The following is a 57,671-nucleotide window of genomic DNA, read 5'->3' as shown; positions in this document are numbered from 1 at the left end:
CAAAGGTGTTCAGAATGCCGGCACGATGTATTTGGCAATGCAAAGGGCGCAGGCAAAAAATTTAATTATTGCTGAACATGCTCAAGATGATACGTTGTTCAATCATGGCGTCATAAATGAAGGTCAAAAAGCTAGTGAATTTAATTTAGCTCCAATTACTGAATTAGCTGAAACAACTCAAATTGCCAGAGATTTATTATTGGCTCAAAAGACTGGCGTTCATTACCATGTTTGCCATGTTTCTACTAAGAAAGGCGTTGAACTGATCAGAATTGCTAAAAGTAAAGGTATTAATGTTACTTGTGAAGTTGCCCCTCATCATCTTTTATTAGGAGAAGAAGATATTATCAATGATAATGCTAATTTTAAAATGAATCCGCCTTTAAGAACTAAAGGAGATCAAAAAGCACTTTTAGCTGGATTGCTTGATGGCACAATTGACATGATTGCTACTGATCATGCTCCTCATACTGCAAGTGATAAACAAAATGGTTTTGCCACGGCTGCATTTGGTATTGTTGGTAGTGAAACGGCTTTTTGCGAACTTTACACTAAATTTGTTAAAACTGGTATTTTTACTCTTGAGCAGTTATTAAATTGGCTCACTTTGGCTCCCGCTAACGCTTTTGGCTTGAAAAAAGCTGGGAAAATAGCTTTAGGTCAACCGGCAGATATTGCTATTTTCGATCTTCAGAAAAAAGAAGCTATTAATTCAGCTAATTTTAAGTCAAAAGGGAATAATACTCCTTTTAATAATGATGCAGTTTACGGTCAAACGGTTTTAACAATGGTTGATGGCCAGATTGTTTTTCAAAGTGAGGAAAGTAAATGAGATATTTAATTTTAGAAGATGGCAGTGTCTATGCAGGCGAAGGCTTTGGTGGAAGTCAAGCGACTAAAGGTGAAGTCGTATTTACAACCGGAATGACAGGTTATCAAGAGGCAATTACTGATCAATCGTATGCTGATCAAATTTTAGTTTTTACTAATCCGTTAATTGGCAATTATGGGATCACGCTGGCAGATTATGAATCACTTGAGCCGGGCATAAAAGGAGTGATTTGCCATGAAGTAGCACGACATCCTGATAACTGGCGCATGCAAACCACTTTACCAGATTTTTTAAAAAGATTAGATGTACCTGGTATTCAAGGAATAGATACCAGAAAATTGGTTAAAAAATTACGTGCCTACGGTACAATGAAGGGTCAAATTTGTGATTCTAAGGAAAATTCTGCTGCGATTGCAGAGCAACTAAAAGCAAGTCAACTTTCAAAGGACGTAGTTAAAAGAGTTGCGACTACAAAATCTTATCCTGTGCCGGGCTCAAAGCGCAATATTGTTGTAGTAGATTTCGGACTAAAAAATAGTATCTTGCGTGAATTAAGCAAACGAGATTGCAACTGTATAGTTTTGCCTTATACTACTTCAGCTGAAAAAATTTTATCTCTTCATCCGGATGGCGTTTTGCTGTCTAATGGACCTGGAGATCCTTTAGAAATGCAGGGTCCAGTCAAAATGGTCCAAGAAGTAGAAAAGCATGTACCTTTAATGGGAATTTGCATGGGTCATCAAGTATTTGCTCTAGCTAATGGAGCGAATACTTATAAAATGAAATTTGGTCATCGGGGATTTAATCATCCTGTACGTGAAATAGCCACAGGAAATATTGGCTTTACCTCACAGAATCATGGCTATGCTGTTAGCCGAGATTCAATTGATCCTGATATTTTAATGGTTACTCATGTTGAAGTTAATGACGGTACTATCGAAGGTTTGCGGCACAAGAAATATCCTGCCTTTTCCGTCCAATTTCACCCTGATAGTACACCTGGCCCTCACGATGAAGAAGGTATCTTTGATTACTTTATGCAAATGATTGACCAAAGAAAGGATGTTGAAAATCATGCCTAAAAGAACTGATATTAAAAAAATAATGGTAATTGGTTCAGGACCAATTATTATTGGTCAAGCTGCAGAATTTGATTATTCCGGTACACAAGCATGCCTTGCTTTGCGTGAAGAAGGTTATGAAGTGGTTCTGGTTAATTCTAATCCTGCCACAATTATGACTGATACCACAATAGCCGATAAAGTTTATATTGAACCATTAACTGTAGAATCTGTATCACGTATTATCCGCAAAGAATTTCCTGATGCTATTTTACCGACTTTAGGTGGTCAAGTTGGTTTAAATATGGCTTTATCATTAGCTAAAAGTGGTATTTTAGATGAACTAAACATTGAATTATTGGGAACAAAGCTCAATTCAATTGAACAAGCCGAAGACAGAGAAAAGTTTAAAGAATTGTGCCAAAAATTAGGAGAGCCAGTGCCACCTTCAACTAGTGTAAAGACAGTGCAAGAAGCATTAGATTTTGGAGACAAAATTGGTTATCCAATCATTGTTCGCCCGGCATTCACTATGGGTGGAACTGGTGGCGGCATTTGCAATGACAGGGATGAACTCGCTAAAATCGCCAAAAATGGCTTGGAATTATCTCCCGTTACTGAGTGTTTAATTGAACGGTCAATAGCAGGGTACAAGGAAGTTGAATTTGAAGTCATGAGAGATCATGACGATAATGCCATGATTGTTTGTTGTATGGAAAACTTTGATCCTGTCGGTATCCATACGGGAGATTCAATTGTTTTTTCACCGTCTCAGACATTATCTGATAAAGAATATCAGATGTTGCGTGACTGTTCTTTAAAACTTATTCGGGCGTTAAAAATTGAAGGTGGCTGCAACGTTCAGTTAGCCCTTGATCCAAATAGTTTTAATTATGATGTCATTGAGGTTAATCCGCGTGTTTCCCGTTCTTCTGCCTTGGCTTCAAAGGCCACGGGTTATCCCATTGCTAAGATGGCTGCTAAAATCGCGGTGGGTCTTACTTTAGATGAAATAAAGAATCCAGTAACGGGCACTACTTTTGCAGAATTTGAACCAGCTCTGGATTATGTTGTTTGCAAAATACCACGTTGGCCCTTTGATAAATTTGCCAAAGCAAATCGTGAACTTGGCACACAAATGAAAGCGACTGGAGAAGTCATGGCTATAGGCAGAACAGCTGAAGAAGCCTTTCAAAAAGCTGTTCGCTCTTTGGAAATTGACCAAAAAGACTTTTATTCAGCTGAAGCACATGATGCAAGTGATGAAGAACTGGAAAATAAACTGGTTAAAGCTCAGGATGACCGTCTCTTTTATTTAGCGGAGGCTTTTCGCAGAGACTATGCAATGTCAGACTTACATGAATTAACCAAAATTAATTTCTATTTTCTAGATATTGTTAAGCATATTGTTGATCTAGAAAAGACTATTGCGGCTAATCCAGATGATCTGGCTGTGCTCAAAAATGCTAAGAAATATGGCTTTAGTGACCATACTATCGCAAATTTGTGGTATGAGGATGAAGACCAAGTGCGAGATTTGCGCAAGCAGAACCATTTAGTGCCAGTTTATAAAATGGTAGATACTTGTGCTGGAGAATTTATCTCACAAACTCCTTATTTCTATTCTACTTACGATACCGAAAATGAGAGTCGGAAGAATAGTAAAAAATCAGTTTTAGTTGTTGGTTCAGGTCCAATTCGTATTGGTCAGGGTGTGGAATTTGACTACGCCACTGTTCATTGTGTCAAAGCATTACAAAAAATGGGTTATGAAGCCATTGTAATTAATTCAAATCCAGAAACCGTTTCAACCGACTTTTCTGTTTCTGATAAATTATATTTTGAGCCACTTACTTTAGAAGATGTCTTAAATGTCTGTGATCTTGAGCAACCTGAAGGTGTAATTATCCAGTTTGGTGGTCAAACTTCAATTAATTTGGCAGCTGGGTTAGAAAAGCATGGCGTTAAAATCTTGGGTACCAGTGTGGAAGACCTGAACAGAGCTGAAGATCGCGAATTATTTGATCAAGTAGTAAAAGAATTGGGCTTGAAGCAACCGCAAGGAATTACGACTACTACACATGATGGTGTTATCAAAGCAGCAGATAAGTTGGGGTATCCGGTTTTAGTTAGACCAAGTTATGTTTTGGGTGGAAAAGCAATGGAAATTGTTTATAATCAGCCAGAACTTGAAGACTATTTGCAAAATCATGTGGATATTGCAAGCAGTCATCCAATCTTAGTTGATGATTATCTTGATGGGCGCGAGTGTGATGTCGATGCGATTTGCGATGGCGAAAGGGTCCTTATTCCTGGAATAATGGAACATATAGAACATGCTGGAGTTCACTCCGGAGATTCCATGGCTGTTTATCCCGCTCAAACATTTTCTCCCGCAATTAAACAAAAAATAGCCGACATTACTAAGAAGTTAGCGTTAAAGCTTAATTGTCGCGGAATAATGAATTTGCAGTTAATTGAGCGCAATGGTGAAATTTATATTATTGAGGTCAATCCTCGTGCTAGTCGTACTGTACCTTTTTTAAGTAAAATTACCTCTATTGAAATGGCGCAAGTGGCAACAAGAGTAATTATGGGTGAGAGTTTAAAAGAGCAGGGTTATGATGATGGCCTGGCACCGGAAACCAAAATGATTAGTGTTAAAGCCCCAGTGTTCTCATTTAGCAAGCTTTCTGATGTTGACAGCTACTTAGGGCCGGAAATGAAGTCAACTGGTGAGGTCATGGGTAGTGATTTTAGTTTTCCTAAGGCACTTTACAAAGCTTTCTCAGGTGCAAACATGCATATTCCTGACAGCGGCAATATTTTATTAACAATTGAAGACCGTGATAAACAAGAAATTTTGCCTATTGCCAAAAGATTTGCCCAAATCGGTTACCGTATTTTTGCTACCAGTGGCACAGCAACATTTTTAAAACAAAATCATTTACATGTTGCTTTGGTAGATAAAATTCATGAAGACACTGACACAAATATCTTAAATGAATTGAAAACTGGCAAAATCGATTTGGTAATTAATACTATGGGACATGATCTGGCTAAAACATCTGATGGCTTTGTCATTCGTCAGACTGCTATTCAGCAAAATATTCCGTTAATTACAAGCCTGGATACTGCACGTGCATTATTGACTGCTTTAGAAAACAGGTCGTTTGCTACAATAAACATAAAATAGAATTTTTAAATTAAAAAAGCAACTGTGTTTTTAAAACAGTTGCTTTTTATGTTCAACTTTGAAAAGTACTGGCATAAATAAAATTTAATTTATTTAATACTGAATTTAATGGCAGTTTCAGAAAGATCAATTGTGTAATCTGTGGTTTCAAGAGGCCTTTTGGTCATTCCCTGGTCAGTAGAATAAATAATTAAACAAAGTTTGCTGCCTGCCGGCAATGTGTAATAAGTTGGTTGTAATTTAAACTGTAAGTCGTAAAACTCGCCGGCTTTAATACTACGTGGCTTTTTCATATCTGCGTAATTCTGCAGATTCATGTGAGCCTTGGTAATTAATTTAGCATGAGTTAACTTGTCAGGCATGAACTCTTGCAAAGAGTCAAGTTGAAAATGAAAACCCAGTTCTTGTCCGCCAGACATTAAAATTTTCGGGGTAGCAGTCAACCGTTTGCGATCAGCAATTTCTACCAGAGCAACAGAAATTTGTCCTTTGGTAAGACTTGATGAAACACTCATTCTTATTTCTGGTCGACCAACTATAGTTACGGGATGAATAAATTCATCTGTAGTAAAACGCAAACTGGCTTTTGACCATTTTTCTTTACCACAAATAAATTGGTTTTGCCAGTCATTCTCAGAAATTTTTGCTTTTTTAAATTCAGTTCCGCCTACATCAGTAAAGGAAAGTTTTTGCTTGCTACTAGTATCTTTGGTTAACTCATTATCTGAATTAGGGAAATAAACAGTTTCCCTGCCAATGTCATTACACCAATCCTTTTCTTTGTGCCACTTATCTGCTTTTAGATTATCTTGAATAAGCACAGTTGGCCACTGCTTGTATGCGTTATTTTCAATGCCCAAGAGTTCATGAACCAGCCATAAATTCATTAGATCAGTAAAATCAATTGAAACCAAATTATTCATATTATAATGAGGTCCCTGATGCAAGAAAAGGTGATGTGCAATAGGAAGGTTTTTGACCTTTTGCCAAATTTTATAGACGTTCTTAGGCTTGACGTTCCAGTCATTTAGACCATGAACGCTAATCCAGGAGCACTTAATATTATCGGTATGATGTCGGTAGTTGCGCTTTTCCCAAAAATCTGAATACTGACCAGTCTTGCGATCGGCCTTTTCTAATAAAATCTTCTGCATTTCGTCAAACTTTGGCTTAATTTTTAAATAATCTCCAGCATCCCACAAGTTCGATTGACAAGTTTCTGCAAGCATATCCAAATCTTCACCTTGGCAATCTTCTGGTGCAATTACCAGGCCATGTTCACGGTAATAATCATACCAGGAAGAAATGGCAGCTTCAGAAATAACTGTTTTTAACCCAGGAACACCCGTAGTAGCAATGGCTATTTGCAATGTGCCTAAATATGAACGACCAGTCATCCCAATATTTTTATTACACCAAGTTGCTTTAGTTTCGTGCTGCCTTGTTCTATCAGTATAAGCAATACGATCTCCGTGCAACCATTCAATTATTTCCTTGGCACTTTCAGTTTCTTCCGGAGCACCAGTAATTCTAAGACCATCACTGCCTCGTGTCCCGATAGCGCCAGCAAAAACACTGGCAAATCCACGAGCCAGCATATATTCGTTCAGACCGTAGGAAGATTTGCCGGTGGCTTGTTCTACCGGCCTAGATGAGTTTTCACTATCCAGTGGCTTTTTGGCTTTAACAATTGCAGAAGCCTGATATTGTGGGTTAGTCCACTCAGTGGCATCAGTCAAATTTTCATCTACGTTGTGGTTGCGCTTTTCGTTATCAATGATACCGCCAAAATAGGGACTAGCAGTGTAAAGAGCAGGAACCGGTAAAGTTTCACTTTCAATTGGACGAAAAATTGTTGTTTGTAAAAGATCACTCTTCCCATCACCGTCTGTATCCAAATCACTTTCAACATAAACGACTTCTCTGATCACTTTGCTGGTATCAAAAACAGGCATGCTTTTACCATTAAAAAAGAGAAACTCATTGGGCGCAAATTCCGTTTTTCTATTGTAAAAATAGCCTTGACCAGCCATGACATCTATTAGCAGTTGTCCATTTTTGGCACGAGTATTAAGCAAACGATAAAAAGCTTGAATAAGAGATTTCTTGTCGTTAATTTTCTCAATGTAAGGTAATGCCTGCTTTTCCATAAAAGCCAAAGGGTCATTTGGTTGATAATCATAGCCAACATGGTAGCCAAGAAGTTGCAATGCAACATTATAAAATTGGCTAGAAGTAATTTCCTCGGGATTGGTATCTAAAAAAGCATTGAAAGGTTGGACATCTGAAACTGCAAACTCAGCTAATTTTGCTTTGCGGGCACTTTCGTCTCGTGGATCAATCACTGCCACTGCATTTGCGGTAAGTTCTTCTAAAAGATTTGAAAAAGAACGTTTTTCATAATCTATTGGTAAAAATTTAATTTGCAGTAATTCTTTAACTTCTTCTTTGTAATCAGTTTTCACATAAGCATATTGGTTATACTTCATAAAATTCTCCTTTTTGTATTATTTTACCTGTAAACATTGATATTAGAAAGCCGATTAATAAAAAAGAAGGTACTGTTTTCAATACCTCCTTTTTAAATTTTATAGCCAAACTTTTTCGTAAATTTTTTCATTAAAACCACAGGTCAATTTTTTACCTTCAACAACAAGAGGCCTTTTTATTAGTTTTCCGTTCTTGGACATCATGTCAGCGGCATCCTCAATAGACATATCTGCAATTTGATCTTTAATGTGTAATTTACGATAATCTTGACCATGAGTGTTAAAAAAATATTTTAAGCCACGATCTTCGTGTTGAGTAAGCCAGTTAATTAAATCAGATTTCTTAGGCGGCTCATCGACTAAATCTTGAAAATCGAACATAACATTGTGTTCCGTAAGCCATTTCTGAGCAGCTCTTGAAGTAGAGCAACGCTTGTAACCATAGAATTTTATCATTTTCATACTCTCCTTTACTTTAATTATAGCAATAAGGCAGATAAACAAGAAGAGTAGGGCATTTTAAACTAACTGAAATCTAGTTCAAAGTCTTTACTTGTAAAAAGATGAACTTTGTTATTGAAGAGGTAATTCATTGCTATACCTAATGCAATTGGTAATACAAAGAAAAGAACTGCAATTAGTAAAATATTAAAAAGATTCGCTGGGCGATTTGCCATGGCGGCAATAGGACCAATTAATCCCGAAAAGCCAAATCCTGCACTCATTGGTGTACCTTGAATTTGAAATACTGCACCTAGAGCGCCCATTATACCTGCGTTAATTAAAAGTGGAATGAGTAATTTGGGATTAGTCATTAGGTTTGCCATTTGCATTTTAGGAGAACCCAAGAAGTGGGCAATTGATGTACCAAAACTATTTGCTTTCCAACCGAAAACAGCTAAGGAGAAAGCAACGGCTGTGATACCTAAATTGGCAGAGCCCGAAGCTATGCCAGAGATGCTTATCGCAGTAGCTATACCGACTGAAGAAATAGGAGAAACGATAAGTAATCCAAATACTATTCCCATCAACATTCCCATAATAATTGGTTGCAATGCTGTCAATTTTTCAACTCCGACACCAATCAAACTGGTTAATTGACCAACAGGGATTCGGGTAAGACAGCCAATTCCTCCAGCTATTAGCAGAACGAGCAGTGGAACTAATAGAATTGTGTATGCTTTTAATTTCTTACCAAAAAACAAAACTAAGCCGTAAGCTATCATAATAGTGATAGCCGTATTAATAACGTCACCACTGCCCATAACTGCAACTTTACCTTTGTTCATCACAAAGTTGCCAGCTCCGGCTGTTGCCGCTAAAGCAATAGATGAAGTTTGGATTGGTGTTAATTTACCAGTCATACCTACACAGACAGCACTGATTGCTGGCAACAATGCCGAAGCAAAGGTGGTTAAAGCTAAAATAAAGCTTAATTGGGGCATGCTTGGCAGCAATGCTTTTACCAACTGGTTAATTAATGCTCCAGGAATTAAAGCAACAACTATACCTGTTGATAAGCCATTTAGTGTATCTAACGTAATCTTTTTTAAAGTATTCATTTTACTCTCCCAATAAAAAACTCACACAGATGACGACAACTGTGTGAGTCTTCAGAGAAGAAAGTACTTAAATCTTTAAAACACACAATTGTCATGAAGATTGAACTGTGTGTCTAAGACAATGACAAACTAGGCACTCAGATCAAATAGCTGAAGTACCAGAAATAATATTTAACTTGCGGTTGATTAATTTTTTTAATTGCCGTCATAATCTTTACCTCTCATAAATATTTAAGCAATATCATAACTTAATAGCATAAAAAAAGCAAGAGAATTTTTAAAGAAAAAAATTCTTTGGTATATCAAGCTTTAAGCATCTAATAGTCTTTTTGTTGGGAAAGAAAAAGTTAGTTAATTATTAAAAAAATATTTTTTCTTTTTCAATTAGCAAAATAGCTTGCAAAAATTTGAATAACTTTTTTGAATAACTGGTTGGTAACGACTAAAATAATGACAAGTAAAAATAATAATTCAGTTTTGTAATAAAAAATATAGAAAGAAGTGTTTATTATCTCACTGTTTATTAATTGCATCAGTTTTTTAGGAGATTGGTTGTTGTTTGCCTTTCCTCTTTATCAAGGATTAATGGAGCTTTATGATTATGAATGGTTTTTGAAGGAATTTAACCAATCAAGTAAAGCACAACCAAAAATTTCTCCTTTGTACTGGATTATACCTATTGTAAAAATTTATCTTGAAAAACGGCGTGCAGTCAAGATTTTAGGTAGTATTATCAAAAATGAATCTGATTTGCGTACAGCTATGAGTTTTATTGATAAGGCTACTGCCTGGTATTTTGTTTCTCTTGGTGGTTGGTTGAAGATGGTATCTTCTCTGTATGAATTTATCGGAGAACTTCATGAAGACAGCATTTTATTGCTGGTTATCGGAACAGTTGTTTTAACTTTTTTGGGAATTTTCTCAGGTTATTACCGGTTAAATCCTAAACGGCAAAGGGTGCTGATATCAAAAATCAAGAAAAATTAGTGGCAAGCTGGTTAAATTATAGAAGAGATTCTGTTTTTGATTAAAATGGCTAATTATTTAAAAGAGTCTGGGAAAAAACTAGTTCTCAGACCATGAAAAAAGAACGATGATTTCACCGTTCTTTTTTATACTTTAAGCTTCTGCCTTGATATTATTAAATCGCCACAAAATAAAAACAAAAAGAAGGTGTAAAAACGCACAACTGGGTAACACATAATTTGGGGAATACAGACCACAGCGATCCTTACGACTATTTGTCAAATTTTGCTAGCTACGGCAGCTTGGACAGATGTCTCCTCTTAGGTCTCTACAATAAAAATATCCAAAAGCTAGAAAAAGAAAAAATGAAATTTGATCATTATAATTATTTTTAATTTTTTAAATAAAAAAACTCCCAAATGGGAGCTATAAAGTAAAAGAAGTTTGAAAGTAACTTCTAAATTAATATTAACTTTTTTTAGAAAAAATTGCAAAACATTATTTGCGATGAACTCTAAAGAATGTATTACATAATATGTAAGGAGGTGAGAGACATGAAGAAAAAAGGAAACAAAAAAGCTCTAAAGCTTCAACTTTAGAACTTATAGGAACAGGTGCTTCAATCATATCAGCAATAATAGCACTGCTCGAGTACTTACATTTAAACTCTAGTAGCAAGGGGAAGCCAAACACTCCCTTACTGCTATAATATAAAACATTATGGATGAAATGGCAATGAGTAAACGTACCTCGTGGACAATAATTTTAGCATGTGCAATTATTATAATTGTTTTAAGAGTATTAATGATGTTGAGAGGATAAAATTTATGGTAACTGATGCTAGAAAACGGGCTAACAATAAGTGGGATAAAAATAATAAAGAGCGTTTGTTGTACTTAAATAAGAGGTCGACTGCTAAAAATTTTATTTTAAAATTAGCCACTGAAGAAGACCTAAAAAGTATTGAAAAATATGTGATTGAACGTAAAAAATTATTAAAAAGTTGTTGACAATATACATCCATAGGTATATTTATAAGGAGGTAAGGAGATGAAAAAAAGAGAAAATAAAAAGCTACTATCGAGCTCCACTTCAAAATAAATCTCGGGATAATAGCTTTTAAAATTATCTATAAAAGATGAAAAACAGGGAAAAGGCTTCTCTTCTTTGTTTTTTATAAAAACATTATATTATAGAAAAGTCTCTGTTACAATGAATAAAATTTATAACTTTGAAACTAAAAAAGGAAATTTGACAATCAAAACAAAGATTGACTTAAGACTCAAAACATTCTGTAAAACAATATTAGTTACAGTTATGGTAATTGTTTTAATTTTAGGAGTGATCAAATGGCTAAACTAACTGAGGCTCAAAAGCGAGCAAATAAAAAGTGGAATGATGCGCATAAAAAAAGAATGAATTATATTAGGAAAAGATCAGATTCTAAAAATTTCATTCTTAAATATGCAGATGAAGAAGATCTAGACAAAACATTAGAATACATCAAGATAAGAAGAGAAGAGCTAAAACAAAATAATTGATCATTTTTTTAACATTTGGAGATCTTAAAAATCCCATAATGTATATTTATAAAGGAAATAGAAAAATAGCTCTAGCTTAATTGCTAGGGCAATTTCTATGTTAGCCAACTTTAAACTTAATAATAATCAATAAAAATAAAATTGTTGATATAACGGGATTTATAATTAGTAAAAATCGATAAAAACCATTTAAAATGATCCGGGTGAGATTCGAACCCACGACCCACGGTTTAGAAGACCGTTGCTCTATCCAGCTGAGCTACCAGACCGACAGTTTTGCGTATTCCTGCGCAAGAACATTAACTATTATAGAGAAAAGTTTTTGTAATTGCAACCGGAAATTTCTTTTTTATCCAACTTATTTTTAAAGTCAAATAGATAATAAAGAAAGGAGTACAAATTGATTTGTTAATTGTATTTCATAATCTGTATAATAAAGAAAAGCGAAGAACGAAAGATAGGAAATAGCATGAAACATAAAATTATAAAATTGATATCTCTACTGGGAGTTCTATTATTTTGTTTTGTTTCTGGACAAGAAGTAAAAGCCGATGTTGATTATGATATTGCTAAAAACATCACTACAGCTAAAGTTAACTCAGACGGGTCGTTGACGATGAAAAGGGCAATTACGTATAAATTCAACAGTTCTGCAAATGGAGTTTTTTATCGCCAAAATCTACAATCGAATCAGAAAATCGATGATGCGTCAGTAAAAGTGGCAGATGGCAACGACAAGGGTCACAAAACTGATGATTATGATCTTAAAAGAAATAAAAAGGGTTACCGTTTTAAAGTATTTCATAATATAAAGAGTAATAGTCGCTTTACTATTACTTATTTTTACCGTATCACTAATGCCATTACCAATTACCGTGATGTAGCCGAACTTAATTTTAAAATTATTGGCGACGGTTGGGACACCGACTTAGACTATGTTAAAGCAAGCGTGATTTTTCCAGGACCTGTTAAAGGTTTAAAAGCATGGGCACACGGACCACTTGATGGTCATCTACAAGTTAATCCTCAAAAAGGGAAAATAATCATGACAGCTGAAAATCTTGCTGGCGATACCGGTATTGAAGTGCATACTATTTTTCCTCCTAAAATCACTGCCAATAATCAAAATGTCAAAAATAAGAATCACCGCCAAGCAGTGATAAAACAGGAGAAAAAATTAACACAGGATACTTTATTAAATCAACAAAAAAGGACAAAAATAAGTCTTTTGCTAATTGCTTTGAGCTTAATTGCAGGACTTTTAGGTATCATAAAGGGTTTTAGGGCCAAAAAAATTGGTTTCATGCCCCGCAAGAGTCGTGAATTGGCTCATAACTATGAAATACCTGACGTGGATCCAATATTAGCTCAAATTTTGGATACTGCAAAGCAACCGGATAATCGGGCGTTTACTGCCTATTTTATGGAACTGGCAGCGCAGAAAAAAATTAAGATTGAAGATTATAAAACCCATCTTAAAACTTATTATCGGATAACTGCGATAGACGAAAGCATAATTGACGAGAGCCGTTTAATGAAAACTCTCTTTAACAAAATTGGGGACGGAACTAGTTTTACCACTCAAGCCCTAAAAAAATATCATGGTAAGAAACTAGGAAACGACTTTGATTTTTGGGCAGGAGATTATTTTGACAGCAAGGAAAAGCAAGTTTATTTGCCTGATTCATTAATAAATCGAAAAAATAAAAATATTGCTATCATAATTTTAATGATGGTCATCAGTTTTGCTGCTTCTGTAACAGCTCTAATGAGCTCACTTAAGTTTATTTTAGTGATAGTTTTTGGCGAAGCTTCGATCCTAATTTTGAGTTTACTGGCGCTGATTTTCAGTATCAGGAAGACAGGTATTTATTCAGAAAAAGGAAAGATTGAAACCGAAAAGATACGTGGTTTCAAGAAAATGTTGAAAGATATCGGTAAGTTTAAGATGAAGGATGTTGGTGACATCATTTTATGGGAAGATATCATGCCTTATGCTGTTGCTTTTGGTCTAGCTAATAAAGTGATGAAACAGCTAAAAATTGAATTTAGTCAAGAAGAATTGGCAAAGAGTGATTACTTTTACTATGGTTTTGCCTCTAATACTGGCAAAGATAGCTTTTCTGCCAACTTTGATTCTTGCTTTAACGACAGTATATCTACTGGCTCAAGCAGCTTTTCCAGTGGTTCATCTGGTGGCTTCGGTGGAGGATCCGGTGGTGGAGCTTTCTAATTTCTGACTTTAAGCCTGGCATTAAGCTAGGCTTTTTTGCATTTGCTATACTTAAGTAAATTAAAAAGAGATAGGTAAAAAGATGTTCGATTATCGCAATAATTTAAAAAGAATTCTTAATCAGACTGCTGGAGATGAAAAGAGCCTTAAGAATGGATTGGCTGCAATAAAACTGATCTTAGGTATGACTGACAGTGAAGAACAGACTAATTCAACCCTAAAAGATAAAAATATCATTGAAATCGATTTACAGCAGCTTAATTTATTACTAACAGGTCTAATTCATCTAATTAAAGATCCGGCAAACATTTCTGCCAAAAATACAGCTCTCTCGGCTGTACAAAAATTAACGCTTGCTCAAGGCATCAATACAGAGTACCGTCAAAATTTAGTTGATTTAAAAGAAGCAATTAAATCTATTCAGGCTTCAAAAGATTTAATCGATAAAAAAGTTTTTGAACAGGCACTTGAAACGCCAAAAGTTCCTAAAAGAGATTACCGTAAAGGAAAGCGGTATACAGTGGTTCGATTACTGTCAGGCTGTGATTTGATTAATGATAGTAATAGAACCGTTTATACGTTAAAAGAATCACAGATTCATTCCTTAAATTTGAAAAGCGGGGATATTGTTGAAGCAGTGCCAGAAGAAAAAAATTCTCATTATGAGGCGACTATTTTAAGGATTGTTGGTTATCGTGATCTCCCTAGTATGGATGTTGATTCCATTTCAACTTTTAAGTATGCAGTGGTGCAAGGAAGAACAGGACATCTGGCTATTTCTCGTAATGCTCAAGGCAAGAAACTACGAGTTCATGGTAAAGCAGTTCTTTTACCAGTTGATTCAAGTAAATATTGGGACGAAAATATTAAGTTAGTTGATGGTTCAATAGTAGACTTAGCATGGTATGATGGGGATGTGCGTCTAAAAAAGAATCCGGCAGAGGCTATTCAAATTCGGTGGGTTTATCAAATTGAACAGTCAAGGCAAACTAGTGCAAATAAAAAGAAAAAGAGTGACACTGAATCAAAGAAAGCTGATTTGCCTAAATTAGCAATGAACTTGCACTATCAAAGAGTTGGAATTGCCATTGGTAATAATCAAAATGAGGCTATGCTTGAAGGAATAGTTAATCGTTATGGTGGCATTCCAATTCCTATTGATGCTTTTCAGGGCAAGAAAAAAGTAATTGAAAACCAAATCAAAGATCTGGATATCGTGATTTTGGTGACAGCTTATGCTGCCCATGACAGTACTTGGAATATAAGCGAATTTGCCAGCAAATACCACATCAAATTTGCTGTTAGTTCAAGTAAAGGCTATCAAGCGTTTGAGCGAGCATTGTACAGGGCTGAAAAAGGTCTACCAGCATATGAGGGCAATCAGACAATTAGTTACGACATTGCCAAGGAGTAATATTTATAATTTCTTAATAATTTAAGATAACTTCATTTGAGTTATAGTTTATGCGTTTTTAAGAGTGTTCGAACATATCAAAAACCCATATTCCTTGCATAATTTAGCTGCTTTCCTGTAAAATGTAAAATAACAATTTTATGGAAGGAAGATGAGATGGACACACAAAAGCAAACTCATACATGGCAATACTGGCTCTTTTTCTTGGCTGGTCTGGAAATAATAACAATTTCAATTAACTTCTTTTATGCTCCAATAAATGTTGCTGCTGGCGGCTCGACCGGGATCTCAATATTGATTGATGCTGTTTGGGGAATTAACCGCTCAATTTCAGTATTTGTGGTTAATGGCTTAATGCTAATTTTAGCTGCAGTCTTTTTAGGTAAACAAACTTTAAAAAAAGTTGCATTGGGCAGTCTTTTAGTACCTGTTTTAATGGCTATAACCCCGAGCTTTAAACTGACTTCAAATAATATGCTGGCGGTAATTTATGGCGGGGTTTTAATGGGCATTGGCGTTACAATGCTGTATCGGATTAATGCTTCATCTGGCGGAACCACAATTCCGCCACTAATTATTAAAAAATATTTTTATGTTGATCCAGCTATATCACTCATGGTTATTGATATGTCGGTCATTGTACTGAATATTTTTGTTGATGGAACAGAAGCATTTTTACTGGCAGCTTTTTCTCAGGTCATTACTACAATTACCATGCGTTATACCGAAACTGGTTTTGATAAAAAATATCAAGTGCGCATAATGAGTAACACCAAACTTGATAAAATTAGGCAGATGCTGCAACAGGATTATGACGGCCTGACTGTTTATAACGTTGTAGGTGGTTACAGTGACCAGGACAAGCAACAGTTAGTAATAATTGTTGATACTAATGAATATGGTCAATTAGTTGCCAAAGCCCGAGAAATTGACAGTGAAGCATTTATTGTCACAGAAAATATTGCTAAAGTTCACGGTGGCAAATGGCAGATTTAATGTCAATTTGTCCAATAAAAAGGGCATTTTTTATTGCCAACTAGACTTAAGAGTAGTATTATGTAGTAGTTGTATTTGTGGATTCCTCTACATCTGCAACCGCACATTTCGGGGTAATAAGTCTTTCACGGAGCACCTCGATTGGCGAGTCTAAGTAAATTTTGGAGGGTAGTAAATGTACGCAATTATTAAAACCGGTGGCAAGCAATATAAAGTTGCTGAAGGCGATAGTGTTTTTGTTGAAAAGCTTGATGCTGAAGAAGGCAAAGAAGTTACTTTTGATGAAGTAGTTCTTACCTCCGATGGCAAAGATGTTAAAGTTGGTACACCGTTAGTTAAAGGTGCTAAAGTTGTTGCTAAAGTTGAAAAGCAAGGCAAGGAAAAGAAAGTAGTTACTTTCAAGTACAAGCCTAAGAAGCACTCACATTCAAAATATGGTCACCGTCAACCTTATACTAAGGTTACAGTTGAAAAAATTGAATTAAACTAGAGGTGAAGTAATGATGAATATTTTAAATCTTAAATTATTAGCCCACCACAAGGGTGGAGGTTCTACTGCCAATGGCCGTAATTCAGCTGGTCGTCGTTTAGGTGCTAAAGCTGCAGATGGCCAAACCATTCATGCTGGTTCAATTATTTATCGTCAACGTGGTACAAAGATTCACCCTGGTAAAAACGTTGGTCAAGGTGGAGACGATACTTTATTTGCCTTAGTAAATGGAGTAGTTAAATTTGAGCGGAAAGATAAATACAGAAAGCAAGTTTCTGTTATTCCGGTTGAAGAAGAAGCTAAGTAATTTAGTTCTTAAACAAGAAGACGAAAAGCATATGCTTCTCGTCTTTTTTCTGCTTTAATTTAGTAAAAATAAGTTAGTATTGTATCTCTTTTTAGGGTTAAAATTAAGTTAAAGATTGATATACAGGAGATTATGGGTATGACTGAGAAGGAAGAACTATTAACGCTGCTTAACAGACGAATAAATAAGGTTACTGAACTAATTAATAAACGTAATGCCGATGGACTGTTAATTTTTAACCAAGCAAATTATCGTTACCTGACTAATTTTACTGGTGAAGAAGCTCAATTGATTTTAACTTCAAAAGGAGATCGAATTTTACTTTCTGACTCACGGTTTGACGATCAGATTAAAGCCGAGGCACCAGGCGAAATTAATGTGGTAATGAAAAAAGAAGGTCAAGACCTTGAAATTTCTAAACAATTAAAAGAGGCAAATTTAAAAAAAGTTTTAATCGAAGGTGAATTCGTTTCTGCTGTTGAGTTTGCAAACTTGCAAAGATTAAACCCTGGTATCGATTTCGAAATATGCGAGGAATTAGTCGAACAAGTCCGTAATGTTAAAGACGCACTTGAATTAGAAACGTTGCGTAAAGCGATTAATATCTCAATGGATAGCTTTAATGAAATATTGCCTTTGATTAAGCCAGGTGCTGTTGAGCGAAAAATCGGAGCAAAATTAGATTACTACTTTAAAATTAATGGCGGTGATGGTCCTAGCTTTGATACTATTATTGCCTCAGGGGTGCGTTCTGCATGGGCTCATGGTGTTGCCAGCGATAAAATGATTGAAGATGGCGATATGGTTGTAATTGATTTTGGCGCGTTTTACCATGGTTATGCTGCTGATATTACCAGAACTGTTGCTGTTGGCAAAGTTGACCAGGAAATGCACAAAATTTATGAAATTGTGCATGAAGCACAAAGGCGTGGTATTGAAGCTGCTATTGCAGGCAATCATGGCAGTGATGTTGATCGAGCAGCCAGAAGTTACATTACAGAACAAGGATATGGAGAGTATTTTGGTCATGGGATTGGTCATGGCATCGGATTAGAAATACATGAATTATGTCAACCTGCCTTACCTTTTGGCAAACAAGAACTTGTTAATAACATGGTTCATACAGTTGAGCCAGGAATTTATTTGCCAAATAAAGGCGGTGTTAGAATTGAAGATGACATTTTAATTCATAATCAAACCCCTGAGACACTTTCTACTTTACCTAAAGACAACTTAATTTCTTTATAAAAGATAAATAATAATTATAGTAAAATCGCTTACTAATTGGTAAGATAATATTATGGAGATGAGGTACTCAATATGACAATGATTTCAGTAAATGAATTTAAAAATGGTTTGACTATCAAGTATAATAATGACTTATGGCGTATAGTTGAATTTCAACATGTTAAACCAGGTAAGGGTAGTGCATTTGTTCGCTCAAAGCTAAAGAGTTTGAACACAGGTGCTGTACAGGAGTATACTTTCCGCTCTACTGCAAAAGTTGAAACTGCAGAAATAGAAACAAAATCTATGCAGTACCTGTATAATGATGGCACCAGTTACGTTTTTATGGACACTAACACTTATGATCAGTTGGCAATTCCTAATGAACAAGTAAAAGATGAAGCCAAGTTTTTAAAGGAAAATATGAATGTAAGTGTAATTATGCATGATGGCAAAACCTTAGGAATTCAATTACCGAATACTGTTGAATTGACGGTTGCCAAAACTGAGCCTAATATTAAAGGTGATACTTCATCAGGTGGTGGAAAGCCTGCAACTATGGAAACGGGCCTTGTAGTAAACGTACCTTTCTTTATTAATGAGAGAGACGTTTTAGTAATTAATACTGTCGATGGTACATACGTATCTCGCGCAAATAAATAAATTTTCGAGGTAAAAAAATGGCAGATAGTTCAAAAATTGTCTTAGATGATAAAAATAACGGCGAAGAAATTGAAATTGATCCTAGTGTTCTTGAAGTTATTATGGGCATCGCTGCCGAAAAAGTAGATGGAGTTGCCGAAATGCACGGTGACGTCAAGTCCGGAATTAACCGTGTTTTAGGAAGAGAAGATCGTGGCAGAGGTGTGTCTGTTAATATTGACGATGAGCATAACTTGATTGCAGATGTTTATGTCAGTATTGAAGCCGGTAAAAATGTGCCTGAAATAGCAATTGATTTGCAAAAGACTTTAAAGCAACAGGTCTTGCAGATGACCGATTTAACTCTTAGTGAAATTAATGTGCACGTTACAGGACTGGAATTTCCAGACGATGATAATGAGGATGGCAGCGGAACCTCTAAGTTATTTTCTGACATAGATGAAAAGGGTAAAAATGAATCAACACGAGAGTCGTAGAGTTGCAATGCAAGCTGTTTATTTGTCTAATCAAGACTTAAAATATACGGCTAATGAAGTTGAAGCTAAAACTGTCGCAATGCTTGATTTAAAAGTGCTTTCTGCCTATTCAAAGGAATTAATTGAAGGTGTAATAGATAAACGAGATGAATTAAAGGGTGAACTCGCCAGCTATTTGAAAAAGAACTGGCGAATTAATCGTATTAATCAAATTTCGTTGGCCATTTTGGAAGTTGCTTTGTATGAAATTAAATACAGTAAAGAAATTGAGCCAAAAGCTGCGGTAAATGAAGCTTTGAACTTATGTGATGAGTTTGCTGATCCTAAAGATAAGCCATTTATTAATGGTATGTTGGCAAATTTTATCTAAAAATAACTTATAGTCGGCTTTATGCCGACTATTTTTTTAGAAAAGGGAATAAAAATGGGTCAACTTTTAGACGGTAAGCAGTTAGCTAATATTCGCGCTGACGTTCTTCAAAAACAAGTTTTAAATTTGAAGAAGGCAGGCATACAACCTCAATTTTGCGTAATTAATATTGGTAATGATCCAAGTAGCAAAATCTACTTAAAAACCAAAAAAAGAAGAGCAGATCAAATTGGTATTAAGCAAAAATTATTTCAATTACCGTCTACTGTGACACAAAAAAATTTGTTAGAGTTAATTGATCGCCTAAATAATGAAAAGGATGTCAATGGTATTATGATTCAGTTGCCAGTACCGAAACAAATCATTTTAAATGAAGCTCTAGCTGCTATTGATCCAGATAAGGATGTTGATTGTCTTACACCAGCAAATGTAGGTCGCTTGTGGCAAGGAGATCATTTTGTTGAACCTGCAACTGCACACGGTATTTTGGCTTTATTAGATTACTATCATATTAACTTAAAAGGGAAAAATGCAGTTATTATAGGTAGAAGCAGCATTGTTGGGAAACCTTTAGCTGCATTATTGCTTGAGAAAGATGCGACTGTTTCAATATTGCATTTAAAAACAAAGAATTTGACCGAGTATACCAAAAAAGCAGATATCTTGGTTTCAGCAACAGGAGAACATAATTTAGTAACTGCTGATATGATTAAGAAAAATGCAGTTATTATAGATGTAGGGATAAGTCGATTTAATGGCAAAACAGTTGGAGACGTTGATTTTGAGCATGTTGCTCCAATTGCGAGTTTCATAACTCCAGTTCCAGGTGGAATAGGTCCTCTTACGGTTGAGTCTCTTATGGAGCAAGTTGTTCAGTTGACGAGGAGAAATAATGGAAAGTAGTAAGTACCTAACAGTTTCGGATTTAAATTACTATATAACCCAAAAATTTAAAAACGATCCTTATTTACATAAAGTTTTTCTTCAAGGTGAATTGTCTAATTTTCGTTATCGACGTAATTCACATCAGTATTTTTCACTAAAAGATGAAAAATCGAAGATAAATGTTGTCATGTTTCGGTCATATTTTGATAAAGTGAAATTTAAGCCTGAAGAAGGCATGAAAGTATATGTAACTGGCTACGTTAGCGTATATGGGCCACAAGGCTCTTACCAATTTTATGCCGAATCTATGGAGCCTGCAGGACTAGGGGCATTATATGAACAATTACAGCAACTGCAAAAAAAGCTGGCTAGTGAGGGGCTTTTTGATCAGAGATTTAAAAAACCACTTCCCCATTATCCAGATTACATTGCTGTTGTAACAAGTGCTTCTGGTGCAGTAATCCATGATATTTTAGTAACTGTTAATAGGAGATTTCCTCATGCAGAAGTAGATTTGTTTCCTGCTCAAGTTCAGGGAGATTCTGCTGCTGATTCATTAATAGCGTCAATGAAGCAAATAGCTCAGTTTAAAGACAAATATGACGTTATGATCATTGGTAGAGGTGGTGGATCGCTTGAAGATTTATGGCCTTTTAATGAGGAAAGCGTAGTACGACAAGTATTTGATATGAAAATGCCGGTTATTTCCTCTGTCGGCCACGAAACTGACACTACACTATGTGATTTAGTTGCTGATGTAAGAGCAGCAACTCCAACTGCTGCAGCCGAATACGCCACTCCTAATTTACCCGATGAATTGATAAATATTCGCCAAATGCAAAACAGCCTTGTTTCAAGTATACAAAACATTATTAGGGTTCGTCGTGATGCTTTAAATCGCATTAATAATTCTGTTATCATGAGAGAACCCACAAGACTATATGATGAGCAGGCACAAACTATAGATCTTTTACGAGACAGACTTCATAATAATATGGTTCGTCAGCTAGAACGCAAAAGGCAAAATTATCAGTTGGCAAAACAAAGCCTTGTTGCAGTCAGTCCTAATAAAAAAATTTTGTCATTTTTGCAGCAAACAGATTTTTATTATCAGAGATTAGTTGCTAATACAGAGCATTTTATACAAGCAAAACGTAATATTTTAGGTCAAACAGGTCAACAGCTTAATGATTACAGTCCTCTTAAAACTTTAGATAGAGGGTATGCATATGTAAAAGACCAGAATAATAGAACTGTCAGTTCTGTAAGTCAAATTAAAGTAAAAGATGAAATTAGTATCCATTTTAAAGATGGTTTGACAAAAGCAATTATCAGTTCAATAAGGAGAGAAAAAAATGGTAACCAAGAAAAATAATTTTGAAGAGGAATTGACTGAATTACAAACAATTGTGAGTAACTTGGAAAATGGAGATATTCCTTTAGAAGACGCTCTTGAACAATTTCAAGCTGGAGTCAAATTAAGTCGTAATTTAAATAAAAAATTAACTGAAGCTGAAGAAACAGTAGCTAAATTAATTGATAGTGATGGAACGGAACATAAGCTTGATCCTAATAATGCTTCTGCCCCAGAAAAATAGAGAAGATTTGAAATGAATTTTAAAGAATTTAAAGAAAAATGGACTCCGGTAGTAGATGATTACTTAAAAGAGCATTTAAAAAGCGAAGTTTCTGACAAGAAAATAAGTCAGATTATGTCTTATTCAGTAATGGCTGGAGGCAAAAGGCTACGTCCTTTACTTTTTTTGGCAACGCTTGACGCACTAAAAGTAAAAATAAATGACGAAGAAGTCAGGGTTGCAAGTGGAATTGAGCTGATTCACACTTATTCGTTAATTCATGATGACTTGCCGGCTATGGATAATGACGATTATCGGAGAGGAAAATTAACAAGTCACAAAAAATGGGGTGAAGCTGAAGCTATCCTTGCTGGAGATGCTTTATTACCAATGGGTATTGAATGGATTTCTGATGGCAGTGATTCAGTCAAATTAGTTAAAATAATTACCCAAGCTGTTGGCCCTAACGGCATGGTTGGTGGACAATATTTAGATATTGATTCTACTAATAATGACAGCGTCGCAAATAATTCCGCATTTATTAATAAAATGGAATGGTTAAAAACAGGTTGCTTAATTAAAGCCTGTGTCGCAATGGCAGTTGAATACGGTAATGCTGATTCTTCTCAAAAAAAGACACTAATTCAGTTTGCTGAAGATTTTGGACGATCATATCAAATTTATGATGATTTAGTAGATGTGGTTGAAACTTCTGCAGAGGCTGGGAAAAAAACCCATAAAGATTTAGAGAGAGGCAAAAATAATACTTTGACTTTGCTTGGTATTTCAAAAAGTCGTAAAGAGCTGACTGACTTAATGATTGATGCTCAAAAATGCTTAAAATCTGTTGATGCGAATGTTTTAGCTGGATTTCTTGATTTATATAAAAAGGTATTGTAAATGGTCAAAGAAAGAGCGGATGTATTATTAGTCAGACAAGGCATGTTTCATTCTCGAACTCAAGCTCAACGAGCGATCATGGCAGGTTTAGTATCAGATCATAATCATCAGAGAATTGATAAAAGTGGTACTAACTTACCGGTTGATGAAAAGTTTTTTGTAAAAAAATCGGATAAGAAGTATGTATCAAGGGGTGGTTTTAAACTGGCAAAGGCCTTAAAATCTTTTCAAATTGATTTGACCAGTAAAATTTGTCTTGATATAGGCGCTTCTACTGGAGGCTTTACTGATGTTGCTTTACAAAACAAGGCTAAGATGGTGTATGCTCTTGATGTAGGCTATAATCAACTTGCCTGGCAATTGCGTGATGATCCTCGCGTTGTAGTAATGGAAAAACAAAATTTTCGTTATAGCAAACCTGAAGATTTTACTCATGGTCAACCTGATTTTGCAATGACTGATGTTTCCTTTATTTCTTTAGATTTAATTATGCCGCCAATGTTTCAGATTCTAAAAGATAAATGTGAAGCTGTTTGTCTGATAAAGCCTCAATTTGAAGCTGGTCCGGAACATGTCGGTAAACATGGTATAGTACATGATCATGATGTCCATTGTGCCGTTATCAGACATACCATTGATCAGGCAAGGGCTGATGGCTTTAACGTTCTAAACCTTGATTATTCACCAATAAAAGGTGGTAAAGGCAATATTGAGTTTTTGATACATTTACAGAAGGACGAAAAAGATGGTGGTAAATTAATATGGTCTGGGAACCCAGAAGATATAGTTGCTCAGGCTGTTGCCAATCTTTAGGAGAAAGAAATGTTAGTTGAACTGGATATTAAAAATTTTGCAATTATTAAAGCATTGAAGGTTCGCTTTCAAGAAAATATGACTGTGCTAATAGGTGAAACTGGTGCGGGTAAATCAATTATTATCGATGCAGTTTCATTATTAATGGGAAGTCGCAGTCAAAAAGAAATGATCCGTAGTGGTGAAAAAAAGGCTGTCATTACAGGCTTATTTGATATTGATCATGAATCTAAAAAAATTGATGCAATTTGCGAAAAGTACGGTATACCTGATGCAGATAAGCAATTAATTATCAGCCGGGAAATAGCTGCTAAGGGAAGAAATATTGTTCGAATAAATGGACAATTAACTACAATTAATGTATTAAAAGAATTAGGTAATTTTCTGGTTGATATTCATGGTCAAAATGATCAACAAATATTGATGGATCAAGATCGACAAATCGATCTGGTCGATAATTATGCTCCTGTAGAATTTAAAGAGGAACTTAATCTTTATCAGGATAATTTTAAAAAATGGCAAAAATTAACTTCTCAAATTAATCATTTGCATAAAGATGCCCAGGAACTAGCTCAAAAGCAAGATATATTATCTTTTCAGAATGATGAATTGTCTAAAGCTGATCTGCAAGATCCTCATGAAGATGATAAGCTAGAAGAAGAATATAACGAACTAAATAATTATCAAAAAATCGTCGATACAGCCAACTATTTAATGCAATTATATGACGATGAAGACCATGGCATTGAAACTTTATTGGGTAATGCCCAAAGTGCAGCAAATGAGTTAACAGAATATGGTGCTAAATTCAAAGATATTGCTAAAACTATAGATGATGGAGTTTTTGCATTAAGTGACGCCCGAAGCGAATTATCAAATGTACTCGATGAAATGGACTTTGATGAGGAAAGATTTCAGTACGTTTCAAACAGGTTAGATTTACTTAATTCATTAAAGAAAAAATATGGTCCTTCTTTAGAAGATGTTTTCACATTTTACGCCAAAATTCAAAAAGAATTGAGTCAGTATGAGACAGGTGGACTTGATGAAGAAAAGTTGCAAAAGCAGCTTAAAGTTCTAGAAGATAAACTGAAGACTGAAGCACAAAATCTCCATGAGACAAGAAAAAAAGTAGCTGCAACACTTGAAAGTAAAATCAAGCAGGAACTATCAGATTTATACATGGCAAAAGCCCGTTTTAGTATTGATTTTTCGACTACGAAAACTTTTAGTAATAAAGGCACTGATAATATTGTCTTCTTAATAGCACCAAATCCCGGCGAAGAACTAATGCCTCTTGTCAAGATCGTATCTGGTGGTGAACAGTCACGGCTGATACTGGCATTGAAAGCAATTTTTAGCAAAGTTGAACCTGTAGGAACAATGATTTTTGATGAAATTGATACTGGCGTTTCCGGTCGCGTTTCTGCAGCAATAGGTCAAAAATTACATTCAATCGGTGAAAATAAACAAGTAATCGCTATAACACACTCACCACAGGTTGCTGCAGCCAGTGATCAAAAATACCTAGTTGCCAAAAAAGTTGAAGATGGTGCTACATACACACAAATAGGTCCATTAACTCAAGAAGAAACTGTAACTGCAATTGCCGAAATGATGGCAGGTAGTGATGTAACACAAGCAGCTAAACAAAATGCCAAGGATCTAATGAAAAGTTTTAAAAGGAAGAAGAAATGATAATCGTTGAAAAAGTAAACTTAAATGAAAAAGAACAAAGGCAGGCGAATGAATTAACAGAAAGAGTCAAAAAAGCTGATAAAACATATTCAGATTTTTATTTGAGCAATCAATTTAATTATTTTCAAGATATGCCAACTTTTATTTTGGCTTATGATGGAAATAAGTTAGTTGGATTAACTATGCTATACGCAGATAAGGAACCTGAAGAAGAAGTGGAAGTCAACTTAGAAGTTGATCCTGAATTTCGCAAACAAGGAATTGCTACAAGAATGTTTGAGCATGCGAAAAAAATCATGGTGCAGTATGGTTATTACAAATGGGAGTTTGTGTCAGAAAAAGTTTTTTTAGAAAAAAATCCAGGCTTTTTGAAAAAAGTGGGTTTAAAGATTGTTCCGGAAGATTCTGATTATTACATGCGAACTGCAGAACCAGCACTAGTTGAAAAGACTGACAAATTAAACCAAGTTTTAGTAGTTAAGCCTTTAACAATGAACTATGTTGATCATGTTGCTGCAGCACACAGTAATGCTTTTGGAGATGCTATTGCCACATCTACTAAATACATTAAAAATTCTCTGTTGGATAAAGATACCAAAAGCTTTATCTTATTAAAAAGGAATGAAGTTGTCGGCTATTGCGCTGTGGATCAAGGTGAAAATGAGGACTATTTCTTCGGATTGTTTATTGACAAGCCATTTCGCGGACAAGGCTTTGGTACTTTTTTTATCAAAAAGATGATTGCAATTTTGCAGGAAGAAGGTAGCAAAGTTTTTGCTTTGAATGCTGATGTATCAAATAGAGCAGCTATCAATGTTTATTTGAATGCTGGATTCAAGATCCTGAGTGAAACTATTTATTTAAAAAACCAAGAATCAAATTGATTCTTGGTTATGATTTTTTATGAGACTAATTACGCAAAATCGACTCTAAAAATAGTATCAATATCAACTATTTTAATTAGTTTTTTATTTGCTAAACGCAAAATAAAACGACCTGCAGAAATACGTTTTATGATTTGTCCGATTTCACTCGTTCCATCCTGATAACTTACCAATACATAGGAGCGGTGAAGTAGGGCACTATTAAGATCAGTTAATATTTCATAGTAATATTGGCTGTAAATACTTAATTTATCTTCATCATAATCGAAGAAATAGTGATAAATTTTCTTAAGCGAGTTTTTCATCAAACCACCCCTTTAGAGCTGACCGAACATTTGTTTGACAAATAATATTATAAGAACATTTGTTCCAAAAAACAAGTATTTAATCAAAATTTTTTAGGAGAATTTTGATTTATTAAAAAGACATAGCTTGAAAATATTTTCATTTTAGTGCAAACTAAATACAATAGCTTTTATTAAGGGAGTATGGCATGACAGAAAAAGGTTTGTTACTTGTCCTTTCTGGTCCCTCGGGAGTTGGTAAGGGAACCGTTAAAAGTGCAATAGTGAAAAATAAAGTTTTTCCGTTTGAATATTCAGTATCAATGACTACAAGAAAGCCCAGGCCAGGCGAAGTAAACGGCAAGGATTATTATTTTGTTAGTCAAGAGCGATTTAAGCAGGCGATCAATCAAAATGAACTTTTGGAGTATAATCAATATGTAAATAATTTTTATGGCACTCCTATGGCTCCTGTTGAAAAGATGCTGGACGCAGGTAAAGACGTCTTGCTGGAAATTGATGTCAATGGTGCTAAGAAAGTCAGAAAACAAATGCCTGATGGCGTCTTTATATTTTTAACGCCACCTGATTTACATACTTTGCATACCAGGCTGGAAAATCGGGGTACCGAATCCGAGGATGTAATTATGGGTCGAATAAAACAGGCTCGTCAAGAAATTCTGGTCATGCAGGATTATGATTATGCGGTGGTTAATGATACTGTAGCAAATGCAGTTGATCATATAAAAGCGATTGTTGAAGCTGAACACGTGAGTGTTAAACGTGTCATTAATACTTATCGCAAAATGGTTAAGGAGGATTAAATTGAGAGTTACATATCCATCTATTGATAAATTGTTGGCTCAGGTTGATTCTAGATATTCTTTATCGGTTCTTGCAGCGAAAAGAGCACATGAACTTGAAGACGGTGAACCTGAAGCTTTAAAAAGTTATAAATCACAAAAACCAGTGGGCAAAGCTTTAGAAGAAATTGAAGCTGGCAAAGTTACCGTTGATCCCAAACATCGTGAGGTTAATCAGTAATTAATAAAGTTTTATGACCTCCATCCTTAGAGAGATGGAGGTCATTTTTTAAAGGTGATTAAATGATTGCACAGGTTATTGTTGATGTTGCAGCCAAGCAAACGGATCGCATTTTTGAATATCATATTCCTGATGAATTGGGAGAAGTAGAAATTGGTTCTAGAGTTTTTGTGCCTTTTGGCCCACGCAAGTTACAAGGTTTCGTTGTTGGCTTAAGTAACCAAAGTCAATATCAAGGTAAATTAAAAGACTTGCTTTTGGTAGTTGATGAAATGCCACCACTGACTTCGGAATTAATTAAATTATCAAAAAATTTGGCTGATCATGTTTATTCTTATCGAATCACTATTCTGAAAACTATGCTTCCTAGAGTCATGCGTGCTAATTATCGTAAAATTTTGGTACCAGAATCTTCAGCAGCTAAAAAAATGAGCATTTTTCAAGGTGAACCGTTAGATTTAAATAAAATTACGGATAATAAACAAATTGCGAAAATTCGCAAATTATTACGAAAAAATGTTGCCAAAATTGAATATGTTGTTGAAAATAGAGCTCGGATCAAAACTGAAAACGAATATTCATTATCGGATACTAAAAAAGGCTATATAAATATTTATGAAACTTTGAGAAAGAATGCTGTTAAACAAAAGCAGCTCATAATGTATATAATTGAAAACTACGATAAATTTCCCCAAATGCAAAAAGAAATTGAAAACAATGCGCATGTTAATACTGTTTCATTAACAAATGCTGTTAAAAGTGGCTGGCTCAAAAAACGGGAGTCAGAAATTTATCGTAATCCACTAACAATATATGATAAAGAGAAAAAAGCAGATAAAAAAATCAAACTTAACCCTGAACAAAAGGAAGCATTAGCTGAAATAGAGCCAGCAATCATTGCAAAAAAGTCACGTACGTTTTTATTAGAAGGTGTTACTGGCAGTGGTAAGACAGAAGTTTACCTAAATGCTATAAGTACTACCTTAAAGGCTGGAAAAAATGCTTTAATGATGGTTCCAGAAATATCCTTAACTCCGCAAATGGTAGGTCAAGTAAAAAATCGTTTTGGCCAGCAAGTAGCTGTTTTACATAGTGGGCTTTCTGAAGGAGAAATGTATGACGAATGGCGTCGCATACGCCGTGGCGAAGTTCGCGTTGTTGTTGGCGCACGAAGCGCAGTCTTCGCACCTTTAAAAAATATTGGTTTAATAGTAATCGATGAAGAGCATGAAAGTTCTTATAAACAAGAAGATAATCCACGTTATCACGCAAGAGATGTTGCAATTTGGCGCAGCAACTATAATTCCTGCCCACTTGTGTTGGGCAGTGCAACACCTTCACTAGGAAGCAGAGCCAGAGCACAAAAAGGTGTATACCAGCTGTTACAACTACCACATCGTGCTAATCAGCAAAGTTTGCCAGAAGTTAATTTAATTGATTTAAAAAAAGCGCATTTTAGTGGTGGACAATTTGACCTTTCCATTCAACTCGTTGAGGCAATAAAAAAAAGAATTGCGAAAAAAGAGCAAGTTATTTTAATGTTAAATAGGAGAGGTTTTGCTAACTTTATGTTGTGTCGTGATTGCGGTTACGTCATGAAATGTCCAAATTGTGACCTCTCTTTGACAATGCATAAAGATACAAATAAAATGCAGTGTCATTATTGTGGCTTTTCTACTGCCATTCCTAAAAAATGTCCTAATTGTCAAAGCACAAAAATCCGCTTTTTAGGTACTGGTACACAAAAAGTTATGACAGAATTAGAAAAAATAATACCTGGTTGCCGTATTTTGCGTATGGATGTTGATACTACAAGAAGAAAAGGAGCATTTAAAAGAATTTTAGACAGCTTTGGCAATCATGAGGCAGATATCCTGCTTGGTACGCAAATGATTGCAAAAGGACTGGATTTTCCCAATGTGACTTTAGTAGGTGTTGTTAATGCTGACACGGGTCTGTGGTTACCAGATTACAACGCCTCTGAAAGAACGTTTGAGTTGTTAACACAGGTTGCAGGCCGGGCTGGACGGGCCCAAAAGAAAGGAGAAGTAATTATTCAAACTTTTAATCCTGATCATTATGCCATTAAGTTAGCTGAAACTCAGGATTATGAACAGTTTTATCAATATGAGATGCGTGTTCGACATACCGGTAATTATCCGCCTTATTTTTATACAGTGTTAATTTCTGTTGCGGCAAAAAAAGAACAAAATGCTGCTAGAGAAGCTTTTAAAATCAAAAAATGGTTACAACCAAAATTACACAAGTCAACAATAATTTTAGGTCCAACTCCTAGTGCAATTTCTCGTTTAAAAAATCAATATTATTATCAAATACTGGTAAAATATAAAAAAGAAGATAATTTAAACAAGTTATTACACCAAATTCAAGACTCAGCGCAAAAGGTTAAAAAATATGGTTTGTCTGTTTATATTGACAATGAACCAGAGCGCATAATGTAAAGGGGAAATGATTAATGACATCAATAATTTTTTTAGGAACGCCTAAATTTGCTGTACCAATACTAGAGGCTCTTTCAGAGAATGATTATGAAATAAAAGCCGTGGTTACACAACCTGATAAAAAAGTTGGACGAAAACAAAAAGTCACTGAAACGCCAGTAAAACTATTAGCTAAAAAATTGAATTTACCTGTTTTTCAGCCTGAGCATTTGGGAAAGTCTGATGAATTGATTGATTTGATAAAAATGCATGCTGATTTAATTATTACTGCTGCTTATGGTCAGTTTTTACCAAGTAAGTTTCTGCAATCAGCAAAAATTGCTGCTGTTAACGTTCATGGTTCTCTATTACCAAAATATCGTGGCGGTGCTCCTATTCAATATGCTCTTATTAACGGTGATAAACAAACCGGAGTAACCATTATGGAAATGGTTAAGCAAATGGATGCAGGTGACATTTACTCTCAAAAAACAATAGATATTCAAAAAGAAGATAATGCGGGAACCTTATTTGAAAAACTATCTCTTTTAGGTCGTGACTTGTTACTCCAAACTTTACCTCAAATTATTACTAATCCGCAAAAAAAGGTTTCCCAGGATGAAGATAAAGTTGTATTTTCACCGAATATTAACAAGGGGCAGGAACAAATAAAATTAAATATGACCGCGACTGAAGCCAATAATTTAATTCGAGGCCTTAATCCTGACCCAGGAGCTTATTTGCTCATTGATGGTAAAAGATTTAAAATATGGCAAGCTGAAGTTGCTGCCGACACGACTAGCTTTCCTGCTGGAGTTGTCGTTGATAATAAAAAACGATTTGCAATTAGTTTTGCTAATCATACCGTTTTGAATTTACTTGAAGTTCAGCCTTCTGGAAAGAAAAAAATGGCAATTAAAAGTTTTTTGAACGGTCAGGGTAAAAACTTCAGTAAAGGTGATAAGATTGTCAGTTCATAAAAGTGCACGTTCTGTAGCACTTGCAACCTTGATTCGAGTATTTCGTGATGGCTCTTATTCAAATATTAGTTTTAGCAATAATTTGCAGGGAACGAAGCTGTCACAAGCTGACCAAAAGTTGGCAACAAGAATTGTATATGGCACTATTCAGGAAAAGATATATTTGGAGTATCAGTTTCGCGGTCTATTAAAGACTGAACTTAAAGAAGATTACCTTTTGCCATTGTTACTAATGTCCGCCTATCAAATTTTATTTATGAACAGTATTCCAGATCGAGCCGTTCTAAATGAAGCTAATAATCTGGCAAAAGAATTTGGTAGAAAACATTCAGCTGGATTTAAGATTGTTAATGGTATTTTACGTGCTTTCTTAAGAAGGGGACAGATTTTACCTGATGATAAAGATAAAGTACTTTTTTTAAGTGTTAAAGAAAGTACTCCCCAGTGGCTAGTTCAGTACCTTATCAATAATTGGGGTGAAAGCAGAACAGCCTCTATCTTGTCAAGTATCAATAAACCAGCAAAAAATACTGTTAGAGTTTCAGGTTTAACTGATTATAATTTGATCAAAGAAGAATTAACTAAATTAGGATTTTTTCCTAATGAATCTCAAATTGCTGATGATGAACTGGTTTTAGCACATGGTGGTGTCTTTAAAACTTCCCTATTTAAAGAAGGAAAATTGACAATTCAAGACGAAGCTGCTAGTTTGGCAGTAAGTGCTTTCACTTTCACAGGTAATGAAGAAGTTCTTGATGCATGTAGTGCACCAGGTGGAAAAACTATTCAAATTGCTGAAAAGCTAAAACAGGGTTATGTTACTGCTCTTGATATTCACAAAAACAAACTGCGTTTGGTTAAGCAAAATGGTAAAAGAATGAACGTTGAATCAAGAATAAACGTTAAAACGATGGATGCCAGAAAAGCTGATCAAAGATTTAAAAAAGGACAATTTGATAAAATCTTGGTGGATGCTCCGTGTTCTGGATTAGGTCTTATTAGAAGAAAACCAGAAATTCGTTATACTAAAACATTACAGGATTTAGTCAAATTACAAAAAATACAACTGGATATTTTAGACCATGTAAGTACGTTGTTAAGTCGAGATGGCGAATTGGTTTATTCTACTTGTACTATTACTCAAGAAGAAGATGAAGACGTTGTTAAGGCTTTTCTAAAAAGTCATACTCAGTTTGAATTACAACCTTTCACAGCGGGTAAACTTAAAGCAACACAAGGGATGCTGAAAATTTTACCTGATAGTTATGGTAGTGACGGCTTTTTTATAGCTAAGTTTAAAATGCGAGGTTAAAGTTTTGATTAGAACAGCATTTGCATCTAGTATCGGGCGAATACGCAAGAGTAATCAGGATTCTGTCCAGGTTTTCAAAAATAAAAGGAACGCATTGTTGGCCATAGTTTGTGATGGTATGGGTGGACATCAGGGAGGCGATGTAGCCTCAACTATGGCTGTAAGTCATTTGGGTCATAATTTTGGCGTTACTGACTTTTACGATTCTGACAGCGCACGCAAGTGGCTAAACGTCCAGCTAAGTAATGAAAATGAAACTATATTAAGAACTGCAGATCGCTTTCCAGATCTAAATGGTATGGGTACCACTATTGTCCTGGCTGCTATTTTTAACAACGAAGCTTTAATTGCACATCTCGGGGATTCAAGAGCATATGGTTACTCTGATGGCAAATTTATCCAGTTAGTTGAAGATCATTCCCTTGTTAATGAGTTAGTAAAATTAGGACAAATTACGAAGCAACAGGCTAGAAATCACCCTCAAAAAAATATTATTACTCAATCACTGGGGGTTTCTAGTACAATTGATCCAGAGTTTAAACAAGTAACTTTAAATGATAACGATATTATTTTGCTTTGTACTGATGGGTTAACAAACTCATTAAGTGACCCACAGATTCAGCAAATTCTTGCTACAAAAGATTTATCATTAAAGAATCGGTGTCAAAAATTGATTGATGAAGCTAACCGCTTAGGTGGTGAAGATAATATTACTGCTTGCTTAATTCTAAACGAAGGCGGTGACGGTAAATGATAAATAAGGGCTATTTGTTAGGCGATCGTTACCGTATAATCGACACTTTGGGTGAAGGTGGCATGGCAAATGTTTATCTTGCTGAAGACATAATTTTACAGCGAAAAGTTGCGGTTAAAATTTTGCGACTTGATTTACAAAAAGAACCGCAAACTTTGGCTCGTTTTCAAAGAGAAGCACTTGCAACGAGCGAACTGAGCCATCCTAATATAGTAATGGTTCTTGATGTTGGCACTGATCATGGACTGCCATACATGGTAATGGAATATGTCGATGGGCCGGATTTAAAAGACTATATTAGAGCAAATTCTCCTTTGCAATTAGGAGATATTATCCGCATTATGGACCAAATACTAAGTGCAATGTCCTTGGCTCATAAACATAATGTTATTCACAGAGACCTAAAACCACAAAATATTTTAATGGACAAGCATGGAAATATAAAAATTGCTGATTTTGGCATTGCTGTGGCCTTAAATCAGAATTCTGTTACCCAAACTAACTCTGCGATTGGTTCTGTCCATTACATGTCTCCTGAGCAAACGAGGGGAGGACTCGTCACCAAGCAGTCTGATATTTATTCTTTAGGCATAATTCTATATGAATTAATTACTGGTCATGTTCCATTTAACGGAGATTCAGCTGTTTCAATTGCTTTAAAACACGCACAAGAGCCAATTCCCTCGATACGAAAACAAGATCCAAACATTCCCCAATCTTTAGAAAATGTTGTTTTAAAAGCTACTGCTAAAGATCCACGTGACAGATATGATTCAGCCAAAGAAATGAAAGATGATCTCGACAGTAGTTTAGAGCCAGGTAGGGCTAATGAACCGGTTTTTAAGCCAACTCATGGGAATAATGATGACGAAACCATTATATTACCTAATTTCAAATCTGATCCAAATAGCAATAAATTAGATGAAGAAAGCAGAACACAGAATGATGAATCAGGTGATAAGTCCAAAGTAAATCATTCCAGTTTTACACAAGCTTTGCGTAAACATAAATGGTGGTGGCTTTTTGTTGGAATTGCTGCGGTTTTAATAATTGGATTAATGTTTTTTGTTTTAAACAGCAATAATCATAAAGATGTACGTATTCCAGACGTTACAAATATGAGCGAAAGAAGCGCAAGAAATAGGCTTGAGACGGTAGGCTTGAAAGTAGGCAAAATAAAACACCGGAGTTCTGATAGTATAGATCGTGGTAAAGTAATTGAAACTTCACCTACTGCAGGAGTAGAAATAAAACGAGGCAGATACATTGATCTTTATATATCAGATGGAGCAGGTATGGTAAGAGTACCTGATGTCACAGGAGACGAATATGAAATAGCAGTACATAAGCTCGAAAAATTGGGCTTTGAAATAATACGTGAAAACCAATTTTCTTCTAACGTTCCACCTGATCATGTTATTTCTCAAAGTGTTGCAGCTGATGTGGAGGTAAAGCCAGACCAAACAACCATTACTTTAACTGTGTCAAAGGGAAAGAACCATAGCGCAAAAGATCATATGACTAAATTACCGGATCTAACTAATTATTCATTGAAGGAAGCGCAAGAATTTGCACATAAGCATGGTTTAACTTTGCAAGTCAGTTCTGCGTATTCAAATAAAGTTAAAAAGGGTATGATTATTTCAATGAGTCCGGCAGCTGGTACCAAAGTACCAAGGGGAAGTACAATTTCAGTTAATGTTTCTGAAGGTGCAAAAAAAGAGCGTGATCTAACAGCCATAAAAAATTTCACAGTTAGTTATGAAGATAATGATGAAGATGATTCAGATGACAAGCGGGGGAATCATGTTCAAATTTATGTTTCAGATGATAATCATTCAATTGATAATATTTATCGGGATCTTTACATTAAAAAAGATATGAATTTTTCAATACCATTTGAACTTAAGGATGGTCCTGGTCAGCTGAAAGTAGTGCGTGACGGGCAGACAATTTTGAATGAGAAGGTCAAAAATGATTAAAGAAGATCAGGGAATTGTTACTGGTCTGATTGCCGGCTTTTATGACGTTCAGACGAGCACTGATACAATAAGAACCCGTGCCAGAGGGGTTTTTCGTAAAAATAATTTAAAGCCTACTGTTGGGGATCACGTTAAGATTCGAATTGATGATAAGGGCACAAGTTATTTGGTTGCGGTGTTGCCTCGCCAAAACCTGATTGGTCGTCCTGCTGTAGCCAATGTGACTCAAATTTTACTCGTAATGTCTGCTGTACAACCAGATTTTTCATTACAACTGTTAGATCGCTTTCTGACTTATTTTTCTTGGAAAAACATTGCTGTAAGTATTTTTTTATCGAAAAGTGATTTAGTTGGTATATCGGATCTAGATAAAATTCAAGAAAATTTGAATTATTATCAAGAAGTAGGCTATAAGGTCTATTATAGTAAAAAAGAAGTTGCCGATAATTTACCTAATGACATTGGTTCCGAACAAATATGGACTTTAGCAGGCCAATCTGGTGCGGGCAAATCAACTTTAATCAACTCGCTTAAAAATGGTCTGCACCAAAAAACTGGGATTATTTCAAATTCCTTAAATCGTGGCAAGCACACAACAAGAACGGTAAACCTTTTTCCCTTAGGTAAGGGCTACCTTGCGGATACACCAGGTTTTTCAGCAATTGATTTAACTCCAATTAAAATAAATGAATTATGCAATTATTTTATTGAGTTTAGAAGAGCAAGTAAATTCTGTAAATTTCGTGGTTGCCAACATCTTAATGAACCCAAGTGCAGAGTAAAAGAACTAGTTGAAACAGGCAAAATTAAAAAAAGCCGCTATGATGATTACTTGTTATTGCGCAAAGAAATAGAAAATGGCAAATTACCAGAATATTTGAAGTAAGGAGAATACAGTGATAGCACCATCAATATTAAATATTAATAACTTAAATTTAGAAAAAGACATTCAAATAGCTGTGAATGCAGGCATTAACAGATTTCACATTGATATCATGGATGGGCATTTTGTACCTAATTTATCTTTTGGACCACAACTTGTTTCAGATTTCAAAAAAGCTTTTCCATCTGTTGAGGCTGAAATTCACTTGATGAGTAATAATCCTGATGATTTGGTACCGGCTTTTACTAAGGCCGGTGCTCAAATAATGTTGCTTCATTATGAAGCAATGACTGAAGAAAAACTAAATTACTGGTTAGATTATTTAAATGAAAATCAAGTTAAAGCTGGTGTTGTTCTTAACCCAGATACTCCCGTATCTGTACTTTCCAAATTAATTTCTAAAATAGATCAAATTTTACTAATGACTGTTTTTCCTGGTTTTGGTGGACAAAAATTTATTCCAGATTCTCTTTCTAGAATTAAAGAAGCATCAAATTTAGTAAATGGAAAAGTTCCAATTGAAGTTGATGGAGGAATTAACGGACAAACTGCAAAAAAAGCTAAAGATGCAGGAGCAGAAATTTTTGTAGCTGGATCATACCTCTTTTGTCAAAATAGTGTTGAACAACAAATTGCTGAACTGAAAGGTATATTACAATGAAAGCATGGGCGTTGCTAGGCGCTCCTAAACAGTTATGGCCCAATGATCTTAGAAAACAGCTTTTAGCAGCCCAAAAAAACGGCGATTTAATAATCGGAGTTGATCGTGGGACTTATCTTTTAGAAGAAATGGGTATAAAGGCCGATTTAGCTGAAGGAGATTTTGATTCATTGCAAAAAAATGAATTAGCTGCAATTGAAAAAAATGTTACTGATATCAGGTATTCGCTTCCAGAAAAAGACTTGACAGATGCTGAGATGGTTATTAGATGTGCTTTTATAGATTATCATGCTTCTCATTTAAGCCTTTTTGGAGCAACTGGAGGGCGATTAGATCATTTTCTATCTAATTTATTTATGGTTCTTAAACCTGGATTCAACCAGTTTGCTGAAAGCATCGAACTTATTGACCAACAAAATTCAATCAGATTCTACAATAACGGACAACATTTGATAGAAAAATTACCAACTTATAAATATTTTGGAGTAATACCATTAACAGCTGTTCAAAATTTAAAAATTACGGGAGCTAAATATAATTTAACAGATTTTAGCGGGAATAATCCTGTCTCGTTTAGTTCGAATGAATTTTTACCTAATAAAGATCAATTTGAATTATCATTTAAAAAAGGAACTGTTGCAGTTATTCAATCTAGGGACATTGATCGCTTTCAAAATATCAAATAATAAAAACAGCAGATTCTGAAGCTAACCCCTAAAACTGGACGTTAGTTTTATATCATTTTACTTAAGGCTTGATTCCGATATTGAATCGGAGTTAAGCCTTTTAGTTTGTGCCGAATTCTATCTTCATTGTAATAACTTAGCCATTCTTTCATTGCCTTAACCAATTGTTTCTTAGTATCAAAGTGATGTGTAAAATAATTCATTTCAACTTTCATAATGTGAAAGAAACTTTCCATAGCTGCATTATCATGATATGTAGCTCTTCGTGACATGCTTTGAAATACTTTATGTTTTCGTAAAGCATGTCGATATGGATTAGATTAATATTGAATTCCTTGATCACTATGGATTATCATTCGATAATTTAATAGCTTTTGTCTTGCAGTAAACACTCCCTCTAATCCTTCTAGAACATATCTTGTTAATGGACGATCGGTGATCGTATAACTAATAATTTCACCATTGAATAAGTCCTTAAATGGCGATAAATATACACGATCACGGATAGTCATGTTACCATATCTAAATTCACTAATATCAGTTACGACCTTTTGATATGGTCTATCAGTCTTAAACTTTTGATGGAACCGATTCTTAGCTTTCTTATTTTGTGGACCCTTTGAAGAATCATATTTATCGGCTCTCAGATTATATTTATTAGCTCCTAAATTGTTCTCACGCATTAAGCGTTGGACACGTTTATGATTAATCATTAGGTGATAAGTCATCATCATAATTTTCGATACTTTGAATAGCAGAAAACAGCTTATTTCTTAAATTAATAGCATAGGACAATAAAAACAATTCAATTTTAAAATAAGGATAGTTACTAAGATGACGAAAGAAGGGAAAGAAGACAAGCAAAAAGGCTTATTGCATTATTTGATGATTTATTTATGTAGCAGCTACGCCAATATTGTGCACCTCAAAGCTCGACGGCTGCCTAACCAACCAGATCAAGTACTGTGCCACAAGCAAAGCAATTTTATCTTTCTAGTGATGATGCACCTTGGATTAGAGAAAGGGTTAAATATTACCTAATTGTAAGCTTGTTTTAAATTGCTTTCACTTATTGAAATATTGTCGTAAGGCTGCTGTTAATACTAAAATAGCCGCCACTTATTGTTTATATCACTTGGGGCTTTAAACAGTCAACGCGACAAAGTAGAATTATATTTTAAAACGCGTTATAGTGATCGAGCTTTAACATTACCCAAATCGAGATGTTAAAGAAGGTCAAAACTTATATCTTAGGCAACTGGCAAGCTATTTTAAATACGCAGACTACTACTTATCAGCGGTGAAGGTCATATAAGTGGTAATATAACTAAGTATTTGCTTGAAAAGTAAATAAAAATTATTAAAGAGTAGCAAATTAAGCGTGAAGATCAGCACTTTAAGGTAAAAAATGTAGTATTATGAGCATTTTCAAGCAAACTTTGACGAAGCAGTTAAGACACATTACTGGCATCAAAGAATTATTAATGGCGGTAAAATATTAGAACTATCTGAGCAAATAATTTAAAAAGTGAAACCTGCAACTAGCAGCAGGTAAGGGCTAAAAGTTTATTACACACAAAAAGTTGACGCTAACAATTAACATTAACTGTTATTAATATAAATAATAAAAATGTTATAATCATTGTGTTAAATAAAATTTATTTAGAAGGGATTTAACTATGGAAAAAGAATTCAGTAAGTTGCTCAATATAATTTCTGAGATATCTGGAGAAAATAAAGAAACAATAAAAAAGAGTGATAAGTTAATTGTTGATATGGATTTTGACTCATTAATGATGATTGATTTAATTCAGACAATTGAGTTTGATATGAACTTGTATCAAATAAGAAAGACTATGATAAGAAAAGAGTCAACAGAATGATTTATGATTTTTCTATGTATTTGAGTGATCTAGATGATCAACGTCTTTTCCAAGTATTAAAAAAAAGTAATCAACTTGATTTGATTTGGAAAGAAATTTCTTTAATTAGACAAATTGAAATAAACGAAAAAAAAGAAAATATTCAAGACCTTGTGACAATTGCAAGTAAAGCCATGAAGTTTACTAATTTAAAAAACCAAGAGTCACTGAGCAAAAAATGGGCTAACTATATTTTGTTTCAAGAAACTGATGCTATATTTGTTTATTTATTTTCTCAGACAAAGTGTTTTCTAAAAAATAATTTAATTATTATAAATGAAGAAAAATTAAATGATATTAAGAGAGGAAATACGATAATTTTTAGTCCACATTGGGGAGATTTTTATTCTATACCAATAATATTGGCGAGTTTAAGAATTCAAAATGTTCCATTAGCTAATGGTGATGAAGGGGAGCATATGCGGTCCATTTTAGATGTAATGTTATCGAGCTTAAAAAAGTACATAACAGAAGTTTTAGACACATCTAACCCAGTTAATGCTCTTTTTAAGTTGGATAATTTATTAAAAAATTCAAAAAATATACTTGAATTTCCAGAATATACATTAGGTCCTAAACCCAAGTATCGTACTAAGTATTTAGATAATTTCTTTCCCGTAGCGTACGGATTAGCAGCCTTAGCTAAACGAAATAATTCAAATATACAACCAGTTACTTTTACAAGAATAGATGATTTTCCTCATTATGAATTAAGATTTTATTCCAAGATAAATATAAAAGATATGACAGTAGGACAGATTAATAATAATATTCACAGACTGATAAACAGTATAATAGTTAAGACTCCTGAAAAGTGGTGGTATTGGTATTTGTTTTCCAAAAATAGAATATCAATCAATTAAGTATTATATATTAATTTAATATACAACGGTGATAAAAATGAAAATAAAAAACATAATTAGATGGTTACCTAATTGGCTCGTATTTTCAATAATAATAACAACAATTATTTCATCATTTGATGGAGTAGTTTTGGCACAGGTACTTTCTTCTATAGCAAATTTTAATCATAACTCAACATTTTTAGAAGTAATGTTTTATGCTGTCAAAAGCTTTTCAGCAATGGCTATTGTGTATTTTTCAATGACTTTAAGAAAAATGTTAATAAATTTAGCAATAAAAAAGCTTAATGTAAAGCTCAAAAGTAATTTTATTTATGGGCAAATTAATACTTCAACTTTTAGTAGTGATACTGCGGATAATGTCTCAAAAATATTTAATGATTTTAAATTGGTTGAAACAGATTACTTTAGTCTGATGTTTGAAGTATTTGCGTCTTTGTTAATGGCATTAATCTCTGGAATTTATATTTTAAGTTTAAGCATACCTATTGGAATTTTGTTTATTTTATTTTCTTTATTACCTATGATAACTCCAAAGATTTTTGGTAAAAAATTAACTGCCACTTCTTCAAAGTGGCAGGAAGATAGTAGTAGATTTTTAAGTAAGGTAACTGATTTATTTAATGGAGCCAATACTATCAAAACTTATTTAGCTGAAAAGTATATGTACAATGATACAGATAAGTATTTAAATGAATCCGAAAATTCTTATTTACTTATGAATAACTGGCAAGCTGTTACTTTTTTTGTCGCTTCAATTCTTTCAGTTGTTAGTTATATTTTACCTATTGGTATTGGCTTGCTTTTAGTTATTCAAAGAAAGATATCTTCTGCAGCTTTGATTGGTATTTTTATGGCTAGTGACAGAGTCGTAGGTCCATTAGGAACAGTTTCAGAGTATCTTAGTAAGATAAAAACTACTCAAGAAATTCGAAAATCTTATAGTGAACATATGATTGAATTTAAAGCTCCTAAAAAAATATCGAAAGATATTAAGCCAAAAATTTGTTTTGAAAATGTTTATTTTACGTACTCAAATGGTAAACAGATTATCAATAATTTGAATTTAAATATTACTTTTGGAGAAAAAATTTTGATTACAGGAGCTTCTGGTGTTGGTAAATCGACAATACTTAATTTGATTCAGGGTTCTATTAAACCAAGTAGCGGAAAAATTTATTTGAGGGAAAAGAATAGTAAAATAAACAATATTCTCGAATCTGGTAGGATTGCTTATATAAGACAAAATCCCAACTTATTTAATGATACTTTGCGTTTTAATCTAACTTTAGGCGAGGATTTCTCAACTAAAGATTGTTTATTTGTTCTTGAAAAAGTAGGATTGATTAATGAACTAGGTAACGATGCTTTAAATAGATATTATGGTGAAAGTGGGAAAAACTTATCTGGTGGACAACGGCAGCGAATCGAAATTGCTAGAGCTCTTCTTTTTAATAAAAAAATTATTTTAATTGATGAAGCAACTTCTAGTTTAGATCCAAAAATGTCGGACAAAATAAATAAAATTATTCAAAATTTAGATTGTACAGTGATTGAGGTTGCTCATTATTATGACGATATTGAATTTAAACATGCACATTTTACACACTATGTACTTGAAAATAAAACTTTAAGATTAAATTGTTAAGTACAGTGAAAATCAAAAGTAAAAATATGAAGTATGTCAAGAATTAAGTATAAATTTTTTTGATGATAGTTAACACAAGTTTCACACTTAGGTTATTGATTAGGTTTTGATAGCAGTGTGGTCTTTACCAGTTAAACGGTTCTCTTGCACACTAGTCTCATTATGATTTTTTATATATAAACATTCTAACGTTAGTGATGGAGATGAGGCTAGCTCAATTTTGCCTTTACCACTTTTGTTTTGTGCTAAAGTGGGTTTGAGTTGTAAGCATTTTTTACGCTTTATCCTAATAGTAATTAACGTCGTTATAAAAATTGGCAGCTTCGTTATTTCCTTGCTTAAATCTGTTTGAAAAGTATTGGACACTTAGGGTCCATGTGTTGAAAAAGTGCATTAACAAGGAAGTCAGTTATATGAAATAAGTGATTGTCAAGCTAACTTTTTATTTTAGATCAAAAATTAATAACCAACAAGTTCATGTGTCAGGACACAATAACTGATAAGTAAATATTTGAGAGTATGCATAATTAATAGATTTGGGCTATATTAAATAATTGGACAGCTAGACAATATTGATAAACCCAGAAAAGACAACAAAGGTAAGTATATTTTAAATACGCAAACTATTGCTTATCAGTGCTTTGCTTTTTTGCTTTAAGGATACCGTAAGGCGCTTCGTGTAATGCAAATAGCTGAATCTTTGCAGATACCGGTTTTAACGTTGATTAACACTCCAGGTGCATATCCAGGTGCGGATGCTGAAGCAAGCGGTCAAGGACAAATTTTAGCTAAAAGCATTAGTGAAATGCTGCAATTGAAAATACCTTTGTTAACAGTAATTATTGGCGAAGGAGGTTCAGGTGGTGCATTAGCACTTGCCTGTAGCGATCAAGTTTGGATGCTAGAGCATAGTATGTATACTGTGGTGTCACCTGAGGGTTTTGCTTCTATTATGTGGAGGGATAGCAAGCTTTCAGATGAAGCAGCAAAAATGATGCATATCGAGCCAACTTGGTTGCAAAAACAAGGTATTGTTGAGCGAGTATTGCCAGAAAGTGTACTTTTAAATGATGCATATGAATTGAAAAAGTTAATTGCACAACAATTAAGTTATTTTGACCAAATAACTTTAATTGATTTACTTGCTGCCAGGCATGAACGCTATCGTAGATATTGATAAAATAAAAATGATCTGATATGAATTCAGAAATTAAGCAATGTCATTAGGTTAAGCAATACTTTTTATTTTAAGAACTATAATTTTTGGCTCTTTGTCAAATCTTGTTGATGAAGATAAATAATGAATTAGATGCACTTTAAGCAGTTATGCTTAAAGTGTTTTCTTTTAGAACAACATTTTTTGCTTTTAACATAATCCTGGTAGTCAGATTACTAAAATTACGAGAACCGTAGGCTGTACGCGCAATTTGTTTAATTCTACGATTAGTTCCTTTTACACAACCATTGGAATATTTAGAAGTAGCCGCATTAAGTACCGCTTGGCGATTACGTTTAAACGTTCTAAGGGTAGTTTGCATCTGCCTACCTAAGTCGTCTGAATAGTTAAGTAGTTTAGCCATTTGCTTAGAATTATTTAGATAGTGCGTACATAAAATCTTGCATTAGGTTATAAGTAGATCTTAAATTAGAATTAATTGATAATCCTTTTTCAACGATTTGTCCTTGAATTAAGCGGTCTTTTAAGTGTTGATAATATTTAACTTGTTTAACCTTTAATTTATCATATGACTTGAGATATGATTTTCAATAATATTTAAGCAAAAGATGTAGCAGCGGTCAGTATGCTTGAATTGCCGCATAGTTTGTACGCGCAATTGATTAGAGGAGCGGTTGAGCATCTGTACAATAGGGAAGTGGTCAATAATAACTTGCGTATTAGGAAAAATGAGGCGTAACCATGGCTATATTTTTGTATAAAAAATATCCTGTTAAAGAATACCACAAGGTATCCATCAACAGGATAAAGCATACAACTCTAAAAAGTATATTTTTTTAAATTATTAATTGCTGACTGTTATCACAGTTTTCTTAGTAGAAGTAGTTAGCGTAAAGTATTTATGGAGAAAGTTAAAAAAGAAGAGAGCCTTCTGTTAAAATGTGGTTTATAAAACGTAGCTAAGTATTTTACCGAGTGACAATTAAATGCTAAACTATTAGTGAATGAATTTACTTATTATTCATTTTGATTTTTAAATCAGTAGATTGTTTACTGATTTAGTTGGTTATTGAATCTCACTGTAGAGGTTCTTATTATTGTTTAATTAATTATCTCATTCAGATAATTTATATTGTTTAAATTAAATAGAAAAAGAGAGTCATTTGATTATCAATTAATCAAATGACTTTTTTGTTTTCTTTTTAGGAGGTTATTGCATATGGAAAAATTACTATCTTTGCGCCACATCTGGAAGTTGAAAGTTTCAGATTAATTTTAAGCAAAAAGGTAAAAAAGTATTTTAAAGAATAGGAGAATAAAAATGGGATTATTGATTATTTTAATTATTATCGGAGTAATTTGGTATCATCACCAAGAACAGGAAGATGCTGATGAAAAAACTAATGAATCACCAAAAACTTTTGAGCAATTTCAAGAAGAACAAAAAGAATCAAGCCAAGATAATAGCTTTTACATAAGCGAAATTCCTTATGGTATTAGACGTAAAACTGCAATGGATACTTATTTGCAGTCTGAGCGTAGTAATATTACTAAAGGCTTTGACGTATCAAATAAAAAAGGTGTTTCTAATTCTGAAAATGATTCAGAAGATAAAGAAGTAACCGCTGATGATTTGTTGGTTAATACTTCTACTGGAGAATTAACTACACCTCAAATGGCGTTTAATAAGCCAGAAGATAATTCATCTGAGAGACCATTATCTAATGACTCAATCGTTCCAGTTTTTAATGAAAGTAAAACTGCTTCTTCAAATTTAATTGAGGGTATTTCTACTTCTGATGAGAGTAAAAATGGTCAAAATGAAGAAAAGCATTATAGAGAAAATTGGAGAGAAAATAATTACAAATCAATTGATGATATTTTAAATTCCGGTTCTAAAGAACAAATTAAATAAGTAAAAAGCTGTAAGGAAAAATAATAATTGCGCTCATAAAATTGCGAATTATAAAGTTTTACCAGTAAAAATAGAATCAGATTTTACTGATAATTTACTGGTATAAGTTCAAAAAAAGGCTTAAGCACTTTATAAGTAATACCAAGTAAAATAAATATATTTAATGGTGTTTTTTGATATAGAGGAAATTAAAAATGACAAAGAAAACTATTCAATTAAAAGAAGTAGGGTACATGTGCAAAAATGAATTATTGGATATTTTAAATTCTGAATTAAAAGCAAAGGGTGTTCAGACAGTTGAGCAACTTTTTACATCACTAAAGAAAAATAAAACTTTTGATAGTTCAACATCTAAGAAAGCCTATGTTGAGTTTCTAAGAGATGAACTTGCTCACCAAGTTTTAGACAGGCCTAAGTTAGTTTCGCCTACAGACGTGGGTAATTATATTTCGGCTAAATATAGCGAATTAAAAAAAGAAGAATTTATTCTTCTTTCTTATGATAATAGTAACCGCATTATTTCTGAAGATATAGTTTCAATAGGGACTCTAGATAAGGCAATTGTGGAACCAAGAGATGTGTTTAACGTGGCTTTAGCAAATAATGCGGCTAATATTATTTGTTGTCACAATCATCCATCTGGCCAATTATATCCTTCGGATGCTGATTTTAATATAACTAAAAGATTAAGTAAAGCTGGTAATGTTTTGGGAGTAGGACTCTTAGATCATTTTATTATTGGTAATGGACGTTACCTGTCAATGAAAGAAAACGAATTACTTTAGGTTTTAGAGAAATAAAAATATTATTGTAAATTAAGGAATTATAAAATGAAAAAAGAACTGAATTTAAATGAAGCCACTACACTAGTATTTGATGAGATTGATGATAATGTTTATAGAATATATGTTGACGTGGATAGTAATGACTTTTATAAACAACAGGGAGTACTTATTTTAAAAAAAGGTGAAAAGGTTTGGACGTTTTGGCAAACAGACGGAGATGGCATTGATTATTATGAAAGCTTAGAAAAAACAATAGACCAAATCGCGGCTGAATATCAAGACCAAGTATATGAAGACCCAGACTACTTCAGGGATGAATTTAAAGACGAAGATTAAGTAAATTTTGATTAGATGTAATCCAGTAATATCGACTGGCGCGTCTGCTTGATAAGTATTAACAATCCATCTTGTATATATTTAATAAATGCGTAAGCAGGAGATTAACAATTAATGATTATGGCAGCTAATACTATTAAAGTTAAAGATCCAAAGGATATTCCATTAGATTTACGTATAGATGCATGTTCATACACAATAGTCAAAAGATAGATAAGACAACACAAATTGTCTTGTTTTAATTTTTAGGAGAAAATAAAAAATGATTAAATGGAAAGCATATTTTAATAAGGAAATGTTGAAGCAACTTTCAACAGATTTATCTGAAAATGAAAATCGAGCTATTAATGCTTGCCTAAAAGATTGCAATTCATGGAAAAAATACGGTTTTACAAAACTTTCACGTTTAAATTATGTCCTAGGCAATTACAAAACAGCATGTCCATTAAGTTACGATTACATGAGTAAAAAGTTCGGAGCCACTCATCTGAAAGCAGCAATGATTTATGGTGTTGATCCCGATGATGGAACGTTAGAAAGAATTTTTTCATCTCAACATGATTGCATTGAATTGTATTCTGAAGGAATAAAAAAGTGCTATAAAAGTAAAAAAGATTATTTGAATGCTCTTCAAACTTATTCTCTTATTGATGTTGATGCAGTATTAATAAGTAGTTATTTGACCGCTATCGTGCAAGAAGATAAAGAACTATTAGATAGTTTAGATTATCATTTTGAGGAGGACGTAGTAGTCTTAGAAGAAAAAATATTTAAGTTAGATAATTCAAAATTAGTTGATAACCCTTTGCAATACAAGGAAATAGCTAAGTTAGCTGACAACGAGGAAATTAATAAATGTAGGGAAATATGAAAGATGGTCAAATTAGTATTTTAAGTAAAAAAGCCTTGATCCATATAGGATCAAGGCTTTTTTGTTCGAAACTTATATATAAAAATTTAAAATACATTGTTACCAAATTTATTCAATTCAAAAATGACGCACTGAATAAAATTCAGTGCGTCACCACTTAATACTGTTAATACCAGCCGTTTGCTTCCCAAAAAGCCTTAGCAGTAGTCCATGAACCATATCTGCTAGAAACATACTTATCTGCAGTTCGTTCTTGGTTGGCTGGAGAATAATCACCGTGAAGGTACCCAGGCAGTAATTGGAACTTACCATAAGCACCTGATGAAGCATTTACAGCATTATAATTACCACCAGATTCTCTTGCAGCAATCCAATTCTTAGCAGCTTGTTCACCACCAGAAACAGGTGAATTATAATTAGTTGAACCATTATTTGCTCTTGAACTGTATGCAGGAGTTTGTGAGCCACCATAGTTGTAGCTTTGTTGTTGACTTGATTGAATTGATGAAGCTGCTGGAGCTTGAGATACAGCACTCTGAGCAGATGTTGAAGTAGTTTTGGTGTCTGCATAAGCAGTCTTAACTTTCTTGTTATTCTTAATATTTAACTTTTGGTCAACGTAAATATCTTTACCGCCGTTTTTAAGATGATTGTCTTTAACAATCTTCTTAACAGTAGTGCCATACTTTCTAGAAAGGCCCCAAGTGGTGTCACCAAACTTAACTGTAACTATATCAGCGTGTGCAGTCGAGCTTGCATTTTGCATTCCTAAAGCACCGGCAGTTCCACCTACTAAAAATAAAATAGCTTGTCGTAATGTTAATTTCATCTTCTAATTAAAGTTCCTTTCTTAAATAACTGATTGTAAATAAATCAGTCTCACAATTGACTACGATTTAATCTTAAGCTGAAAGTAAGGAAAGTGGTTAAATACTTAATACAAGGCGATTTATTACAAATTTATTACACAAAAGTAGTCCTAATTGACTCTTAAAAGTTTATTTTTTAAGAAAAATGAGTGTTTGTATTTATAATTGAGAATCCCTGTAAAATCGAATTAAAGATATGATATGAAAGGTTGGCCACTATGAAATCAGAAAATAAAGATTTTGATGATAAAAAAACGCCCAACGAATTTAATCAAGAACATGATAATTTTTATGATGAATTAAATTCAATTTTGCCAAGTGGCTCTAAATATAACCCTCCACAAGAGCAAGAAGATAAATTTCAGCAAGAACAGGATGAAGAAGATGCCCCTGGTATTTTTGACCCGGAAGAAGAATCTGATGATTCAGATGAAGATGATTATGAAACTCGCAGTGATAATACTGTGCATCATCCGGTCTTAAATTTCTTTTGGAAATTTTTTAAATGGTGTTCAATTTTAGCATGTTTGTTAGTTTTATCAGGTGTTGGACTATTTGCCTATTATGCGAGTAAGGCTCCAAACGTTACTCAAGCCCAACTTGCCAGTGGAGGATCCTCCACTTTATATACGACAGATGGGAAAGTCTTATTAACTTTAGGACAAGCAAAAAGATATTATTTAAAATATGACGAAATTCCATCTACCTTAAAAAATGCAATTGTTTCAATTGAAGATAAAAGATTTTGGAATGAGCCTTTAGGGCTTGATCCCATTAGAATTGTAGGATCAACTGTAGCAAACATTAGAGGACATGACATTTCTGCAGGTGGTTCTTCAATTACTCAACAGCTAATTAAATTGTCTGTTTTTAGTACAAATGCTTCAGATAGAACTTTAAAACGTAAGGCACAAGAAGCATGGATAGCAATGCACGTTAGCCGAGAATATTCCAGAGAGCAAATACTTGAATACTATGTGAACAAGGTCTATATGAATTATTCTCTTTATGGAATTGGGACGGCAAGTAGATACTATTATGGAAAAACGCCTGATAAATTAGACTTGGCTCAAACAGCTTTGCTTGCGGGGATGCCTAATTCACCTACTTTCTATGATCCATATGTAAGCCCTGCAAGAGCAAGATATAGAAGAAATCTAGTTTTACAAGCAATGCTGAAAAATGGAAAGATAACTCAATTACAGTATGATCGGGCTTCAACTGAAAATATTCAGTCAGGCTTGATTTATGAACATGATACTCAATCTAAGCTTAGAAAAGTAGATGACCCTTATATCAAAGAAGTAGTAGATGAAGTCAGAGCCAAAGGCTATGATCCATATAATGATAATTTGAAAATCACTGTAAATATTGACCAAAAAGCCCAAGATAAGCTTTATTCGTTGGCAAATGATAATAAAATTCCATTTACTAACGATAAAATGCAAATTGGAGCCACTGTAGTTGACCCGAATAACGGACATGTTGTAGCAATAATTGGTGGCCGTCATTTGCCAAATGTTCAATTAGGATTAGATCGTGCGGTACAAACAGTAAGATCCACTGGTTCTTCCATAAAGCCGGTTTTAGATTATGCACCAGCAATACAGTACAAACATTGGTCAACAGCACGAGTGCTTTCAGATAGTCCTTATGTTTATGAAGGTACTCATATCCAACTTTACGATTGGGATAATAGATATTATGGAAATATGACTATGCGTTATGCACTTGAGCAATCACGTAATGTCCCAGCCGTTAGAACTCTAGAGAGCGTTGGTTTGCTAAAAGCTTCTAAATTCGCTAAAAAAATGGGAGTAAATGCAGATCCAGCACAAGGATTATCAGTTGCTATTGGTGCAAATGCTTCTTCTTTGCAAATGGCAGGGGCTTATAGTGCATTTGCAGACAATGGCCTATATCATAAGCCACAATTTGTTTCTAAAATTGAAACTGCCACAGGAGATGTTAAAAATTATGATGGACCTGGGATTCATGTAATGGACAAATCAACGGCTTATATGATTACTGATATGCTAAAAGGTGTAATTACACATGGATCAGGTACTAAAGCTATAATTGGTGATTTAATCCAAGCAGGTAAGACTGGTACAGTAAAATACTCTGATGGAGAACTTAAAAAGCATCCCTCGTATAAGGGAACACCAAAAGATTCATGGTTTGTTGGTTACACTCGTAGCTATGTCATGTCAGTATGGACAGGCTATGATAATTTGAATAATGGTAAAATTTCCGGTAGTGGTGAAGATTCAGCAGCGTTGTATTATAAAGCAATGATGTCTTATTTAATGGAAGATAAGGCAAATATTGATTGGGTAAAGCCAAGCACAGTTTTAGTACGAAGATATAATACTGGAAATGAATTATTTCAAGAGGGACATGCACCTGCAATATCATCTGTAAGTCGTAAAAGACTTAATCGTATTCCAAGATACGTCATAAGAAAGTATCAGAGAACACCAGACTATACTTTCAATCAAAGGACTAATCAGCAAAACAATAATCAGAACAATACCCAAAATGTTCAGCAAAACAATCAAAGATCAAATATACAGCAACAACAAAATAATTCACCAGTTAAATATTACTATTACAGCAGCAGATAAATTGGGTAGAAAACGCATTGTATAGAAGTAGAAAAACCTTATTTTTAGGTTACTATAATAAGCTAATGTATTTTTAAAAGATTTGCTTTAAAAGTAAAAATGTTCAATAGGAGATAATTCCTATTGAACATTTTTTATTATTTTATTTTGTCTAGTTGAATTCTTTGCTTTTCTACTTCAGTCTGTTGAATATATTGATCTGTAGCAGAGATACCTGTATGTCCTAGTTGAGTTGCTACAGTCATAACATCTTTACTTTCATCGTAAAGTTCAGTGCCTAATGAGTGACGCAATTTATGGGGTGTTGTTCTATTTCCATCAGGAAAGGCAGTAGAATATTTGCTAACAAAGCATTCTACTGTATTCGTTGCAATACGCTTGGCTTTGCCGGCATATTTAGTTAAGAATAATGCTTGTTCTTTTTTTTCAGGGTTATAGCGCTGCTTTCTTATAGTTAAATAATCTTTAATATAGGGCATTGCCCAATCAGCAATTAATGGTGCATCTTTTTTATTTCCTTTTCGTATAACGATTATGCTTCGCTGAGTCACGTTTAAATCTTTTAAATTTAAATGCACAAGCTCTGATACTCTAATACCTGATCCTAACAATAAAGCTATAACGGCTACATCTCTTTCTTTGTTAAATAAAAAAGAAGAACGCTTTCTATTGCTTAATTCTTTTTCATAATCGTTTTTGATATAGCTTAACCACTCATGTTTTTTGCTTCCAGTGTAAAGCATAGGAGAAAATTTAGCATTACGATAAGAAATAGATTCACGTGATCCTTTTACCAAAGGGATTTTAAGCATTACATTTCGATAAAAGTAAGGCTCTCCATTTTTTAAATCCGCAGTAACAGTAAGGTAATGAAATAATGATCTAAGTGCATTGATTGTTCTATTAATTGTTTTTTTGCTGTCTCTTGTAGATTGTTTATTTTGCTTTACACTTAATTCTTTTAAGAACATTTGAATTTGAGCAGATTGAAGATGCTCTAAAGTAGATAATTGAATATCCTTATTGTTCTTTGCATTACTAATGTACCCCTTACTTGGATTTTCTACATCAGCAGGTGTAATTCTAAGCCAATCAAAGAATCGTCTGTATTCAGTTAAATATTGGTAAACAGTAGTCAAAGAAAGATTAGGTTGTTGTGAATAATAAAACACATAAATTGGTAAATTTTGTAATTCCTTATCAATTAATTTTGAATATTGTTTTGCATCCAAGTAGTTTCATCTCCAAATCTTTATATGTCTATTATAAATGATAATAAAGATGCTATAAAGGAAGTATAATACCATTTTAATTATTAAAGGTAGCAAACTTTGTTAGTTCATATTCTTTATCGTAGAGGTTCTTAAAACAATTACGACTTAAAAATGGGCATTATGTTATGACACATGGTTTTAATAAAAAAGACAAAAAACACCAATCAAAGAAATAAGTAAGGCAAAGAAAAGAAGATTGAATTTGAAAAGAGGTAAAAATTTATGAATATGCACGTGAACGTAGTATGCGTGATCCTGAATTTGCCAAAGAAGTTAGTCAAAATAATATAAATTTTGAAATTGCTGTTCAGGTAAGGAATTTACGAAGTAATCTTGGCTTAAGCCAAAGAGAATTTGCAAAACTAATAGATAAGCCACAATCAACAATTGTACGGATAAAGAGTGGTTCAATGAATACTTCCACAAAGTTATTGAGTAAAATTGCCCAAGCAACTAAGCAAAAGGTAAGGATAGGATAGAATTCATACCGTCTTAATATCAGCAAGTCTAAATACGTAAAAAAGAGAGCTTTAAGCTCTCTTTTTGTTTCGACTACCTAATAGTTTTTAAAAACAAATTAAGCCTGCTGTTAGATAAATTCAAATGGTAAATGACTGATAACAGGTAAGGTGTATGTTCCAGGACGCCAACGATTAATTAAATTGCGGTAAAGCTCTAATGATATTTCGTTTGACTAAAGCTGGTTTGAAAAATTTTTCTTAGGTAAGTATTGTGCTAAGTTATAAAGTTCTTGACAACTTCTCTTAGGTTGAATGATGGCTCTATTCAATGGATGCACGTAAACATCCCTCTAACTGCTTTTTAGTATTCTAGGATTAATGAAGTGGCTAGTGACTAAAAGACGCTAACTAATTTATTTGTTGTTTACACGTGTAATACGTGTTACAATTAAAAACGTAAGGAGGTAAGTATACATGCCACTTACAGGAAAGGAGATGCTCAAGCTATTACTCGAAAATGGCTGGATTGAACGTCGAGTTGCTGGCTCACATCATCATTTATATAAAGATGGTGTAAGAATAACGGTACCTATTCATGGCAATCAAGATCTTGGTAATGGCCTTGAGCGTAAAATTCTTAAGGAAGCAGGGCTTAAAAAGCCCTGAAATTTTACGCAAAGTTGATAATTTAATCACTTTGCGTTTTTCAAAGGAGAATGCTTTATGAGTAAAAAAACTAAGCTTTATTTAGTTTATCCTGCAATTTTTACACCAGAAACTAATGGCGGTTATTTAATCGAATTTCCTGACATTCAAGGTGCTTTTACTGGAATCAATACTGATAATATTTCTTATGGAATTGAGATGGCTGAGGAAGCACTAGGATTAACTTTGGCGGACTATATTGAAAGTGGTGACTCAATTAACTCTCCTTCAAAAATAGATAAGCTGAAAGTCCCGGATGGTTCTTTTGCAACTTTGATTAGAGCAAATGTATCAAAGTACTTAGACAACGATAAGTTGGTAAAAAAGACTTTAACCATTCCCCAGTGGGCTGATCGTAAAGCGAAAAAATTAAAATTGAATTTTTCATCTTTATTGACTAATGCAATTTTGCAAGAAAAATAATATTTATGTTTGGTTAATAGTCCTTGGAAGGTTATACCAATTTTTATAAAAGATTATGATCCTTATAACTTAAAAGATATTGTACTTTTTCGGAAAAAGGTTTCTACAGATTAAATATACAGAAGTAAGTTTATACCTTGCTTCTGTTTTTTGTTATGCTGAGAGAGCGATTCTAAGGCCTAGTTCATCTTTTTTGACTATTAATTTAATAAACTTAGCCGTATATTTTGTTTTGATTAAACATCTTCAAATTTAAACTATGTAGAAAAAGATACTTTTTCTACATAGTATGCTAAAAGGTGCATTCTTACTGATAGTAAAATTTTGAGCTATTTAACTATGTAGAATAAATAAATATAATAGAATTATTCTACTTAATACGTTAAAATAACCATATAGCAAGGCTTTAAAAGATAACATAAAGTAAGGAACAAAAAATGCCGAGAAAACATAAAGTTACACGACCAATTACGGACTCAATTATGCTAAAAAAGTTTTTAGACAAATTAAAAAGCGAAGGAGAAATGGGAGAAAGGAACTATGCCATTTTTCAGACAGGTAAAGTTACGTGCTTAAGAGTAAGTGATGTTTTGGCTTTAAAAAAAGATCAAGTTTTCGATAAGAGGGGCAGAGTAAAAAAAGAAGTCTTTACCAAAGATAAGAAAACAAAAAAGCAGAACAGACTATATCTCACTCCAGTAAGAGATGTATTGGAAGACTACTATGAGTGGTTGCAAGACTATGAAAAAAAGCATCCCTATAAAAAATTAGCATCTAGTGAATGGTTATTTCCAAGTTCAAGATACTTAGGTGAAAATAAGCCGATTGCAGAGAACACTTATTATCGTATCTGTCACAAAATTGGACTTAAATTAGGTGTTGATTGGATTGGTTCACATACTATGAGAAAGACTGGAGCATTCATTATTTACGAACAGACAGGACATAATATTGGTTTCGTATCTCACTTGTTGAATCATAGTAGCGAAGCAATGACTTTCAGATACTTAGGTTTTGAAGAAGAACGTAAGGAAGCATTACTAGATCAAATTAACTTTAATAGAGTTTAATTTTCTAAATTTATAAAGGCTCTTTTCATTCAAAAAAGGGCTTTTTTCTTTTGCTATTTTTAAGCATTCTGTGTCATTGTTAATTAAATTAACTGAACTTGGTCTTAAAATCGCCTTCTCAGCATCGAAAAAATTATGCTTTTAAAGATAAATATTTAATAATTCTTGGATGTTTAACTTTCGTTTTGGGCAAATAAATTTTTGTACAATTGAAAGTGAATCAGAAATTAATTATAGATCAGATGGAGAACAACATGAAAATTAACGAAATTAAAAACATGGTAGAAAAATTAGATGATATAACTTGTTACTCAGGATTAATCACAGTATATTATAAAGACCAAGCTGTATCCAATTTTACTTGTGGTAATTCTATGCAGGGACAATCAGATTTGATTTTTAACTTGCTACTACAATCTCAATTTAAAAAAGATTACCTATTTGAGAGAATAACTAGTGGCATTAAAGATATTTGCTATCGAAAAAATCCTGTAGAGAAAATTAATGAAGATTTTGATTATATTCAGCTTACTGATACTTTTACTCACATCGGTAAATATATGAATATTTCTAAAATTGAATCAATTGAAAAGGAACTTGAGGATTTAAATCTTAGTCTTAAGACTCTAAAAAAGAATGATGAAATTCTTGATTATACTTTATTTGTAAATTATGACAATAATACTATGTATTACGAATCATCATTCAATAATATATCTGAATATGCTAATTTAGTCTTTAGCTTTTGTTGTACTTATAATTTGGATCCTATTAAATATTTGGAAGCTATTGAAAAAAAAGCAAGAACGTTGCGGACACATTTATTATTTAGGAGTGCAGATTGGCGAAGCCAAACTAATTCCTTATTATTAAGATTATCTACTTTTGGCACTTATGATTGTGATAGGTCTCTAAGTGAACACAAAGTGGAACAAGACGTGATAGATGTTGCACAATACATTCAGAATGAGTCATATGATTGGCATTGCCTTTTCGTGGGTACTAGACACACCAATTTCTTATCTCTAACTTATTCAAATTATGATGATACTTTTAAAGGTCTCAAATCATTAAATCAAGCAATTTATACTAAATATCCAGAACAGTTACCTGGTGCAATTAAGTTCTATAATAAGTTCTTTGAAAATGTTAAAGGTGAAGAACTTAATTATTTCTTTTATCCAAGCCAAAAATGGGATGCCTTCTCCAATACAGTCTATTTAACAAAAAAAAATACAGTTAAAGAAAAAAAAGTTCTACCTATTGATAGTCTTATTCAAGAAAAGATCAATTATTCTAACATTCGTTGCGTATTTGCAGAAGCTGCTAATGGCCCTGCTCGGTTAGTTAGAGTAAGCACTGATGAAAAGCGCTCTGTTTCAAATTATTTCATACAATTACTTGGAACTTTATTAAGTGTATATCCCGATCATATTGATGATATTTCTAATTGGTCAGAGGTTTTAAAAGACCAATTTGGAAATCCTGATAGTTTTAATATGTAGGAAAATCTTGGAATATTATCAAGTACGATATAATATTTCAAGATAATCTAGGGTTACTATTGGATAAAAATTTTGTATAATAATCATGTGAATAAATTTTATTTTTATTCATTTAATTTTGCTTGATTTTTTGATTTATCATTAAGCGTTGGTGTTGAATTTCATTGTTGAAATTCGTCTATTGTTTATCACTATCGTAAGATATTTTTATTGTTTATCGCTAACTAAAATTAAGGTTTTAAGTATGTACTTAAAGCCTTTTTTGCGTTGAGTTAAATAAGAAAATTGAATACTACAAGTGAGGATCAGCATAACTGATCTTTTTTAGTATGGAGGTTTTATTATGATAAGACTTTAAAAAAGTTGTTTTAGATTAGATGATTGGATAAAATCAATATTTATTGTATTTTTTTGATTTTATCTTTCAATCAAATTATTGTTGTTTTAGAAGAATTAGTAATTATTTTATTATATTTGTTTATGATCAATTCACAAGATCAAAATTTTTTCGCTCAAAGAAAAAGTCCAGTTTAAATAACTGGGCTTTTTTATTTGATAAATATTAAAAATATTATAATACATCACCTGTTTTTAGTTTTTTTAAAATTTTTACATTTTATTCTAGCTAAAAAGCAAATGCTAAATTGTGACTAATTAGAAAGGAAAAACAGATGGAAGAAAAGACTTTAAATACGGCTATTATGGAATATAAAGAAATAAAGGAAAAGCTTCAAAGAATTCCTTTGAAGAAAGATTTATCTACTAGTTCTCAAACCATTATTATCAAAAAATATGGCTTATATCGTTACTTTTTACAGTCAATGGATGACTACAAGGTAGGTGTAATCAAACACTGTGATCGTGGAATTTCAACCATACAACTGATTTCAGAAATTCAAGACTTATATCATAGACTAGGTTATCCTCCTAAAGAAAATCAATATGAACATTCACGTACTGCAGCCAGAAGATTAGGTGGATCATGGAGGGCTGCCTTAAAAAGCTGTCACATAAATGCTACTTTTGTTGGAAATTCAATTATTAGCAAACAAGAGGTCATTTATAAAGGCAGAAAAGAAATTGAGAAGTATCATCGTATGCCAACTTGGAAAGAAATGTATAAAGATCATTTCCCAGCTAATCAAATAATGAAGTACTGGAAAGGTATTGATGATTTTGCTAAAGAATTTGATCTGCAGACGGAACGTGAAAATCGAAAAAAAAAGGTCGAAAAAGATATTATCTTAGCTGCTCAAAAATTAATCAAAGAACGTAAAACAATAAGCTTTAAAAATGTTGTTGCTGCATCCAATGATAAAAGCCTAACTATTTCACGTATTAATAATTTTTTGATCAACCAAAGTAATCAAAAGGTTATTAATCGTCCATCATTAACTGAATTTTTAGATAAAAAAGGCATAAAAATTGATTCAACTAAATCTCATCAAATAGTAATTGCTGGCAAAAAATATTCTAGTTGGTTAGAAGCCGAACAGAAAACAGGCATAAAAATTGGTACATTGCAAAATGAAGTGCAACTAAAAAGTTAGACATTTTAATATTACGCAAGACTCAATGCACGATTTCGATATTTGATCGGGGTCGTGTATTTT

General features: G+C 33.5%; 56 protein-coding genes, 1 tRNA gene, 1 pseudogene and 1 other annotated feature (1 of these 59 running past the window's edge). Of the genes and pseudogenes, 48 read left to right on the top strand and 10 right to left on the bottom strand.

The window, feature by feature from the left end:
* The 3 genes in view from LACWKB10_RS08860 to carB are tightly spaced (each overlapping or abutting the next) and all read left to right on the top strand, a layout consistent with a single transcriptional unit that may run on beyond the window.
* Positions 1-832, top strand: the 3' portion of a protein-coding gene (locus LACWKB10_RS08860; RefSeq protein WP_034981370.1) for a dihydroorotase. The gene continues 446 nt to the left of window position 1, outside the view; only the last 832 of its 1,278 coding nucleotides appear in the window; its start codon lies beyond the left edge, outside the window; its stop codon occupies positions 830-832.
* Complete coding sequence (locus LACWKB10_RS08855; protein ID WP_034981368.1) at positions 829-1,914, top strand: carbamoyl phosphate synthase small subunit; 1,086 nt, start codon at positions 829-831, stop codon at positions 1,912-1,914. The genes LACWKB10_RS08860 and LACWKB10_RS08855 overlap by 4 nt, the downstream gene beginning before the upstream one ends.
* Positions 1,907-5,089 (top strand): carbamoyl-phosphate synthase large subunit, encoded by a 3,183-nt coding sequence (carB, locus tag LACWKB10_RS08850; RefSeq protein ID WP_034981365.1) that lies wholly within the window; start codon positions 1,907-1,909, stop codon positions 5,087-5,089. The genes LACWKB10_RS08855 and carB overlap by 8 nt, the downstream gene beginning before the upstream one ends.
* Before the next feature lie 89 nt (positions 5,090-5,178).
* On the opposite strand, the gene LACWKB10_RS08845 is transcribed toward carB, so the two are convergent.
* From LACWKB10_RS08845 to LACWKB10_RS08835, 3 genes are all read right to left on the bottom strand, one after another.
* Positions 5,179-7,578 (bottom strand): Xaa-Pro dipeptidyl-peptidase, encoded by a 2,400-nt coding sequence (locus tag LACWKB10_RS08845; protein ID WP_034981363.1) that lies wholly within the window; start codon positions 7,576-7,578, stop codon positions 5,179-5,181.
* 99 nt (positions 7,579-7,677) lie between these two features.
* Positions 7,678-8,034, bottom strand: a complete 357-nt coding sequence (locus LACWKB10_RS08840) for an arsenate reductase family protein (RefSeq protein ID WP_034981361.1) — start codon at positions 8,032-8,034, stop codon at positions 7,678-7,680.
* A gap of 68 nt (positions 8,035-8,102) precedes the next feature.
* Positions 8,103-9,140 carry a PTS transporter subunit IIC gene (locus LACWKB10_RS08835; RefSeq protein ID WP_034981359.1) on the bottom strand — a complete coding sequence of 346 codons (1,038 nt, stop codon included), beginning with the start codon at positions 9,138-9,140 and terminating at the stop codon, positions 8,103-8,105.
* Positions 9,141-9,695: 555 nt separating this feature from the next.
* Between LACWKB10_RS08835 and LACWKB10_RS09935 the strand changes: the two genes are divergently transcribed.
* The 3 genes from LACWKB10_RS09935 (at position 9,696) to LACWKB10_RS08820 (ending at position 11,647) form a co-directional block, all read left to right on the top strand.
* Complete coding sequence (locus LACWKB10_RS09935; RefSeq protein WP_052060376.1) at positions 9,696-10,127, top strand: hypothetical protein; 432 nt, start codon at positions 9,696-9,698, stop codon at positions 10,125-10,127.
* Between the two features lie 806 nt (positions 10,128-10,933).
* Positions 10,934-11,116, top strand: a complete 183-nt coding sequence (locus LACWKB10_RS08825; protein WP_034981357.1) for a hypothetical protein — start codon at positions 10,934-10,936, stop codon at positions 11,114-11,116.
* Positions 11,117-11,455: 339 nt separating this feature from the next.
* Complete coding sequence (locus LACWKB10_RS08820) at positions 11,456-11,647, top strand: hypothetical protein (RefSeq protein ID WP_034981355.1); 192 nt, start codon at positions 11,456-11,458, stop codon at positions 11,645-11,647.
* A gap of 195 nt (positions 11,648-11,842) precedes the next feature.
* Here the strand turns inward: LACWKB10_RS08820 and LACWKB10_RS08815 are convergent.
* Positions 11,843-11,916 (bottom strand) — tRNA-Arg (locus LACWKB10_RS08815).
* Positions 11,917-12,116: 200 nt separating this feature from the next.
* Here LACWKB10_RS08815 and LACWKB10_RS08810 point away from each other — a divergent pair.
* The 16 genes from LACWKB10_RS08810 to LACWKB10_RS08735 all read left to right on the top strand — a co-directional run bounded on the left by LACWKB10_RS08810 (position 12,117) and on the right by LACWKB10_RS08735 (position 26,580).
* Positions 12,117-13,880: a DUF2207 domain-containing protein gene (locus tag LACWKB10_RS08810; protein WP_034981353.1), complete on the top strand. Its 1,764-nt coding sequence runs from the start codon at positions 12,117-12,119 to the stop codon at positions 13,878-13,880.
* Positions 13,881-13,962: 82 nt separating this feature from the next.
* On the top strand, positions 13,963-15,294 hold the full coding sequence (locus LACWKB10_RS08805) for a DUF2325 domain-containing protein (RefSeq protein ID WP_034981350.1): 1,332 nt from the start codon (positions 13,963-13,965) through the stop codon (positions 15,292-15,294).
* Positions 15,295-15,450: 156 nt separating this feature from the next.
* Positions 15,451-16,290 carry a YitT family protein gene (locus tag LACWKB10_RS08800; protein ID WP_034981348.1) on the top strand — a complete coding sequence of 280 codons (840 nt, stop codon included), beginning with the start codon at positions 15,451-15,453 and terminating at the stop codon, positions 16,288-16,290.
* 87 nt (positions 16,291-16,377) lie between these two features.
* Positions 16,378-16,452, top strand: a sequence feature (ribosomal protein L21 leader region).
* Positions 16,453-16,465: 13 nt separating this feature from the next.
* On the top strand, positions 16,466-16,780 hold the full coding sequence (gene rplU, locus LACWKB10_RS08795; protein WP_034981345.1) for a 50S ribosomal protein L21: 315 nt from the start codon (positions 16,466-16,468) through the stop codon (positions 16,778-16,780).
* Positions 16,781-16,793: 13 nt separating this feature from the next.
* Positions 16,794-17,087, top strand: a complete 294-nt coding sequence (gene rpmA, locus LACWKB10_RS08790; protein ID WP_034981396.1) for a 50S ribosomal protein L27 — start codon at positions 16,794-16,796, stop codon at positions 17,085-17,087.
* 138 nt (positions 17,088-17,225) lie between these two features.
* Complete coding sequence (locus LACWKB10_RS08785; protein ID WP_034981343.1) at positions 17,226-18,335, top strand: aminopeptidase P family protein; 1,110 nt, start codon at positions 17,226-17,228, stop codon at positions 18,333-18,335.
* A 72-nt stretch (positions 18,336-18,407) separates the two neighbouring features.
* Positions 18,408-18,977 (top strand): elongation factor P, encoded by a 570-nt coding sequence (gene efp / locus LACWKB10_RS08780; protein ID WP_034981340.1) that lies wholly within the window; start codon positions 18,408-18,410, stop codon positions 18,975-18,977.
* A 17-nt stretch (positions 18,978-18,994) separates the two neighbouring features.
* On the top strand, positions 18,995-19,453 hold the full coding sequence (locus LACWKB10_RS08775) for an Asp23/Gls24 family envelope stress response protein (RefSeq protein ID WP_034981337.1): 459 nt from the start codon (positions 18,995-18,997) through the stop codon (positions 19,451-19,453).
* On the top strand, positions 19,431-19,823 hold the full coding sequence (gene nusB / locus LACWKB10_RS08770; protein ID WP_034981334.1) for a transcription antitermination factor NusB: 393 nt from the start codon (positions 19,431-19,433) through the stop codon (positions 19,821-19,823). Before LACWKB10_RS08775 ends, nusB begins: the two co-directional genes overlap by 23 nt.
* Before the next feature lie 54 nt (positions 19,824-19,877).
* A complete protein-coding gene (locus LACWKB10_RS08765) occupies positions 19,878-20,726 on the top strand; it encodes a tetrahydrofolate dehydrogenase/cyclohydrolase catalytic domain-containing protein (protein WP_034981332.1) in 849 nt (282 codons plus the stop codon).
* Entirely contained in the window at positions 20,716-22,083 is a 1,368-nt protein-coding gene (gene xseA / locus LACWKB10_RS08760) for an exodeoxyribonuclease VII large subunit (protein WP_034981330.1), read from the top strand. Before LACWKB10_RS08765 ends, xseA begins: the two co-directional genes overlap by 11 nt.
* Positions 22,064-22,306, top strand: coding sequence for an exodeoxyribonuclease VII small subunit (locus LACWKB10_RS08755; RefSeq protein WP_034981328.1), 243 nt, complete (start codon positions 22,064-22,066; stop codon positions 22,304-22,306). The genes xseA and LACWKB10_RS08755 overlap by 20 nt, the downstream gene beginning before the upstream one ends.
* A gap of 12 nt (positions 22,307-22,318) precedes the next feature.
* A complete protein-coding gene (locus LACWKB10_RS08750) occupies positions 22,319-23,185 on the top strand; it encodes a polyprenyl synthetase family protein (protein ID WP_034981327.1) in 867 nt (288 codons plus the stop codon).
* A complete protein-coding gene (locus LACWKB10_RS08745; RefSeq protein WP_034981325.1) occupies positions 23,186-23,998 on the top strand; it encodes a TlyA family RNA methyltransferase in 813 nt (270 codons plus the stop codon). It begins immediately after the preceding gene.
* A gap of 9 nt (positions 23,999-24,007) precedes the next feature.
* Complete coding sequence (gene recN / locus LACWKB10_RS08740) at positions 24,008-25,696, top strand: DNA repair protein RecN (RefSeq protein WP_034981323.1); 1,689 nt, start codon at positions 24,008-24,010, stop codon at positions 25,694-25,696.
* A complete protein-coding gene (locus LACWKB10_RS08735) occupies positions 25,693-26,580 on the top strand; it encodes a GNAT family N-acetyltransferase (RefSeq protein ID WP_034981321.1) in 888 nt (295 codons plus the stop codon). The genes recN and LACWKB10_RS08735 overlap by 4 nt, the downstream gene beginning before the upstream one ends.
* Positions 26,581-26,609: 29 nt before the next feature.
* Here the strand turns inward: LACWKB10_RS08735 and LACWKB10_RS08730 are convergent, their stop codons facing one another.
* A complete protein-coding gene (locus LACWKB10_RS08730) occupies positions 26,610-26,885 on the bottom strand; it encodes a hypothetical protein (protein ID WP_034981318.1) in 276 nt (91 codons plus the stop codon).
* A gap of 188 nt (positions 26,886-27,073) precedes the next feature.
* On the opposite strand from LACWKB10_RS08730, the gene gmk reads away from it, so the two are divergent.
* From gmk to LACWKB10_RS08680, 10 genes are all read left to right on the top strand, one after another.
* Positions 27,074-27,688: a guanylate kinase gene (gene gmk, locus LACWKB10_RS08725; protein WP_034981315.1), complete on the top strand. Its 615-nt coding sequence runs from the start codon at positions 27,074-27,076 to the stop codon at positions 27,686-27,688.
* A 1-nt stretch (position 27,689) separates the two neighbouring features.
* Entirely contained in the window at positions 27,690-27,908 is a 219-nt protein-coding gene (gene rpoZ / locus LACWKB10_RS08720) for a DNA-directed RNA polymerase subunit omega (protein ID WP_034981312.1), read from the top strand.
* 62 nt (positions 27,909-27,970) lie between these two features.
* Positions 27,971-30,370: a primosomal protein N' gene (priA, locus tag LACWKB10_RS08715; RefSeq protein WP_034981309.1), complete on the top strand. Its 2,400-nt coding sequence runs from the start codon at positions 27,971-27,973 to the stop codon at positions 30,368-30,370.
* A gap of 14 nt (positions 30,371-30,384) precedes the next feature.
* Entirely contained in the window at positions 30,385-31,329 is a 945-nt protein-coding gene (gene fmt / locus LACWKB10_RS08710; RefSeq protein WP_034981306.1) for a methionyl-tRNA formyltransferase, read from the top strand.
* Positions 31,316-32,641, top strand: coding sequence for a 16S rRNA (cytosine(967)-C(5))-methyltransferase RsmB (gene rsmB / locus LACWKB10_RS08705; RefSeq protein WP_034981303.1), 1,326 nt, complete (start codon positions 31,316-31,318; stop codon positions 32,639-32,641). The genes fmt and rsmB overlap by 14 nt, the downstream gene beginning before the upstream one ends.
* 4 nt (positions 32,642-32,645) lie before the next feature.
* Positions 32,646-33,395 (top strand): Stp1/IreP family PP2C-type Ser/Thr phosphatase, encoded by a 750-nt coding sequence (locus LACWKB10_RS08700; RefSeq protein ID WP_034981301.1) that lies wholly within the window; start codon positions 32,646-32,648, stop codon positions 33,393-33,395.
* Complete coding sequence (gene pknB / locus LACWKB10_RS08695; RefSeq protein ID WP_034981299.1) at positions 33,392-35,377, top strand: Stk1 family PASTA domain-containing Ser/Thr kinase; 1,986 nt, start codon at positions 33,392-33,394, stop codon at positions 35,375-35,377. Before LACWKB10_RS08700 ends, pknB begins: the two co-directional genes overlap by 4 nt.
* Entirely contained in the window at positions 35,373-36,263 is an 891-nt protein-coding gene (gene rsgA, locus LACWKB10_RS08690) for a ribosome small subunit-dependent GTPase A (protein WP_081945383.1), read from the top strand. The genes pknB and rsgA overlap by 5 nt, the downstream gene beginning before the upstream one ends.
* A 10-nt stretch (positions 36,264-36,273) precedes the next feature.
* A complete protein-coding gene (gene rpe, locus LACWKB10_RS08685) occupies positions 36,274-36,921 on the top strand; it encodes a ribulose-phosphate 3-epimerase (RefSeq protein WP_034981294.1) in 648 nt (215 codons plus the stop codon).
* Positions 36,918-37,607, top strand: coding sequence for a thiamine diphosphokinase (locus tag LACWKB10_RS08680; RefSeq protein ID WP_034981292.1), 690 nt, complete (start codon positions 36,918-36,920; stop codon positions 37,605-37,607). Before rpe ends, LACWKB10_RS08680 begins: the two co-directional genes overlap by 4 nt.
* A gap of 47 nt (positions 37,608-37,654) precedes the next feature.
* Here the strand turns inward: LACWKB10_RS08680 and LACWKB10_RS10060 are convergent, their stop codons facing one another.
* On the bottom strand, positions 37,655-37,879 hold the full coding sequence (locus LACWKB10_RS10060; protein WP_081945382.1) for an IS3 family transposase: 225 nt from the start codon (positions 37,877-37,879) through the stop codon (positions 37,655-37,657).
* 48 nt (positions 37,880-37,927) lie between these two features.
* Complete coding sequence (locus LACWKB10_RS10055; protein ID WP_152560586.1) at positions 37,928-38,320, bottom strand: DDE-type integrase/transposase/recombinase; 393 nt, start codon at positions 38,318-38,320, stop codon at positions 37,928-37,930.
* Positions 38,321-38,441: 121 nt separating this feature from the next.
* On the opposite strand from LACWKB10_RS10055, the gene LACWKB10_RS10145 reads away from it, so the two are divergent.
* The 5 genes and pseudogenes from LACWKB10_RS10145 to LACWKB10_RS08655 all read left to right on the top strand — a co-directional run.
* Complete coding sequence (locus LACWKB10_RS10145) at positions 38,442-38,648, top strand: hypothetical protein (protein ID WP_038524448.1); 207 nt, start codon at positions 38,442-38,444, stop codon at positions 38,646-38,648.
* Positions 38,649-39,286: 638 nt separating this feature from the next.
* Positions 39,287-39,490 (top strand): phosphopantetheine-binding protein, encoded by a 204-nt coding sequence (locus LACWKB10_RS08670; RefSeq protein ID WP_034981290.1) that lies wholly within the window; start codon positions 39,287-39,289, stop codon positions 39,488-39,490.
* Entirely contained in the window at positions 39,487-40,392 is a 906-nt protein-coding gene (locus LACWKB10_RS08665) for a hypothetical protein (protein ID WP_034981289.1), read from the top strand. Before LACWKB10_RS08670 ends, LACWKB10_RS08665 begins: the two co-directional genes overlap by 4 nt.
* A 37-nt stretch (positions 40,393-40,429) precedes the next feature.
* Complete coding sequence (locus tag LACWKB10_RS08660) at positions 40,430-42,040, top strand: ABC transporter ATP-binding protein (RefSeq protein ID WP_081945380.1); 1,611 nt, start codon at positions 40,430-40,432, stop codon at positions 42,038-42,040.
* A 679-nt stretch (positions 42,041-42,719) separates the two neighbouring features.
* Positions 42,720-43,217, top strand: a pseudogene (locus LACWKB10_RS08655) (carboxyl transferase domain-containing protein); the annotation flags it as partial.
* Between the two features lie 139 nt (positions 43,218-43,356).
* Here LACWKB10_RS08655 and LACWKB10_RS09930 read toward each other — a convergent pair.
* Complete coding sequence (locus LACWKB10_RS09930; protein WP_052060374.1) at positions 43,357-43,578, bottom strand: transposase; 222 nt, start codon at positions 43,576-43,578, stop codon at positions 43,357-43,359.
* 960 nt (positions 43,579-44,538) lie between these two features.
* Here LACWKB10_RS09930 and LACWKB10_RS08645 point away from each other — a divergent pair.
* The 4 genes from LACWKB10_RS08645 (at position 44,539) to LACWKB10_RS08630 (ending at position 47,124) form a co-directional block, all read left to right on the top strand.
* Positions 44,539-45,132, top strand: coding sequence for a hypothetical protein (locus LACWKB10_RS08645; RefSeq protein ID WP_034981285.1), 594 nt, complete (start codon positions 44,539-44,541; stop codon positions 45,130-45,132).
* Positions 45,133-45,326: 194 nt separating this feature from the next.
* Positions 45,327-45,917: a RadC family protein gene (locus LACWKB10_RS08640; RefSeq protein ID WP_052060373.1), complete on the top strand. Its 591-nt coding sequence runs from the start codon at positions 45,327-45,329 to the stop codon at positions 45,915-45,917.
* A gap of 45 nt (positions 45,918-45,962) precedes the next feature.
* Complete coding sequence (locus tag LACWKB10_RS08635; RefSeq protein ID WP_034981283.1) at positions 45,963-46,253, top strand: hypothetical protein; 291 nt, start codon at positions 45,963-45,965, stop codon at positions 46,251-46,253.
* Positions 46,254-46,515: 262 nt separating this feature from the next.
* The gene (locus LACWKB10_RS08630) at positions 46,516-47,124 is read left to right on the top strand and encodes a hypothetical protein (RefSeq protein ID WP_034981282.1); all 609 of its coding nucleotides are present in this window, start codon (positions 46,516-46,518) and stop codon (positions 47,122-47,124) included.
* A 166-nt stretch (positions 47,125-47,290) separates the two neighbouring features.
* Here LACWKB10_RS08630 and LACWKB10_RS08625 read toward each other — a convergent pair whose 3' ends face one another.
* Positions 47,291-47,953, bottom strand: a complete 663-nt coding sequence (locus tag LACWKB10_RS08625) for a LysM peptidoglycan-binding domain-containing protein (protein WP_034981281.1) — start codon at positions 47,951-47,953, stop codon at positions 47,291-47,293.
* A gap of 258 nt (positions 47,954-48,211) precedes the next feature.
* Between LACWKB10_RS08625 and LACWKB10_RS08620 the strand changes: the two genes are divergently transcribed.
* Positions 48,212-50,620 (top strand): transglycosylase domain-containing protein, encoded by a 2,409-nt coding sequence (locus LACWKB10_RS08620; RefSeq protein WP_034981280.1) that lies wholly within the window; start codon positions 48,212-48,214, stop codon positions 50,618-50,620.
* Positions 50,621-50,757: 137 nt separating this feature from the next.
* Here LACWKB10_RS08620 and xerS read toward each other — a convergent pair whose 3' ends face one another.
* The gene (gene xerS, locus LACWKB10_RS08615; protein WP_034981279.1) at positions 50,758-51,852 is read right to left on the bottom strand and encodes a tyrosine recombinase XerS; all 1,095 of its coding nucleotides are present in this window, start codon (positions 51,850-51,852) and stop codon (positions 50,758-50,760) included.
* Positions 51,853-52,139: 287 nt separating this feature from the next.
* Between xerS and LACWKB10_RS08610 the strand changes: the two genes are divergently transcribed.
* The 6 genes from LACWKB10_RS08610 (at position 52,140) to LACWKB10_RS08585 (ending at position 57,608) form a co-directional block, all read left to right on the top strand.
* Positions 52,140-52,373, top strand: coding sequence for a helix-turn-helix transcriptional regulator (locus tag LACWKB10_RS08610; protein WP_052060372.1), 234 nt, complete (start codon positions 52,140-52,142; stop codon positions 52,371-52,373).
* 456 nt (positions 52,374-52,829) lie between these two features.
* On the top strand, positions 52,830-53,021 hold the full coding sequence (locus LACWKB10_RS08605; RefSeq protein WP_034981274.1) for a type II toxin-antitoxin system HicA family toxin: 192 nt from the start codon (positions 52,830-52,832) through the stop codon (positions 53,019-53,021).
* Between the two features lie 57 nt (positions 53,022-53,078).
* On the top strand, positions 53,079-53,483 hold the full coding sequence (locus tag LACWKB10_RS08600) for a type II toxin-antitoxin system HicB family antitoxin (RefSeq protein ID WP_034981271.1): 405 nt from the start codon (positions 53,079-53,081) through the stop codon (positions 53,481-53,483).
* Between the two features lie 437 nt (positions 53,484-53,920).
* A complete protein-coding gene (locus LACWKB10_RS08595; RefSeq protein WP_034981268.1) occupies positions 53,921-54,553 on the top strand; it encodes a tyrosine-type recombinase/integrase in 633 nt (210 codons plus the stop codon).
* Between the two features lie 254 nt (positions 54,554-54,807).
* Positions 54,808-56,058 (top strand): hypothetical protein, encoded by a 1,251-nt coding sequence (locus tag LACWKB10_RS08590; protein WP_034981266.1) that lies wholly within the window; start codon positions 54,808-54,810, stop codon positions 56,056-56,058.
* A 671-nt stretch (positions 56,059-56,729) separates the two neighbouring features.
* Positions 56,730-57,608 carry a homing endonuclease associated repeat-containing protein gene (locus LACWKB10_RS08585; protein WP_034981263.1) on the top strand — a complete coding sequence of 293 codons (879 nt, stop codon included), beginning with the start codon at positions 56,730-56,732 and terminating at the stop codon, positions 57,606-57,608.
* Positions 57,609-57,671: the final 63 nt, after the last annotated feature.

Origin of the sequence: Lactobacillus sp. wkB10 (genome assembly GCF_000760615.1) — a bacterium.
Classification (GTDB): Bacteria; Bacillota; Bacilli; order Lactobacillales; family Lactobacillaceae; genus Lactobacillus; species Lactobacillus huangpiensis.
The sequence above is the reverse complement of the archived record's forward strand: the minus strand, read 5'-3'. Positions and strand labels throughout refer to the sequence as shown.

Bases quoted from the DNA above. Each gene is read 5' to 3' on its own strand.
- LACWKB10_RS08800 (WP_034981348.1), top strand. From the start codon at position 15,451: ATGGACACACAAAAGCAAACTCATACATGGCAATACTGGCTCTTTTTC.
- LACWKB10_RS08630 (WP_034981282.1), top strand. From the start codon at position 46,516: ATGATTAAATGGAAAGCATATTTTAATAAGGAAATGTTGAAGCAACTT.
- nusB (WP_034981334.1), top strand. From the start codon at position 19,431: ATGAATCAACACGAGAGTCGTAGAGTTGCAATGCAAGCTGTTTATTTG.
- LACWKB10_RS08605 (WP_034981274.1), top strand. From the start codon at position 52,830: ATGCCACTTACAGGAAAGGAGATGCTCAAGCTATTACTCGAAAATGGC.
- LACWKB10_RS08755 (WP_034981328.1), top strand. From the start codon at position 22,064: ATGGTAACCAAGAAAAATAATTTTGAAGAGGAATTGACTGAATTACAA.
- priA (WP_034981309.1), top strand. From the start codon at position 27,971: ATGATTGCACAGGTTATTGTTGATGTTGCAGCCAAGCAAACGGATCGC.
- LACWKB10_RS08840 (WP_034981361.1), bottom strand. From the start codon at position 8,034: ATGATAAAATTCTATGGTTACAAGCGTTGCTCTACTTCAAGAGCTGCT.
- LACWKB10_RS08825 (WP_034981357.1), top strand. From the start codon at position 10,934: ATGGTAACTGATGCTAGAAAACGGGCTAACAATAAGTGGGATAAAAAT.
- LACWKB10_RS09930 (WP_052060374.1), bottom strand. From the start codon at position 43,578: ATGCAAACTACCCTTAGAACGTTTAAACGTAATCGCCAAGCGGTACTT.
- fmt (WP_034981306.1), top strand. From the start codon at position 30,385: ATGACATCAATAATTTTTTTAGGAACGCCTAAATTTGCTGTACCAATA.
- LACWKB10_RS08625 (WP_034981281.1), bottom strand. From the start codon at position 47,953: ATGAAATTAACATTACGACAAGCTATTTTATTTTTAGTAGGTGGAACT.
- rplU (WP_034981345.1), top strand. From the start codon at position 16,466: ATGTACGCAATTATTAAAACCGGTGGCAAGCAATATAAAGTTGCTGAA.
- LACWKB10_RS08805 (WP_034981350.1), top strand. From the start codon at position 13,963: ATGTTCGATTATCGCAATAATTTAAAAAGAATTCTTAATCAGACTGCT.
- LACWKB10_RS08670 (WP_034981290.1), top strand. From the start codon at position 39,287: ATGGAAAAAGAATTCAGTAAGTTGCTCAATATAATTTCTGAGATATCT.
- LACWKB10_RS08730 (WP_034981318.1), bottom strand. From the start codon at position 26,885: ATGAAAAACTCGCTTAAGAAAATTTATCACTATTTCTTCGATTATGAT.
- LACWKB10_RS08820 (WP_034981355.1), top strand. From the start codon at position 11,456: ATGGCTAAACTAACTGAGGCTCAAAAGCGAGCAAATAAAAAGTGGAAT.
- xseA (WP_034981330.1), top strand. From the start codon at position 20,716: ATGGAAAGTAGTAAGTACCTAACAGTTTCGGATTTAAATTACTATATA.
- LACWKB10_RS08745 (WP_034981325.1), top strand. From the start codon at position 23,186: ATGGTCAAAGAAAGAGCGGATGTATTATTAGTCAGACAAGGCATGTTT.
- LACWKB10_RS08785 (WP_034981343.1), top strand. From the start codon at position 17,226: ATGACTGAGAAGGAAGAACTATTAACGCTGCTTAACAGACGAATAAAT.
- LACWKB10_RS08640 (WP_052060373.1), top strand. From the start codon at position 45,327: ATGACAAAGAAAACTATTCAATTAAAAGAAGTAGGGTACATGTGCAAA.
- gmk (WP_034981315.1), top strand. From the start codon at position 27,074: ATGACAGAAAAAGGTTTGTTACTTGTCCTTTCTGGTCCCTCGGGAGTT.
- LACWKB10_RS10060 (WP_081945382.1), bottom strand. From the start codon at position 37,879: ATGTCACGAAGAGCTACATATCATGATAATGCAGCTATGGAAAGTTTC.
- LACWKB10_RS08645 (WP_034981285.1), top strand. From the start codon at position 44,539: ATGGGATTATTGATTATTTTAATTATTATCGGAGTAATTTGGTATCAT.
- LACWKB10_RS08590 (WP_034981266.1), top strand. From the start codon at position 54,808: ATGAAAATTAACGAAATTAAAAACATGGTAGAAAAATTAGATGATATA.
- LACWKB10_RS08665 (WP_034981289.1), top strand. From the start codon at position 39,487: ATGATTTATGATTTTTCTATGTATTTGAGTGATCTAGATGATCAACGT.
- LACWKB10_RS08750 (WP_034981327.1), top strand. From the start codon at position 22,319: ATGAATTTTAAAGAATTTAAAGAAAAATGGACTCCGGTAGTAGATGAT.
- efp (WP_034981340.1), top strand. From the start codon at position 18,408: ATGACAATGATTTCAGTAAATGAATTTAAAAATGGTTTGACTATCAAG.
- LACWKB10_RS08775 (WP_034981337.1), top strand. From the start codon at position 18,995: ATGGCAGATAGTTCAAAAATTGTCTTAGATGATAAAAATAACGGCGAA.
- LACWKB10_RS10055 (WP_152560586.1), bottom strand. From the start codon at position 38,320: ATGATTAATCATAAACGTGTCCAACGCTTAATGCGTGAGAACAATTTA.
- LACWKB10_RS08855 (WP_034981368.1), top strand. From the start codon at position 829: ATGAGATATTTAATTTTAGAAGATGGCAGTGTCTATGCAGGCGAAGGC.
- LACWKB10_RS08810 (WP_034981353.1), top strand. From the start codon at position 12,117: ATGAAACATAAAATTATAAAATTGATATCTCTACTGGGAGTTCTATTA.
- LACWKB10_RS08620 (WP_034981280.1), top strand. From the start codon at position 48,212: ATGAAATCAGAAAATAAAGATTTTGATGATAAAAAAACGCCCAACGAA.
- recN (WP_034981323.1), top strand. From the start codon at position 24,008: ATGTTAGTTGAACTGGATATTAAAAATTTTGCAATTATTAAAGCATTG.
- LACWKB10_RS08835 (WP_034981359.1), bottom strand. From the start codon at position 9,140: ATGAATACTTTAAAAAAGATTACGTTAGATACACTAAATGGCTTATCA.
- pknB (WP_034981299.1), top strand. From the start codon at position 33,392: ATGATAAATAAGGGCTATTTGTTAGGCGATCGTTACCGTATAATCGAC.
- LACWKB10_RS08585 (WP_034981263.1), top strand. From the start codon at position 56,730: ATGGAAGAAAAGACTTTAAATACGGCTATTATGGAATATAAAGAAATA.
- LACWKB10_RS08595 (WP_034981268.1), top strand. From the start codon at position 53,921: ATGCCGAGAAAACATAAAGTTACACGACCAATTACGGACTCAATTATG.
- LACWKB10_RS10145 (WP_038524448.1), top strand. From the start codon at position 38,442: ATGACGAAAGAAGGGAAAGAAGACAAGCAAAAAGGCTTATTGCATTAT.
- LACWKB10_RS08635 (WP_034981283.1), top strand. From the start codon at position 45,963: ATGAAAAAAGAACTGAATTTAAATGAAGCCACTACACTAGTATTTGAT.
- rpmA (WP_034981396.1), top strand. From the start codon at position 16,794: ATGAATATTTTAAATCTTAAATTATTAGCCCACCACAAGGGTGGAGGT.
- LACWKB10_RS08765 (WP_034981332.1), top strand. From the start codon at position 19,878: ATGGGTCAACTTTTAGACGGTAAGCAGTTAGCTAATATTCGCGCTGAC.
- LACWKB10_RS08600 (WP_034981271.1), top strand. From the start codon at position 53,079: ATGAGTAAAAAAACTAAGCTTTATTTAGTTTATCCTGCAATTTTTACA.
- LACWKB10_RS08680 (WP_034981292.1), top strand. From the start codon at position 36,918: ATGAAAGCATGGGCGTTGCTAGGCGCTCCTAAACAGTTATGGCCCAAT.
- carB (WP_034981365.1), top strand. From the start codon at position 1,907: ATGCCTAAAAGAACTGATATTAAAAAAATAATGGTAATTGGTTCAGGA.
- LACWKB10_RS08735 (WP_034981321.1), top strand. From the start codon at position 25,693: ATGATAATCGTTGAAAAAGTAAACTTAAATGAAAAAGAACAAAGGCAG.
- LACWKB10_RS08610 (WP_052060372.1), top strand. From the start codon at position 52,140: ATGCGTGATCCTGAATTTGCCAAAGAAGTTAGTCAAAATAATATAAAT.
- LACWKB10_RS08845 (WP_034981363.1), bottom strand. From the start codon at position 7,578: ATGAAGTATAACCAATATGCTTATGTGAAAACTGATTACAAAGAAGAA.
- LACWKB10_RS08660 (WP_081945380.1), top strand. From the start codon at position 40,430: ATGAAAATAAAAAACATAATTAGATGGTTACCTAATTGGCTCGTATTT.